Annotated in this window: 52 protein-coding genes and 1 pseudogene; 36 read left to right on the top strand and 17 right to left on the bottom strand. The window is 31.1% G+C overall.

From position 1 onward, the window contains the following. The 3 genes and pseudogenes from LGK97_RS15110 to LGK97_RS15100 form a co-directional block, all read left to right on the top strand. The coding region (locus LGK97_RS15110) for a zinc ribbon domain-containing protein (RefSeq protein WP_226260581.1) at positions 1-361 on the top strand (361 nt) is incomplete at its 5' end. Between the two features lie 261 nt (positions 362-622). After that, positions 623-1,261: pseudogene (gene nadC, locus LGK97_RS15105) on the top strand (carboxylating nicotinate-nucleotide diphosphorylase); the annotation flags it as partial. 269 nt (positions 1,262-1,530) lie between these two features. Beyond that, a complete protein-coding gene (locus LGK97_RS15100) occupies positions 1,531-2,355 on the top strand; it encodes a hypothetical protein (RefSeq protein ID WP_226260580.1) in 825 nt (274 codons plus the stop codon). Between the two features lie 264 nt (positions 2,356-2,619). Here LGK97_RS15100 and LGK97_RS15095 read toward each other — a convergent pair whose 3' ends face one another. The 5 genes from LGK97_RS15095 to LGK97_RS15075 form a co-directional block, all read right to left on the bottom strand. Beyond that, positions 2,620-3,162: a GrpB family protein gene (locus LGK97_RS15095; RefSeq protein WP_226260579.1), complete on the bottom strand. Its 543-nt coding sequence runs from the start codon at positions 3,160-3,162 to the stop codon at positions 2,620-2,622. Between the two features lie 116 nt (positions 3,163-3,278). Continuing rightward, positions 3,279-3,932 (bottom strand): hypothetical protein, encoded by a 654-nt coding sequence (locus LGK97_RS15090; RefSeq protein WP_226260578.1) that lies wholly within the window; start codon positions 3,930-3,932, stop codon positions 3,279-3,281. A gap of 74 nt (positions 3,933-4,006) precedes the next feature. After that, complete coding sequence (locus LGK97_RS15085; protein ID WP_226260577.1) at positions 4,007-4,225, bottom strand: hypothetical protein; 219 nt, start codon at positions 4,223-4,225, stop codon at positions 4,007-4,009. 413 nt (positions 4,226-4,638) lie between these two features. Next, positions 4,639-5,118: a hypothetical protein gene (locus LGK97_RS15080; RefSeq protein ID WP_226260576.1), complete on the bottom strand. Its 480-nt coding sequence runs from the start codon at positions 5,116-5,118 to the stop codon at positions 4,639-4,641. A gap of 1,545 nt (positions 5,119-6,663) precedes the next feature. Further along, positions 6,664-7,494, bottom strand: coding sequence for an SDR family oxidoreductase (locus tag LGK97_RS15075; RefSeq protein ID WP_226260575.1), 831 nt, complete (start codon positions 7,492-7,494; stop codon positions 6,664-6,666). A 215-nt stretch (positions 7,495-7,709) separates the two neighbouring features. Between LGK97_RS15075 and helD the strand changes: the two genes are divergently transcribed. Then, positions 7,710-10,004 (top strand): RNA polymerase recycling motor HelD, encoded by a 2,295-nt coding sequence (helD, locus tag LGK97_RS15070; protein ID WP_226260574.1) that lies wholly within the window; start codon positions 7,710-7,712, stop codon positions 10,002-10,004. 284 nt (positions 10,005-10,288) lie between these two features. On the opposite strand, the gene LGK97_RS15065 is transcribed toward helD, so the two are convergent. Beyond that, the gene (locus LGK97_RS15065) at positions 10,289-10,813 is read right to left on the bottom strand and encodes a hypothetical protein (protein ID WP_226260573.1); all 525 of its coding nucleotides are present in this window, start codon (positions 10,811-10,813) and stop codon (positions 10,289-10,291) included. Positions 10,814-11,154: 341 nt separating this feature from the next. Between LGK97_RS15065 and LGK97_RS15060 the strand changes: the two genes are divergently transcribed. Further along, a complete protein-coding gene (locus LGK97_RS15060) occupies positions 11,155-12,330 on the top strand; it encodes an FprA family A-type flavoprotein (RefSeq protein ID WP_226260572.1) in 1,176 nt (391 codons plus the stop codon). 184 nt (positions 12,331-12,514) lie between these two features. On the opposite strand, the gene rocF is transcribed toward LGK97_RS15060, so the two are convergent. Beyond that, complete coding sequence (gene rocF / locus LGK97_RS15055) at positions 12,515-13,411, bottom strand: arginase (RefSeq protein ID WP_226260571.1); 897 nt, start codon at positions 13,409-13,411, stop codon at positions 12,515-12,517. Positions 13,412-13,657: 246 nt separating this feature from the next. Here rocF and LGK97_RS15050 point away from each other — a divergent pair, with 246 nt between their 5' ends. After that, positions 13,658-14,056 (top strand): hypothetical protein, encoded by a 399-nt coding sequence (locus LGK97_RS15050; RefSeq protein ID WP_226260570.1) that lies wholly within the window; start codon positions 13,658-13,660, stop codon positions 14,054-14,056. A gap of 44 nt (positions 14,057-14,100) precedes the next feature. On the opposite strand, the gene LGK97_RS15045 is transcribed toward LGK97_RS15050, so the two are convergent. After that, positions 14,101-14,271 (bottom strand): aspartyl-phosphate phosphatase Spo0E family protein, encoded by a 171-nt coding sequence (locus tag LGK97_RS15045; protein WP_226260569.1) that lies wholly within the window; start codon positions 14,269-14,271, stop codon positions 14,101-14,103. Between the two features lie 325 nt (positions 14,272-14,596). Here LGK97_RS15045 and LGK97_RS15040 point away from each other — a divergent pair, with 325 nt between their 5' ends. From LGK97_RS15040 to LGK97_RS15030, 3 genes are all read left to right on the top strand, one after another. Then, on the top strand, positions 14,597-14,821 hold the full coding sequence (locus LGK97_RS15040) for a DUF896 domain-containing protein (RefSeq protein ID WP_226260568.1): 225 nt from the start codon (positions 14,597-14,599) through the stop codon (positions 14,819-14,821). A gap of 31 nt (positions 14,822-14,852) precedes the next feature. Then, entirely contained in the window at positions 14,853-15,773 is a 921-nt protein-coding gene (gene hprK, locus LGK97_RS15035) for an HPr(Ser) kinase/phosphatase (RefSeq protein ID WP_226260567.1), read from the top strand. A gap of 226 nt (positions 15,774-15,999) precedes the next feature. Continuing rightward, complete coding sequence (locus LGK97_RS15030) at positions 16,000-17,427, top strand: aminopeptidase (RefSeq protein ID WP_226260566.1); 1,428 nt, start codon at positions 16,000-16,002, stop codon at positions 17,425-17,427. Between the two features lie 30 nt (positions 17,428-17,457). Here LGK97_RS15030 and LGK97_RS15025 read toward each other — a convergent pair whose 3' ends face one another. Beyond that, positions 17,458-18,291: a PHP domain-containing protein gene (locus LGK97_RS15025; RefSeq protein ID WP_226260565.1), complete on the bottom strand. Its 834-nt coding sequence runs from the start codon at positions 18,289-18,291 to the stop codon at positions 17,458-17,460. A gap of 226 nt (positions 18,292-18,517) precedes the next feature. Here LGK97_RS15025 and LGK97_RS15020 point away from each other — a divergent pair, with 226 nt between their 5' ends. The 6 genes from LGK97_RS15020 to folK all read left to right on the top strand — a co-directional run bounded on the left by LGK97_RS15020 (position 18,518) and on the right by folK (position 23,580). Further along, positions 18,518-19,111 carry an anthranilate synthase component II gene (locus LGK97_RS15020; RefSeq protein WP_226260564.1) on the top strand — a complete coding sequence of 198 codons (594 nt, stop codon included), beginning with the start codon at positions 18,518-18,520 and terminating at the stop codon, positions 19,109-19,111. Positions 19,112-19,121: 10 nt separating this feature from the next. Further along, positions 19,122-20,513, top strand: coding sequence for an aminodeoxychorismate synthase component I (gene pabB, locus LGK97_RS15015; protein ID WP_226260563.1), 1,392 nt, complete (start codon positions 19,122-19,124; stop codon positions 20,511-20,513). Then, the gene (locus LGK97_RS15010) at positions 20,510-21,262 is read left to right on the top strand and encodes an aminotransferase class IV (protein WP_226260562.1); all 753 of its coding nucleotides are present in this window, start codon (positions 20,510-20,512) and stop codon (positions 21,260-21,262) included. Before pabB ends, LGK97_RS15010 begins: the two co-directional genes overlap by 4 nt. 70 nt (positions 21,263-21,332) lie before the next feature. Further along, the gene (locus LGK97_RS15005; protein ID WP_226260561.1) at positions 21,333-21,839 is read left to right on the top strand and encodes an HD domain-containing protein; all 507 of its coding nucleotides are present in this window, start codon (positions 21,333-21,335) and stop codon (positions 21,837-21,839) included. A gap of 82 nt (positions 21,840-21,921) precedes the next feature. Next, on the top strand, positions 21,922-22,728 hold the full coding sequence (gene folP, locus LGK97_RS15000) for a dihydropteroate synthase (RefSeq protein WP_226260560.1): 807 nt from the start codon (positions 21,922-21,924) through the stop codon (positions 22,726-22,728). 33 nt (positions 22,729-22,761) lie between these two features. Next, positions 22,762-23,580: a 2-amino-4-hydroxy-6-hydroxymethyldihydropteridine diphosphokinase gene (gene folK, locus LGK97_RS14995; RefSeq protein ID WP_226260559.1), complete on the top strand. Its 819-nt coding sequence runs from the start codon at positions 22,762-22,764 to the stop codon at positions 23,578-23,580. 72 nt (positions 23,581-23,652) lie between these two features. Here the strand turns inward: folK and LGK97_RS14990 are convergent, their stop codons facing one another. From LGK97_RS14990 to LGK97_RS14975, 4 genes are all read right to left on the bottom strand, one after another. After that, on the bottom strand, positions 23,653-24,705 hold the full coding sequence (locus tag LGK97_RS14990; protein WP_226260558.1) for a flavodoxin family protein: 1,053 nt from the start codon (positions 24,703-24,705) through the stop codon (positions 23,653-23,655). A 31-nt stretch (positions 24,706-24,736) separates the two neighbouring features. Next, the gene (locus LGK97_RS14985) at positions 24,737-25,984 is read right to left on the bottom strand and encodes a lactate/malate family dehydrogenase (protein ID WP_226260557.1); all 1,248 of its coding nucleotides are present in this window, start codon (positions 25,982-25,984) and stop codon (positions 24,737-24,739) included. A gap of 95 nt (positions 25,985-26,079) precedes the next feature. Next, positions 26,080-30,930 (bottom strand): cytidyltransferase, encoded by a 4,851-nt coding sequence (locus LGK97_RS14980; RefSeq protein ID WP_226260556.1) that lies wholly within the window; start codon positions 30,928-30,930, stop codon positions 26,080-26,082. Positions 30,931-31,080: 150 nt separating this feature from the next. Continuing rightward, a complete protein-coding gene (locus tag LGK97_RS14975; RefSeq protein WP_226260555.1) occupies positions 31,081-31,566 on the bottom strand; it encodes a DUF4883 family protein in 486 nt (161 codons plus the stop codon). Positions 31,567-31,717: 151 nt separating this feature from the next. On the opposite strand from LGK97_RS14975, the gene LGK97_RS14970 reads away from it, so the two are divergent. From LGK97_RS14970 to LGK97_RS14955, 4 genes are all read left to right on the top strand, one after another. Further along, positions 31,718-32,668: an acyl-CoA dehydratase activase-related protein gene (locus LGK97_RS14970; RefSeq protein WP_226260554.1), complete on the top strand. Its 951-nt coding sequence runs from the start codon at positions 31,718-31,720 to the stop codon at positions 32,666-32,668. Beyond that, entirely contained in the window at positions 32,610-33,707 is a 1,098-nt protein-coding gene (locus tag LGK97_RS14965; RefSeq protein ID WP_226260553.1) for an acyl-CoA dehydratase activase-related protein, read from the top strand. Before LGK97_RS14970 ends, LGK97_RS14965 begins: the two co-directional genes overlap by 59 nt. After that, positions 33,688-34,644, top strand: coding sequence for an acyl-CoA dehydratase activase (locus LGK97_RS14960; protein ID WP_226260552.1), 957 nt, complete (start codon positions 33,688-33,690; stop codon positions 34,642-34,644). Before LGK97_RS14965 ends, LGK97_RS14960 begins: the two co-directional genes overlap by 20 nt. A 151-nt stretch (positions 34,645-34,795) precedes the next feature. Next, positions 34,796-35,302: a DedA family protein gene (locus tag LGK97_RS14955; RefSeq protein ID WP_226260551.1), complete on the top strand. Its 507-nt coding sequence runs from the start codon at positions 34,796-34,798 to the stop codon at positions 35,300-35,302. 153 nt (positions 35,303-35,455) lie between these two features. On the opposite strand, the gene LGK97_RS14950 is transcribed toward LGK97_RS14955, so the two are convergent. Together LGK97_RS14950 and LGK97_RS14945 are read right to left on the bottom strand one after the other, a co-directional pair. After that, positions 35,456-35,641, bottom strand: coding sequence for a hypothetical protein (locus LGK97_RS14950; protein ID WP_226260550.1), 186 nt, complete (start codon positions 35,639-35,641; stop codon positions 35,456-35,458). A gap of 233 nt (positions 35,642-35,874) precedes the next feature. Next, positions 35,875-36,237, bottom strand: a complete 363-nt coding sequence (locus tag LGK97_RS14945; RefSeq protein WP_226260549.1) for a helix-turn-helix domain-containing protein — start codon at positions 36,235-36,237, stop codon at positions 35,875-35,877. Between the two features lie 223 nt (positions 36,238-36,460). On the opposite strand from LGK97_RS14945, the gene LGK97_RS14940 reads away from it, so the two are divergent. The 7 genes from LGK97_RS14940 to LGK97_RS14910 all read left to right on the top strand — a co-directional run bounded on the left by LGK97_RS14940 (position 36,461) and on the right by LGK97_RS14910 (position 39,973). Then, positions 36,461-37,384 carry a DnaD domain-containing protein gene (locus LGK97_RS14940; protein WP_226260548.1) on the top strand — a complete coding sequence of 308 codons (924 nt, stop codon included), beginning with the start codon at positions 36,461-36,463 and terminating at the stop codon, positions 37,382-37,384. Between the two features lie 74 nt (positions 37,385-37,458). Continuing rightward, positions 37,459-37,992: a sigma-70 family RNA polymerase sigma factor gene (locus LGK97_RS14935; RefSeq protein WP_413228443.1), complete on the top strand. Its 534-nt coding sequence runs from the start codon at positions 37,459-37,461 to the stop codon at positions 37,990-37,992. Between the two features lie 77 nt (positions 37,993-38,069). Continuing rightward, entirely contained in the window at positions 38,070-38,228 is a 159-nt protein-coding gene (locus LGK97_RS14930; RefSeq protein WP_226260546.1) for a hypothetical protein, read from the top strand. 2 nt (positions 38,229-38,230) lie between these two features. Beyond that, a complete protein-coding gene (locus LGK97_RS14925; protein WP_226260545.1) occupies positions 38,231-39,088 on the top strand; it encodes an SDR family oxidoreductase in 858 nt (285 codons plus the stop codon). 93 nt (positions 39,089-39,181) lie between these two features. After that, entirely contained in the window at positions 39,182-39,361 is a 180-nt protein-coding gene (locus LGK97_RS14920; protein WP_413228442.1) for a YvrJ family protein, read from the top strand. A 107-nt stretch (positions 39,362-39,468) separates the two neighbouring features. Beyond that, positions 39,469-39,690, top strand: coding sequence for a DUF1659 domain-containing protein (locus LGK97_RS14915; protein WP_226260544.1), 222 nt, complete (start codon positions 39,469-39,471; stop codon positions 39,688-39,690). 46 nt (positions 39,691-39,736) lie between these two features. Beyond that, positions 39,737-39,973 carry a DUF2922 domain-containing protein gene (locus LGK97_RS14910; protein WP_226260543.1) on the top strand — a complete coding sequence of 79 codons (237 nt, stop codon included), beginning with the start codon at positions 39,737-39,739 and terminating at the stop codon, positions 39,971-39,973. A gap of 106 nt (positions 39,974-40,079) precedes the next feature. Here LGK97_RS14910 and LGK97_RS14905 read toward each other — a convergent pair whose 3' ends face one another. Beyond that, positions 40,080-41,831 (bottom strand): M56 family metallopeptidase, encoded by a 1,752-nt coding sequence (locus tag LGK97_RS14905; RefSeq protein WP_226260542.1) that lies wholly within the window; start codon positions 41,829-41,831, stop codon positions 40,080-40,082. A 5-nt stretch (positions 41,832-41,836) separates the two neighbouring features. After that, positions 41,837-42,220: a BlaI/MecI/CopY family transcriptional regulator gene (locus tag LGK97_RS14900; protein WP_226260541.1), complete on the bottom strand. Its 384-nt coding sequence runs from the start codon at positions 42,218-42,220 to the stop codon at positions 41,837-41,839. Positions 42,221-42,631: 411 nt separating this feature from the next. On the opposite strand from LGK97_RS14900, the gene LGK97_RS14895 reads away from it, so the two are divergent. The 10 genes from LGK97_RS14895 to LGK97_RS14850 all read left to right on the top strand — a co-directional run. After that, the gene (locus LGK97_RS14895; protein ID WP_226260540.1) at positions 42,632-43,225 is read left to right on the top strand and encodes a helix-turn-helix domain-containing protein; all 594 of its coding nucleotides are present in this window, start codon (positions 42,632-42,634) and stop codon (positions 43,223-43,225) included. Between the two features lie 18 nt (positions 43,226-43,243). Beyond that, positions 43,244-44,764: a type I restriction-modification system subunit M gene (locus tag LGK97_RS14890; protein ID WP_226260539.1), complete on the top strand. Its 1,521-nt coding sequence runs from the start codon at positions 43,244-43,246 to the stop codon at positions 44,762-44,764. Continuing rightward, a complete protein-coding gene (locus LGK97_RS14885; protein ID WP_226260538.1) occupies positions 44,754-45,833 on the top strand; it encodes a PDDEXK nuclease domain-containing protein in 1,080 nt (359 codons plus the stop codon). The genes LGK97_RS14890 and LGK97_RS14885 overlap by 11 nt, the downstream gene beginning before the upstream one ends. Then, entirely contained in the window at positions 45,823-47,052 is a 1,230-nt protein-coding gene (locus LGK97_RS14880) for a restriction endonuclease subunit S (protein ID WP_226260537.1), read from the top strand. The genes LGK97_RS14885 and LGK97_RS14880 overlap by 11 nt, the downstream gene beginning before the upstream one ends. Positions 47,053-47,108: 56 nt before the next feature. After that, positions 47,109-48,701 carry an SIR2 family protein gene (locus LGK97_RS14875; RefSeq protein ID WP_226260536.1) on the top strand — a complete coding sequence of 531 codons (1,593 nt, stop codon included), beginning with the start codon at positions 47,109-47,111 and terminating at the stop codon, positions 48,699-48,701. 224 nt (positions 48,702-48,925) lie between these two features. Further along, positions 48,926-52,177, top strand: a complete 3,252-nt coding sequence (locus LGK97_RS14870; protein ID WP_226260535.1) for a type I restriction endonuclease subunit R — start codon at positions 48,926-48,928, stop codon at positions 52,175-52,177. A gap of 20 nt (positions 52,178-52,197) precedes the next feature. After that, the gene (locus tag LGK97_RS14865) at positions 52,198-52,419 is read left to right on the top strand and encodes a YdbC family protein (RefSeq protein ID WP_226260534.1); all 222 of its coding nucleotides are present in this window, start codon (positions 52,198-52,200) and stop codon (positions 52,417-52,419) included. A 302-nt stretch (positions 52,420-52,721) separates the two neighbouring features. Continuing rightward, on the top strand, positions 52,722-54,017 hold the full coding sequence (locus LGK97_RS14860) for a ComEC/Rec2 family competence protein (RefSeq protein ID WP_226260533.1): 1,296 nt from the start codon (positions 52,722-52,724) through the stop codon (positions 54,015-54,017). 189 nt (positions 54,018-54,206) lie between these two features. Continuing rightward, on the top strand, positions 54,207-54,323 hold the full coding sequence (locus LGK97_RS14855; protein ID WP_226260583.1) for a transposase: 117 nt from the start codon (positions 54,207-54,209) through the stop codon (positions 54,321-54,323). A 9-nt stretch (positions 54,324-54,332) separates the two neighbouring features. Then, positions 54,333-54,420: helix-turn-helix domain-containing protein (locus LGK97_RS14850; RefSeq protein WP_226260582.1), on the top strand; the 88-nt coding region annotated here is incomplete at its 3' end.

Raw genomic sequence — 54,420 nt, 5'->3', positions numbered from 1 at the left:
AATAGTAATGGAACAATTAGATTTTGTTAATTGGAATGATAAATATCCTAAAAGTATAAAAAGAAAATTATCAAGATGGATTAAAGGTTATATAAGAAAAAGACTTGAATACAAATGTGATTTAAATAGCATTGAATATAGCTATATAAATCCTGCATATACTTCTAAGGTCTGCACTGTTTGTGGTGAGTTTGGCGTGAGAAATGATGATGTATTTACTTGTTCTAAATGTGGGAAAAGTCATTCGGATACTAATGCAAGTAAAAATATATTAAAAAGAAAATATGACAAGGAAATTACGTTATACACAAATTATAAGAAGGTTAAAGAGGTTTTAGAAAATAGAGTAAAAGCAAATTAGTGATTTTAAAAAGATATTTAATCACAAATGTATGTATCTTTTGTGAAAACAGAAAGCGTATATTTTATCAGAAATGAGGGTTGAATAAATTTTTTGGTTATAAAATTTTAAAATACGGTTGTGGGAAGTAGAGTAATATTTGCATGGAACAAATGCCTATGAAATATCACTGGTACAACCAAGGCTTAAAACTATCATAAGATAGAATAAGTGCGAATTATCTAATTGAGTACATTGTACACATTTTTAGAACCAGATATAGTAAGTCAAGGTCAGTGCATTGCAAAACTAAGCGGCAAAACAAAACACATATTAACAGGGGAGAGAACCGCATTAAACTATCTTCAAAGGATGAGTGGAATTGCTACACTAACTAAAACTTATGTGGATAAACTAGCAGGTAGCACAGTGAAAGTTTTGGATACAAGAAAAACCACACCTAACATGAGGATATTTGAAAAATATGCAGTAAAGATTGGTGGAGGGCATAACCACAGATATAATCTCTCTGATGGTGTGCTGATAAAAGAAAACCATATAAGTGCTGCTGGAGGAATAAAACAGGCAGTTAACATTATACGTGAGAATATTTCTTTTGTTAAAAAGATTGAAGTGGAAGTTGAAACTTTGGAGCAAATTAATGAGGCATTAGAAGTGGGAGCAGACATTATAATGCTTGATAATATGGATATTAAAACTATGAAAAAAGCCGTGGAGATGATTAATAAGAGGGCCTTAATTGAGGCATCTGGAAATATAACTTTAGATAATATACTTGAAGTAGCAAACTGCGGAGTTGACTATATATCTGTAGGGGCATTGACTCACTCTAGTAAGATTTTAGACTTGAGTATGAAGAACTTGGTTGCACATTTATCTAAAGATATACTTTTAAAGTAGATTTCAACTAACAAAATGAGCATAATCTTTACTAAATTAATTCAGAAGCTTCTTATAAAACGTCACAATCAATAAAACGTTGTGGCGTTTTTACTTGTGACGAATTAGAAAAATAAAGCTCAGCTAACATTCATCATATCCTAATCTTTATCTTTAACTTTATTCTATTTTATGGTAAAATTTATTCAGAATCGTAAAATGATATGGTTTACGAATAACTTATATTAGGTGAATTACTGTAGTTACTATAAAAAAGGAGTAGAGTATAAATGAAGTATATGTCATTTAATAATTCCTGTTCTTATGCTGGAATTGCAAATTTACTATTGGATTATTCTATTGATATTGAGGATTATCAAGTTGCAATAGAAACAAAAGTTCCTTATATTTTTAGGTATGATGAACATTGGAAACGTTATGTTTCTGGCTCCATGTTGCAAGCTGATAGGTATTTTAATTTTTATTTGCAAAACTTGAGTTTGCAATTGGTCGGAAATGAGTTTACCAAAGAAAGTGCGTTGGATTTTTTAAAAAAACTGCAATGTAGAGCGATGATTGGTTTAAATGTCTCAAATGGTCGTAAACACGCAGTAATATACAGTGGAGTCGAAGCTGACAAATATATATTCATGAATAACAAGAGAAAAGATTCTCAAGAACCTGACTTTTATCGGTTTAGTTTCAATGAACTTTTATATAAGATGGACGAAACGGTTTTTATCTCCTATTTAGAAAATAGACTTGGAGGTGTCAAAATAGATTTAACACCAGAAATTAAAGATTCATTCTTTTATTTACAGGAATACAAGGAGAATGTAGCAGGATTTTGCAGTGAAGTACAAGGTGTAGACGCTTTGAATAAAGGTATGTCTACCCTATTTCATGCTTTTTTTTTAGATGTGTATTCCATGATGGTGATTATTGGAGAAAAACAACTTTCCGAAGGAATTGGAGATTTGAGAAACTCCTATTTACAAGCAATGCGTCTAAAGCAACCTTTAAGACTATCTGAATATATATCTATAGAATATTTTAAAAAGGCAATTGATGAATATAAAAAGATCATTCATATCAGGGTGATTGATGGGTTCTAATCGAAATAAAAATAAGCAATGAGCATTATGTATATTCTTTATTATCTATTATGATTTTCTCTTTTAAATCCGTGCTAAAATAAATTTTATTAATTGTTACATGGCATAATCGGTTATAATTACTCTGTAGAAACTCAAGTTTTTATATTAGTTTCCGTGACTACTCTTAATATGTGATTAACAATAGATTACAAATGCCCATTAACTAAATAATTAAGTTGGTAGGTACTTTATGAAAGATGCGAACTAACGATTATGCTCATTTTATTTAGTCATGATCTTTTCTTTTTTTGCAATTTCTATAATTTTTTCAATAAAAGGATTTTTTCCTGTAGCATAATTACTTATATTATTTAAAAAATGCTTTTCTAAACTTTTCTTAAGATTAGAATATTCAATAATTAATTGTGGATATTTATTTAAGTAATCTCGAAATAAAATATGGTTATTCCATAATAAACCACCAACTGGTTCAACATGTATATAGTGTGTACTTAATTCTTCATCTTTTCTTTTAAAAAAGTGTCTTCCAGGTATACGTCCATCTCCATCATATATATATCCCATATTACATAATGCAAGAATTAGTTGTTCCCCATATTCTAAAGATTCAACTCCTATCACTATATCAATTATTGGTTTAGCCAGACATCCTACTATAGATGTACTACCAACATGCTGTATATCTACATCATAATCCTGTAATTGTTTTTCCAAAACTTCTTTTTCTTTTAAAAATTCGCCTTTCCAATCTGGATTATATTCTTCAATTCTTACTGTTCCACTTATTAATCCTAACTTTGTCATTAAAATCACATCCTTTATACAATATGAATAATTGTTATTGCGTAGTTTAATTACAAATACTCACTAACTAAGAAATTAGCTTAGTAGGTCTTTTTAGAAAAATGCGAATTAAATATTTATTTTATAAGCTTCAAAAATAATGGTAATACTGAAACAAGGGGGGTAAATGTAGCTGGAAACCCCTTATACCATTTCTTATTATATATAAAACAGACTATAATCCAATTTATTGTACATCCTAAAAATATTAGACATGTCCCACATAATACAAAATTAGAATCATTACTTACTTTATATATACCTGAAAGTAATATTGTATAAAATAAAAAATCTCCTAACCCTTTTGTGGGTATTGGATTATTATTTTTAAATGACTTGCCATATACTATTAATTTTGCCATTGAATTTTTATTCGCCATAACTTTAGCATTTGTGGTCTTTGAACCAATTTTTGTAAAACTGATAATATCGACTATTGGTATCCCAATACTGAATACAATTAGAGTTGATAATGGAATAAATTTTCCAATTAAACTTCCAATAAAAATTATAAATATCATACATAACCAACTATTAATGACTAAATATTCTTTTTTATATGGCTTTTTAATATAAATTATTAAAAATATTACTCCAATAAAAGAAAACAAATACAGCCAAAATATGTTATATGAATTTATAATAATTATGTATGTGATAAACAATGATATTATCATTATAATAATAGAATGTATTATTGATTCAATTAATTGTTCTTTTAAATCTGGCATGAATGTTTACACTTCCTAACATTAATTACTTATTACATAATAAATTACTATTGCACCTTTCTGTGAATTACGAACTATCTTTTATGTATTGTCTTTAATGTATCAATAATTAATAAACCACTAAAATACACAACAAATATTAGTCCAATTAGAGAAATAACACTTGTGACGAAACTCGTAACAAAGCCTTGAAAATCTACAAGTGCAAGAAATAAGTTAACTTGTGGAAGTCTCAAAAGCACTAAAAATAATCCTCCGAGAACACCGAATAAAAGACTAATTCTCTTTTCCAATTTTATCCCTCTTTTAAATATCGTAGTTTCTAGATTAATACGTCTTAAATTACGATTGTTCATCTATCGAGTTTTAAGATAGATAAACAATATTAGAAAACTACGCGGTATATCTTGATTTATTTACATCTTTTTTCAATAAGTGTTAATGACCTATATGCTTCTTTTCTGATAAGTTCTTCGCTGTCATTTTACCTATTATTCTTCCTATAATAATATATGAAATTATTTAATTGCAGATGGATTTTCCTACCCCTCCGAAAAGGTATGTTAGTATACTGAATTTATGGCAGCGTCTGTGTTTCAATAATAATATAGGATTAATGTTATATTAATATCATAACTCACTACATAGTTTTTTACGAGTGTAACGCAGTTTTTGAACATTGTACCTGAAGGTTGATTGTAAAAGTTTATTTGAATTTAAAATTTTCTTCTAAAAAATTTTTCATTAACTCATTAGATATTTTGACAGCATCTACCCTATCCTTTGCAGGGGCAGAAATCATAGTGCCATCTTCACCAAATACAGAAATGGTTAATTTGGTAAGTTTGTTATCTGTGAACATTTCTCCATAGTAGATCTTACCGCTTTCTGTATTCTTATTAATATATGTTAGGAAACTCGAATTATCTCCAACAGAGATTTCAACCCCATCACAACGCAAGTTGCCGATTGTAATAGAACCTACAAACAAATCTTTCTTTAAAATTCGTTTTCCGTAACTACCATTAATTTTTATTGTAACTTGTTCTTGTTGCTGTTTATTATTAATTTTATAACTCACACCATTCAAGGTCACATTAATTATTTTTGGAAATGTATAGTATATGCCAATAGCAATCATGCATATTGCTGTAATACTTATACCTATTTTATATACTTTCTTCATGTTAAACCCACCTCCTATAATTTGAATCAAGTGAGTAAATATTTTACATAAAAATATTATCATTATAAGTGTGTAGAAGTTAAATTGATAAAAGCAATATAGAATGGATAACTAAGAAAGATAACTATGAATAAAAGACCTACTACTGGACCGGGTCCTTCTCCTCTAACTATAATAGGGGTGAAGTAATTATAGATTAAGGTGATAATTATATAATAAGGAACCCAAGACAGAGTTATCAAAACTCTTAATTTTACTTGGCTAAGGTACTTTCTCGTAATAAATAAAAATACAATAGATGAAAGTACGAATATAATTATATTAAACATAGCGATAAGCATGTAGACGGTAGTAACAGACCAATTAGTTATTCTAAAAATTCGATTTATATTTGCAATAGGTTGAATCTGAACAACTAAAACCAAGGCATATAAGGCACTGATAATATTTAATTTCCCAAAGGTTTTCATGATATACTCTAATTTCATAAACATATACCCTCCTTAAATATAAATTTATCAACTTCGTGTTATGCTCATTTTGTGCGTTGAGCTTGAATTATACAATAACTCTCTGAGTAGCGCCTGCCACAGGATATTTATTTAATTATACAACTATTACCATAAGTTGTATATAATAAGGATGCAGTTAAAAACTTGTACTACTTTGTATTTATAAATATTAATTATAACTACAAAAAGCCACCAATGGAATTGGTGGCCTACTTAAATTGCTCTAATGTTTTATAAAGTTTTATTTTATATATCGTTGAAGTTATAAACATTAAGGTAAAATTATGTTGGAGTGCAGCAGATAGTATATAATGAGGTCTGCAGAATCTTAGCTTACCACATTACAAACTAATAATAATAATAATTCTATAAATAAAATATTTTCCTTGGATTATGCTAACAGAAGTATATGTTGCGTAAAAATGCGTTTGAACAAACCTTAGTAATTCTTAATTTATTTTATTTACAGTTGCGTGAAGAAAAACATATGTCTAAGCGAAGCGAGTTTATGTTTTTTAGCAACTGAAAATAAAATAAATTTTAGAATTACTTGGTGAAGTGAACGCATTTCTAGCAATACATACTTTTAGTTATAGCATAATCCAAGGAAAACTCATGATTTACGGGATGCTTATAGTCTTACGCCTTTAACTCCAAATACAGAGCCCAAGAATGGTATTTTTAATTTTTGATATACATGTATATCTTCATTTAGAAAAAGACTTTTATGAAGGTATACCTTTACCCCTTCATATTCCATTAAAGTATATTGTTCTAAAGGAGAGCAGCTTTTCTGAGTCTCAATCCAGAGACTTCTTGTAGGTGTGCCGCCTCAACCACAAGAATTTACTACAGACTTAACCACTAAAACGGAATCTTTTTTTCTAATAGTAGAAATTGCTTTATTATCTATAGTTAACATAAAACACCTCCATACCCGTGGTGGGTATATCTATATTAATATATTATGCCTAAATTCGTTAAATGTCAATTAAGTATAGAAAATTTATATTTATAATTTGTGGCATTTATTTTAATGTATTTTATTAATGTAATCCTTAAGTCTATCTTTCCAAAAAGGAATTTCAATATTTAAGCATTGCTTTATATGAGAGTTATTTACGCAAGTATAATTAGATTCTTTGATGAGGCTTGATAGAAGCTTATCTGAGGTTACATTTAAGGGCACATTAAGATTGCCTAATTCTATTATAGTATTTATTAATGCTGATTTTGATAAGTAGCCTTCATTTGTATAATTATATATTCCATATTTATCTGTAGCTAAGAGTTTCATAAGTACCGCAGTTAAGTCTTCAATATAAGTTATGCAAATGCTGGGATTTGAAAATAAATAAATTGCTGTATGTTTACCATTTATAATATTTCTCACGAAACAATCATTGCCACCAAATATGTTTGAGCTGCGAAGAATAAAATACTTGGTGCAAATAGTTTGTATTAATTCCTCAGCGCTTAGTTTACTTTTGCTATATACATTTAAAGGCATGCACTTATCAGATTCAATGTAAGGTAATGATTTAGTATCACCGTATACCTCTGTAGTAGACAGGTATACTAGGGGGATATTAAGGGAATTACAATATTGTGCAATGTTTAAAGTTCCTATAGTGTTTATACAATAAGCTAAAGTTTCATTATATTCACAAGTGTACTTATTTGTTAAAGCAGCAGTATGAATTACAGCATCTATCTTTAACTCATTTAAGGTTTTTTCAGTGGTTAGCTTATCCATTATGTTAAGTTCGTTTTTATCTAATCCATATATAACATGTGTTTCTGACAATGCGCTACAAAGATAAGTTCCAATATTGCCTTTTGCACCAGTGATTAAAATATTCATATATACCTCCTAGAAATTATTGATATTAAAGTATATGATACAGGATATTTATTATTAAAAAATTAATTAGCTTATTCTGGTGGTTTTTCAATGCGTAACATAAATTGACATAAGTTGCAATAAATAATATAATTATAAAGCATTAAGATAGGTGGCTTAAAAAGATAAATGAGAACTAGGTACGTAAATTAAATTTATGGAATGGAGGTGCAACAATGACAATAAATAATAAAGAAATGGAATTTGAAAAGCACAAACTAGAGGAAACTAAAATGTGGATAGATAATCAAATTAGTTCAGTAAGTGAAAAGGAAAAAGAATTAGAGGAAAAAGTATCAATATTAAAAAAGAGCTCTGGTGGTACATATAGTGAAGAATTACTATTGACACAGCAGGTGTATGAGTTTGCAAATAAAAATTTACAAAAATACAGCGAAGCTATCCACAAGCCATATTTTGCAAGAATCGATTTTAGAGAGTATAGGAGAGATGAAGAAAGTTATTATATTGGAAAATTTGGCTTAAGCGATAATAGTGCGTTAGAAGAAAAGGTAATTGATTGGCGGGCTCCCATTGCAGATTTATATTATAGTGGACAGCAAGGGGAAGTTAGTTTTAAGTCACCTGTAGGTTTTATAGAGGGAGAGTTATCGTTAAAACGTAAATTTGTTATTAAAAATGAGGACTTAGAAAATGCTTTTGATGAAGGTATCAATGATATAATTTTAAAATCTTCTAATAATGAAAATGAAGACAATATATTAGTAGATGAATTCTTAAAGATAAATTTAGAAGAAAGTATAGGAAGCAAGCTTAAGGATGTAGTTGCTACGATTCAAAAGGAACAAAATGATATTATAAGGGCAAGCAAGAACACAGTAATGATAATACAAGGATCAGCAGGTTCTGGGAAGACTACAGTGGCGCTACATAGACTAGCATACCTTATGTATAAATATAGTGAAGATTTATCCACCCATGAAATTTTAGTTGTAGCGCCTAATAAACTATTCTTAGATTATATTTCTGACATTCTACCCAGCCTTGGGGTAAGTGGAGTAAAACAAAGTACCTTTGAAGATATTGCCTGTAGCATTCTAAAATATAGCAGTAAAGTTTATACTAAGGATATGAAATTTTCTTTAGTAATGGAAGAAACAAATAAGGAAAAAATAAAGTTTATAACCACCAGTAGCAAATTTAAAGGAAGCATGACCTATAAAAGTATTATGGACAGATATTTAAAGTATATAGAAAAACAAGACACTCAGGTGGAAGATATTATTGTCTCGGGGCATATATTGTTTAATTCTAAGGAAATAAAAAGATTATATTCTAAAGATCTAATACACTATCCTCTAAATAAGAGAAAAGAAGAAATTAAAAGATATTTTAACCTAAAGGTAAAGAACTTAATTCCGGAGATCATGGAAAAAATAGATTATACATATGAAAGCTCTATTCAAAGTGTAAAAAGGGGAATTCAAGATGACATTACTAAAAGAAAGAAAATAATAGAACTTTATGACATGCGAGATGAGGAGAAAAAGAAGCTTAAGGTAAGTGCTAAGAAAGCCATTGATGAGTATTTTAAAAAGTGGTCACAAAAGAGTGTAATTGACTTATACTTTAATTTACTTAAGGACGAAGATATTTTCAATGAACTTACAGAAGGCAAAATATCCACAAAGCTTTATGAGTTTATTAAAGAAGAGGCTGAAATTAGCATGAATAATAGCCTTATAGATAGTGATGATTTGGCAGCTTTGCTTTACTTGAAGGTTAAAGTTGAGGGGTTTGATAAAATTTCATTTTCTCATATTGTTATAGATGAGGCTCAGGATTATAGCAGTTTCCAGCTACTGATGCTTAAATCCATTGCAGTTAATGACTCTTTTACAATCGTAGGTGATATTGGCCAGGGAATTTATTATTATAAAGGTATCGAGAGTTGGCAAAAGCTTATAAATGAAGTTTTCAAGGGCGAGGCGAATTATATTCCGCTAAGTCAAAGCTATAGGTCTACTATAGAAATAATAAATGTGGCAAATAGGGTACTACAAAAGCAACTTAATTACATGACTCCAGCAAGACCTGTACTGAGACATGGGAAAGAACCAGAGTTAATAAACTATAGCGCAGATAAGGAATTTGTAGAAAAGTTAGATGAAATAGTTGAAAGTGTAAAGGCGAATGGAAAGAAAAGCATAGCAGTTATTGGAAAGACCTTTGAGGAGTGTAAACAAATAAAAGCACAGCTTAAGAAATATAGTAAAAATGATTGGGAGTTAATAAAAAATACAGATAAGAACTTCCAATTAGAAAATATAATTATTCCATCATACATGACAAAGGGTCTAGAGTTTGATTGCAGTATTATTTATAATTGTGATGAGGAGAGTTATGGTGACAATGAATTGGATAAGAAGATATTATATGTAGTGCTTACGAGAGCGCTGCATTTGGAGTATATATTCTATAAGGGGAAACCATCGGCCTTATTGGAATAGCCTTGCGATGAACATGTATGATAATCTCCAGACGTAAAACAGGAAATTTTTTCTTAGAGGCTGCTATAACTAAAAGTATATATTGCTAGAAATACGTTCGCGTCGCTAAGTAATTCTAAAATTTATTTTATTTTCAGTTGCTAAAAAACATAAACTCGCGTTGCTCAAACATATGTTTTTCTTCACGCAACTGTAAATAAAATAAATTAAGAATTACTAAGGCTTGCTCAAACGCATTTTTACGCAACATATACTTTTGTTAGCATCCTCTACGAAAAAATAGTTTATTCTGTGATGATTTCATACATACCATCATTATAATCCTTAAAAGGAATTTCTTTATAGTCCAAATCATTATATAGAGTTCTTAATTTACTCAGCTCATCTTTATTAGTTGTATACCATTTGCCATCAATATGAATTAAGCTTCCTAAAAAAGATAATGAATGATTATTTTTACCTTTAGTGGCAATCAGAATCACCCAACCTTTGATATTATCATGTTTAGTTTCCTCCAATTTAATAGAATTGATAAAAGTTATTATTTCTTTAATATCCTCTTTTTTATCAATTATCTTAATTTTAGGTGGACTTGGTAGTGTAGTTATGGTTATACTCTCAGTTTCTTCAGGATTTATTATATTATTCAGAGCAACTGTTGTATTATATTCTGTATTGATAACTTCACTAATTCTTTTTTCTTCATATGCTGAATTGCCGCAGCTACTAAATAAGAGACTCAAAATTACAAAAACTAACAATAGCAATATCTTTGGCATTTTCAATTCTATAATATTAAAATGACTCAAATTATTAATCCTCCTAAAAATCCTCTTGTTATATAGACGAAAGGCAAACTACAAAAGTTGCATTAATTTATAGTTATTTAAATTTAAGTTTACAACTTAAATATAATGTGTTAAAACAATAGAATACTTTAACATTTAAATGAGAAACTATAAAGTATAAGTATTTGTACGTACACAAAATATATGCTAACTAATAATGATTATTAGTTGAATGACTTTGATAAATGTGGTAAAATATATTGTATATTGTATATTATATGATTAAAATCATTTAGGTTTATAAGAGGAAGTAGCAATTAATAATTGTTATTGTTTCTGATAACTATGAGGAGGATTTTGAGATGAAAACCACAAAATTAAAAGAAAATATTTATTGGGTCGGTGTAAATAACCCTGAGCTTAGGGTATTTGATATTATAATGGAAACGAAAAAAGGAACTACTTACAATTCATATCTAATTGATGATGAAAAGGTTGCAATAATAGATTCTGTTAAAGATGGTTATTTTGAAGAGGCTTTAGGAAAGATTAAAGGAGTTATTGGAGAAAGAAAAGTTGATTATATAATAGTCCAACATACGGAACTTGACCATTCTGGTTCTTTATCGAAGCTATTAGAGGTATATCCAGAGGCGGTTGTTGTTGCGACCACAGCTGCTATAAAGTATTTGAAGGAAATTACTAACAGGGAATTTACTAGCAAGGTTGCAACAGAAGATATTTGCTTAGGAAAAAATACACTGCAATTTATTTCTGCTCCAAATTTACATTGGCCGGATACAATGTTTACCTATGTTAAGGAAGAAAAAATATTATTTACTTGTGACTTTATGGGTTGTCACTACTCACCAGTTAATTGCATAACAGATGCTTGCTCAGGTGATTACTTTGAGGAAATGAAGTATTATTTTGAAGTTATTATGGGACCTTTTAAGAAATTTGTAAATAAGGGATTAGATAAAATCAAAGATTTACAAATAGATATAGTAGCCCCAAGTCACGGACCTATACATGTAGATGATATTAAAATGTATTTTGATCTTTACAGACTATGGGCTGAAGTTCACGAAATAAAAGAAAAAAACATTCAAATATTTTATGTTTCTGCTTATGGTAATACGCAGGTAATGGGAGAGTATTTAGCTACAAAAATTAATGAAAAAGGCATAAAGGCTGAGGCTCATGAAATAACATCTATGAGTTTAAGTGATATTGTGGAGCTTATTGAAAAAGCTTCTGGTATTATGATAGGATCGCCTACAATTAATCAGGATGCTGTAAAGCCTGCCTGGGACGTTTTATCCCTTGTATGCCCAATAACCAATAGAGGTAAGGTAGCAGCAGCTTTTGGTTCATATGGATGGAGTGGAGAGGGTACTGCTATGATTACAGAAAGACTAAGATCTTTAAAGTTTAAAGTACTACCTGAAGGATTAAAGTTTAACTTTGTTCCTGATAAGAAAGAATATGAGGCAGCTGATAAATTTATAGAAGAATATTTACAATTTTTAGATTAGGAAGCTATTTAATGACATTTCAGAAGGAAAGTCTTCAACTTCTATAAGTGGGAGTCTAAATATCCTTCTGAAGTCGTTAATATTGCAGCACCGCAGGTGATGATTTAATAGCTTTAAGTTGTAACTTTACAATAAAAAACAGAAAGTCTCACTTTTTTTGGTGGGATTTTCTGTTTAAAAACAACTATAGGTATTTTGATGTCCAATCTAATAAATCCATACATAAATCTATAGTGGTATCTGTTTGGTCCAGTGCAGTATTAAGCTCCACAAAATCCATTGATTTAATAAGTCTTGTTTCCATTAAATATTTTAACAGGAATTTAACTTCTTCTACACACATACCATCGTTAACACGTGTTCCTGTACCTGGTACATACTTTGGATCTAAGCAATCAATATCAAAACTTAAATGAACGGCATCTATTTTTTTTGAAGTAAGAATATTATGTATTTCATTTAAAATACTTTCCATTCCCCTTGTTTTAACATCTTCAGTAGTATAAACATTTATTTTTTTATTTTCAATGAGATCTATTTCGCCTTCATCTAAATCTCTAGCACCTATTATAAATACATTTTCTGGCTTAACTTTCGCTCCAGTGTAGTATAAATCAGTTAATGAGGAATGGCCTATTCCCATAGCAGCAGCTAGTGGCATTCCATGAACATTACCAGAGTGTGAGGTTTCATGAGTATTTATATCTCCATGGGCATCAACCCAAATAACTGCAAGGTTTTCATAGTACTTGCTTGCACCACATATGCTACCAAGCCCTAAAGCGTGGTCACCACCAATTACTAAAGGAAAAGTTTTAGAACATAAAGAGCTATAAACTTGGTGTGCTAAATTGGTATCAACTTGAATTATCTCAGAAAGATACTTCATTTTATCATGTGAACAATATTTATCTTCAGAATTTACTTGGGGGACATAAAGATTTCCCATATCATAAACAGTATGATTATTTTTTTCAAATATCTCAATGATATTATTTTCTCTTAATACTTCCGGACCCATGTCCACACCTTTGTTATCGCAACCCAAAAATAATGGAACTCCGATTAAATTTATTTTCATCTTTTGTACCTCCAATTTATATAATTTAGTTAATAACCGATTATATAATAAAAAATTAAAATATATAAGTGCTTTTTAAATACGCAGGGAATTAAAAATATTCTTAATGTTAAGAATATAATTAAAACTATATTAAATAATATTATTATAAACTTTTTATAGAAAAAACTGCTTGTTTCTAGTATGCTTTATATAAGCAGAAAATAGTAATGAATTATTTACCAATGATGCAAGGAGGAGACATGTATGAATAAACAATTTATAATTAATTTTCTAAGCAAAAATGACTTATGTGATATAGTTGAGATTGAATATAAAAAGGATACCATCGCATTGAAATTTAAATATTATTACGATGGGGTAGAAGTGGAAGCAGCTACAGCTTATGCGGATGAAGAGGGCAATTTTAAACAAGACAAAGAGGAGTGGTACGAAGAATACTTTTTACCTTATTTAAGTGATATTGCAGCAGACAACGTAGAAGATATTATGGAAGAGTGTGCTGAGGAAATGGGAATTGAGTACGAATTTATTGGTTGTGATATATCCCAAGATGCATATGAATTTAATGAGTTTGCAGTTGTTTTTTACAGTAAAGATGCAGATATTGAAATTGATGATATCTTAATTGAATTAGACATATAGATTGATTAGATATCTACATCTATCTTCTAGTAATAGGGAGATTGTTAAGCTGCTTTTTTGCAAGCAGCTTTATGATACTTTACAATAACATCATCTAGTTGCTGACTACAAGATACTACTATTTTGTCAGTAGGACTTTTAAAAGTTAGCAAAAAGTGTAATATTGCTCTTAATGATTCTAATTGTCTTTTTATAATTCTTAATTTAATATTCATCTTGTAACACCTTTCATTATAAGTTTGATTTTTCGGAACAAACTCATTGTATCAGGTTTTTCATGATATGTTAAATTTTTCATTAGTCATTTAAATATATGAATTTACAATATAAACCACAATTTAACAAAAAAGATAACGACGATATGTAAAAATATTACAAATAACACCATGGGAATATCGAAAAAAAGCCATGTGTAATAATATGTAAATGACGAAAAAAGTCTTAATTTTTTTTGTTAATGTTGTTAATATAGGATATATTATAGTTCTATTATTTATAAGTAAATGTTTTAGTAAACAAAAATAGCGTAGGAGTGATATTATGAATATTGATGAATTAACTAGTAGAATAAATTTTCTTTACAAAAAAAGTGAAAAAGATGGTCTTACAGAGGAAGAGAAAGTAGAGCAACAACAACTAAGACAAAAATATATTGATAATGTTAAAAGAAATTTTAGAGCACAATTGGATACAATCAAGAAAGTTGAACCAGATAATTGTGAAGAGGAAAAACATAATATATCAAAAAATACTTATAAACAATAGATTTGTAAGTCAGTAGAAATGGGGAATTTAAATGGCAGTTACTATAGAAGAATTAATAGAAAATTTTAACTTAGAGGTTTTAGTAGAAGGTGAGAAGGGAAAACTAATTAGTGTTAGTGATTTAAATAGGCCAGGACTTCAAATTGCTGGTTTTTATGATTACTTTGACAATAATAGAGTTCAATTATTGGGAATGGCAGAGTGGAGCTTTCTAGATTGCATGGAAACTGAACTTAGAAAAAAACGATTAAAGAAATATATTAAGTTTGATACTCCATGTGTTATTTTTACCAGGGAGCTAGAGCCCCATAAGGAATTTATAAAAGCAGCACAAGAGAATGATCGGTGGGTTTTAAGAACGAAACTAATTTCCACAAGATTTATTAGCAAACTTACAAGCTACTTAGACACAAGGCTTGCACCTGAGACAAGGCTTCATGGTGTTCTAGTTGATGTTTACGGTATAGGAATATTATTAAGTGGAGAAAGCGGTATAGGTAAAAGTGAATGCGCCTTAGAACTAATAAAAAGAGGTCATAGACTCATTGCAGATGATGCAGTGGATATTAAAGAGATTGATGGTACACTGCTAGGAAGTTGCCCATATATAACTTCTGGCATGCTAGAGGTGAGGGGTATGGGTATAATAGATATTCCAGCAATTTATGGTATGAGTTCTGTGCTAAATACTAAGACCATTAGCTTGCTCATTTCTCTTAATTTATGGAACGAGAGTGAAGAATACGATAGGCTTGGTATAGATAATGAGTTTATGAACATTTTGAACGTTCCTGTAAGAAAAATAACGTTGCCAATTAGGCCGGGTAGAAATATAGCGGTAATTATTGAAGCAGCTGCGGCTAATTATAGATATAGTTTAAATTCTAAAATAACTCCTGTAGAAACAATTAATATGAGAATAGATGAAACAAATGCAATACGTAATAAGTAAATATTAAAAAATAATGATAATATGAAGTTTTTTAATATTAAGAATGCAAAAGTATAAAACAAATACTAAAAAACTACTGTTTATTTCAAAAACATGAAAGTTTAAAATTTAACGCTACCATTAAACCTTTAAAAGGAATATAGTTACATTTTTAGCATTTGTAATCCGAGAAAATATTTAGTACAATAGTGTATGTAAAAACATTTATATTAGGGGGGAAATAAACATGGCTGATGTTAAAACTGTTAAAACTGAAGTTAAGGATTTAGAAAAAAAATATGAGCTAGCTTGGGACAAATATACTAAAAGTGATTTGAAAAAGGTATTTAAGTTATCTGACAGCTACATAGACTTTATGTCAAAATGTAAAACTGAAAGAGAATGTGTATCAGAGTTTATTGTACTAGCAGAAAAAGAGGGTTATAAAAATATTGATAGCTATATAAAAGAAGGTACTAAATTAAAAACTGGTGATAAAGTTTATGCAAACTGTATGGGAAAAACTTTAGCATTATTTTTAATTGGTTCAGAGCCTATTGAAAATGGATTCAAAATTTTAGGTGCTCACGTTGACTCACCAAGACTGGATTTAAAACAAAATCCATTATACGAGGATTCAGACTTAGCATTAGCTAAAACACATTACTATGGTGGAGTTAAAAAATATCAATGGGTTACTATACCTCTAGCTATACATGGCGTAGTGGTTAAAAAAGATGGTACTGTAGTGAATGTTGTAATTGGAGAAGATGAAAAAGAACCAGTAGTAGGAATTTCGGATCTTTTAATTCACTTATCAGCAGATCAAATGACAAAAACTTTAGCAAAAGCTATTGAAGGCGAAGATTTAAACGTATTCATGGGAAGTATTCCTGTGGAAGATAAAGAAGCTAAAAATAGAGTTAAGATTAATGTATTAAGACTTTTAAATCAAAAATATGGTATAGATGAAGAAGATTTTGTATCATCAGAACTTGAAGTAGTACCAGCAGGACGTGCTAGAAGCTACGGACTTGATAGCAGTATGGTTATGGCTTATGGACATGATGATAGAGTTTGTGCTTACACTTCTTACGAAGCATTAATGAATATCAAGGAAACAGATAAGACTTGTATAGTTTTACTTGTAGACAAAGAAGAAGTTGGAAGCATTGGTGCAACTGGAATGCAATCAAGATTCTTCGAAAACACAGTAGCTGAAGTTGTTAATTTAATGGGAGAATATAGCGACCTTAAGGTAAGAAGAGCATTAGCTAATTCAAAAATGTTATCTTCTGACGTAAGTGCAGCATTTGATCCAAACTACCCATCAGTTATGGAAAAACGTAATTCAGCATATTTTGGAAAAGGTATAGTTTTAAATAAATATACTGGATCACGTGGAAAAGGTGGATGTAATGATGCAAATCCAGAGTTCATTGCAGAGCTTAGAACAATAATGGAAAAACATAATATTACATGGCAAACATCAGAACTTGGCAAGGTTGACCAAGGCGGCGGTGGCACTATAGCGTACATTCTAGCTGAATATGGTATGCAGGTTATAGACTCAGGAGTTGCCCTTCACAATATGCACGCACCATGGGAAATTGCAAGTAAAGCGGATATATATGAAGCTTTTAGAGCTTACGAAGCGTTTTTAATAGAAATTTAGATAAAAAAAGGGATGTGTAAACATCCCCTTTTATAATTCTAATGCATTTACAAAGGCCTCTAGTTCGGTGCCACGTAGTAAAACTGAACCAATGTTGCCATGACTTGTATCCGAAGATGTAATTCCATGGAAATCAGAACCAGCAGTAATTAACATATTGTATTCTCTAGCCTTTGCTTTTAGAAAGATTTTTTGTTTTTTTGTGTTTTGTGGATAAATTGCCTCAATACCATCAAAGTCAAAACTCAGCATTTCATCTATGGAAGAATTTTTGATAAGCACGGGGTGTGCAAGAACAACTATTGCATTTAGCTCCTTTAACATTTTTATTCCATCAGCAGTTAAAATTTTTGTGGTTTCTACATATGCAGGGCTATCATTTGAAAGTAAGTTATCAAATATATATTTCCAATCATATCTATAACCAGCATTTATTATAGCTTTAGCTATATGAGGTCTTGCTATTACACCTTTAGCCTCATCTAAAATGTTTTCATAATCTAATTTTATTTTAAAGAATGTGTCTAGGTTCTCTACTATTTTTTTAGCTCTTGTTATTCTGTAGTTATCCACATCACTTAAAAAGCTTTGAAAAGCTTCGTTTTTATATTTATCATCTCTAAAATATCCTAAAATATGAATGCTTTCATTATTGTGAACGGTTGAAAGCTCTATACCTGGTATTACTCTTATATTTTTATTTAAACCTTCTCTAATGCCTTCTTCAACATTTATAGTTGTATCATGATCTGTTATTGCTATAATATCTAAACCGCTTATAGAAGCAGTGTAAATTAATTCCTTAGGACTTAGTTTTCCATCAGATGCATTTGTATGAAGATGGAAATCACCTTTGTTGTACATATAATCACCTCAAATATTTGACTTGCCACTTGTTTTATTTTATATATTATCATTTTACATAATAATGCTGAATATTTAAAGGGGTTTTTAATAAATAATAATTATTATTTACAATATAAACTGCGCAAATTGTACTCTTAATGATTTTATGTAAACTATTTGATATAATGGTATTAGAGTAGGTTACCCCTGATAATATATAATTATAAGAGAATAGGAGACATTTATGTTTTTAATGATAGACAATTATGATTCATTTGTTTACAACCTAGTTAGATACTTTGAAGAATTAGGTGAGGAAATATTAGTATATAGAAACGATAGGATTTCATTGGAGGACATTGCTACAATTAAACCAGAAGGAATAATTATTTCGCCAGGTCCAAAATCACCAGAACATGCAGGAATTTGTATGGAAATAGTAGAGAGCTTTAAGGGAAGTATACCTATTTTGGGAATATGCTTAGGGCATCAGATTATTGGTAAGGTCTTTGGTGGCAAGATTATTCAAGGTGATGAGCCGGTGCATGGAAAAGTATTTGAAGTTGAGCATAGCGGAAAATATATATTTAAGAACATTGTAAGCCCAATGAAGGTTACAAGATACCATTCCTTGGTGATAGAGCGAGAATCTTTGCCAGAGGCATTAGAGGTAACCAGTGAGACTGGGGACGGAGTTATAATGGGAATAAGGCACAAGGATTATCATATTGAAGGTGTACAATTTCACCCTGAAGCAGAACTTACGGAGTATGGACACTTGATTCTTAAAAAATTTATTGATGAAGTTAGAGTTGAAAATAGTTTTATTGAAAACTAAGGAGAGAAAGATGAAGCTGATAATTGAAAAGATAGAAACTGAATTGGATGGTTTTGATATATATTCTTTATTTAAAGACGACTTAAATACCATATTATTAGATAGTGCTAGGGACAATGAAACTTTAGGAAGATATTCTTTTATAGGTGTTAACTGCTTTTTAACCTTTAAAAGCAAAGGCGGTAGGTGTTATAAGGGTGAAGAAGTCTATATAGGGGATAGCTTCTATGAGTTAAATAAAATTATAAAAGAATATTCTGTAGAAAATAATACTGACCTACCCTTTGTAGCGGGCGGTATAGGATACTTTTCTTACGATATTGCTAGGGAAATTGAAAAGCTACCTAATATAGCTGAGGAGGATATAGATATACCTCACTGTTATTATAATTTTTATGATAATATTATTATTTTAGATAATCGTGAAAAGATTGTATATATTTCTGCACTAGGAATACTTAAATCTCAAAAGGACAGTATATATGATATTGCACAGCGTATAAAAAGTGGAAATAAAACTGTATACGCAGAGGTAGGAGGCATAACTAATAAATTTCATTCAGGCTTTGGAAAGAATAGTTATATGGATACTATATCAAAAGTAAGGGCTTATATAAAAAGTGGAGATATATATATTACCAATTTAACTCAAAGGTTTACTTGTACCATTAATAGAGGTGCCTACGAAATATACAAAGATTTAAGGCATATAAATCCAGCTCCTTTTGCTGCACTTATGAATTTTGAGGGATTTAATATAGTATGCTCATCACCAGAAAGGTTTTTGAGTATTAAAAACAAAGTGGTGGAAACTAGACCCATAAAAGGTACCATGCCAAGGGGTGTTAATGCAGCGGAGGACCTTAAAAATAAGAATATATTAATGAGTAGTGAAAAAGATAAAGCCGAGCTTCTTATGGTAGTGGATTTGGAGCGAAATGATTTAAGCAAAGTATGTAAGCCTAGCTCAGTTAAGGTAACAGAGCTTTTTAAGCTAGAGGAGTATAGTACAGTCTTTCATTTAGTATCTACAATAGTAGGCGAATTAAAAGATTCGGTAAGTCCATTAGAATGCGTAAAAGCTTGTTTTCCTGGAGGATCAATAACAGGAACACCTAAAATACGTTCTATGGAGATTATTGAGGAATTAGAGCCAGTGCGTCGAAATATATATACTGGGTCCTTAGGTTATTTGGGCTTCGATGGTAATGTAGATTTAAATATAATTATAAGGACAATTTTAATAAAGGATAACAAAGCTTATTTTGGTGTTGGTGGAGGAATAACTTGGGATTCTAATGAAGAATTTGAGTATGACGAAACTTTGGATAAAGCGAAGGCACTGATGCGTGCGCTTAGTGCCACCCACGTGGCAAGTGGCACTAGAGGGGATATTCTATGATAGAGGAAAAGATATCCTTAGATAGTGGGTTCTTCTTTGGAAAAGGGGCATTTGAGACTATATTAGTTAAAGAAAAACCAGTGTTCCTTGAGGAACATATAAAAAGGTTAAATAGTGGACTAGGCACATTAGGGATAAATAAAACAATTACAGAAGAAGAAGTTTATACTGAAATTGAAAATCTCCATTGTAGAAACTGTGTGCTGAAAATTATGGTGTCAGAAAAGAACACTATATTTACCACAAGAGAAGTGACCTATAAACCTAGTGATTATGAGCAAGGGTTTTCCATAGGTCTTAGTGAAGTTCGGCGAAATGCTCATGCAAATTTAACGTATGTTAAGTCTTTTAATTATGTAGAAAATATAATTGAACGGGATAAAATAATAAGTAGAGGGCATAATGAAGCACTATTTTTAAACACAGAGGGGTTTATAAGTGAGGGAGCTGTAAGTAATATATTTTTTATAGAAAATGGAGTTATTTTTACACCTAAAGTTAAATGTGGGTTGTTGCCAGGTATTATACGAGAGTTTGTTTTGCGTAGTTCATTGGATATGGGATTTAAAATACAAGAAGGCGAGTTTACTTTAGACAGATTAATGGAAGCTCAGGGTGTTTTTATAACTAATAGTATTATGGGCATAATGAAGGTGGTCAAAATTGAAGATAAAGTTATTAATGAGAATAGCGTTGTATCTGAAATAAAAGGGTATTATGATAGATATGTAGAAAGTTATAAAGGATAGGTTACAGGATAGTAAGCCAGAATAATGACTTTTTATGTAATCTAATGAGGGTTAGTATTAGTCTAGAGGGGTGGAAATCATAGATAATAATTTAATAAATGATAAAATCAATATTATTATAGAAAATAATAACTTCCAGAATAATTTAAAGAAGATAGAAGGGCTTGAAAAAGATAGAGTGTTTTGCAAGCATGATATACAGCACTTTTTAGATGTGGCAAGGCTTATGTACATAGTGAATTTAGAAGATGGATTAAATATACCCAAACATATGATTTATGCAACAGCACTACTACATGATATAGGTCGAGGAGAAGAGTATGAAAATGGAACCCCTCACGAGATTGCATCTGTGATAATTGCTAAAAATATATTAGTGCAGTGTAAATATGATACTAAAGAAATAGATGAGATTCTAGAGGCTATAGGAAGCCATAGAAATAATAGTGAAGAATTAAATAGTTTAAGTCATTTACTATATAAGTGCGACAAGCTTTCAAGAAATTGTCTTAGCTGCAGGGCTAGTGATAATTGTAAATGGCCAGTAGAGAAGAAAAACTTGAAGATAACATACTGAAAATACAGTTGATAATCGACAGTTACTAGGATTTTATGCTTTGGCAGAAAATTGATGAATAATTTTTTTGGGAGGGGAGTTTATGAAGATAGGAAGCATAGATTTTGAAATAGGTAAAAGAACTTACATAATGGGGATTTTAAATGTTACCCCGGATTCCTTTTCTGATGGGGGGAAATTTAATGATATTGATATGGCAATAAATCGTGCAAAAGCAATGGTTGCTGAAGGCGCAGACATTATTGATATTGGTGGTGAATCCACAAGACCAGGACATTGCTCTGTAAGCATGGAAGAAGAAATTAAAAGAGTGGTTCCTATTATAGATGCTTTGAGCAAGGAAATAAAGGTGCCAATTTCTGTGGATACATATAAAGGTAGAGTTGCAGAACTTGCCGTAAAAGCAGGGGCAGCTATGATTAATGATGTGTGGGGGTTTAAGCAGGATAAATATATTGCAGAGGTTGCAGCTAAATATAATGTACCTTGTTGTTTAATGCACAATAGAGATAATAAAAATTATAATAACCTAATTGTAGATATATTAAAGGATTTAGAAGAAAGTATTACTATTGCGTTAAAGGCAGGAGTTAAGAGAGAAAACATTATTATAGATCCAGGCATAGGGTTCGCAAAAAGCCAAGAGGATAATTTAAAAACTATGAATAATCTAGAAAAGCTAAGTAGCTTAGGATATCCTGTGCTACTTGGAACCTCTAGAAAATCTATGGTGGGATTTGCACTAGACTTACCAGTGGAAGAAAGGCTGGAGGGAACCCTGGCAACTACTGCTATAGGGATAGTTAATGGCTGTGAGTTTATAAGGGTTCATGATATAAAAGAGAATAAAAGGGTTTGTAGCATGACAGATGCAATATGTAGAAGTTAGGAAAATACCCTTATGTGTAAAGGAGATAACACTATGGATAAAATGTATATAAAAGACTTAGAAGTTTATGCTCATCATGGCGTGTTTAAAGCGGAGAAAACCTTAGGACAAAGATTTTTAATTTCCATAGAGCTTTTTCTTTCTTTGAGAGACGCAGGCAGTACTGATGACTTAACTAAGACTGTTCATTATGGTGAGCTTTGCCACTTGGTTGAGGATGAGTTTAAGAAAGAAAGCTATGATCTCATAGAGAAAGCTACAGAAAAGATAGCAGAGTTTATACTTTTAAAATATGATTTAGTTCAAAGAGTTAAGGTTAAAGTGAAGAAACCTTGGGCCCCTATTGGCAGGCCACTAGAATATGCAGCAGTAGAAATTGATAGAAGCTGGCATACTGCATATATTGGTGTAGGTGGAAACATGGGGGACAAGGAGAAGAATATGAAGGAAGCCTTTGAGCTTATGAACCATTCAACTCATACTAAGATAATAAAAACTTCAAAGTTTTATGAAACCAAGCCAGTAGGATATATAGAACAAGAAGATTTTTTAAATTGTGCTATTGAAGTAAAGACATTGTTAAATCCATTGGAGCTTGTAAGATTCCTTTTATCTATAGAAAAGGAATTAAAACGAGAAAGAATTATAAGATGGGGACCAAGAACAGTAGATTTAGATGTGTTATTGTATGATAATCTTATTAGTTCTCTAGAAGAGATAATAGTACCTCATCCAAGAATGCAAGAGAGAATGTTTGTATTAGAGCCACTTTGTGATATAGCACCCTATGTTATGCATCCAATTTTGAATAAACGTATAATTGAAATTAAGGCATCATTAGAAGGTAATTAGCACATTTGAGTTGTTAATATTTAAGCATCGCAGATGATGATTTAATGATGAATAAAAGGAAATGAAAGCACGTTAGGCTTTTATTTCCTTTATTATATTTTTTGCAAAACCTTCAGCAATTTCATCAATGTGAGGAATATTAAAAATATCACCAGGATCATTAGCAATAGCCATTATAGAAAAGTATGGTGGCAATCTAAAGCCTTTATTTATATTTAAAGCTCCTATCAATTGCTTGGTAATAGAATCACTTGCAGAATTACCGGATACCACTACTGCAAAAATGCTTTTATCATAAAAATCAATATGTCTATATAACACTGTTAGTCTATTGATTACAGCTGTTAAATTTGCAGCTATAGCATCATTATAGTTAGGGCATAACCATATTACTGCATCAGATTCTTCAATAGAGGGAAGTACATCATGGACCATAATTCCTCCATAAAAGCATTTGTTTTCATTACCAAAGTGAATGCACGATTTATAGGAGCAGCCGTTGCAATCTAAAACTTCTCCATTTTCTATTTGTAGTTCTTTAATATCGTAACCAGAAAGATGATTTGAGGTCATGTGCCATAAATCCAAAGTATTAGAAGTTTTATGCGGACTTGAGTATAGCACTAATATTTTTGGGTTATTCACCATAGTAGGGTTATATTCTAATAATCTTTTACTTAGCCTAGAACACATTTCTAAACAAATTTCTTCCACTGACAAATTTAAAATCTTTTGCCAAGTAAGAAAATTTCTAAGGGTTGATGTGGCTTCTACTATACTATGGCCTATGAAACAGCAGCCTAAGTTGTTTGCAAGGTATATAATGTCTTGACTGGTGCGTTTTGTACCGTGCTCAGTATTACTATGGATAAGTACTGCGCCAACAGAGCCTAAAAGGCAAGTAGTACCTTTCTCATATAGTTTTGAAAAAAATTCAAGCATTGTAATGTCACAGTCTATATCTGTGTTTTCACAGGCAAAGAATATTTTCTTGTCTTGAAGATTAGGAATGTTATTAGAATCTTGAATTAGAGTATAATTAGTGAAATCAGTAACCTTTTTAACCATTTCTAGTAGCAGGGGAGAAATATTTTTGTTTGGCATTATTACAAATAAATCCTTCATAAAAGCCCCCTTTTATAGTTATCTTAGCAAATTATATTAAATTGCTAAGATAGTTATAGGTTGAATTTAGTTTGCTTAATAGTACTTCATTTAGGGATAAGGTTTCAAGCTCAATGCCAGTAGGTAAAAGTCTGTTTTTAGAGCCCATAAAAGTACCACCAATAAAGGTAGCACTATAATGCCACTTGGAGTTAATGGTGGCAAGTAGCGACAAGCTACCAGAAGAAAGAGCCGGAGCAATATAGGGCTTAAAACCTGTAGAACGAACTTCAAGGTTTGCATCCTTAGTGCTAAGAGTCAAAGCGTCTGAAAGCTCTTCATTATAGTTTAAAATACTATCGGCTATTATTAGGCCCTCTCCATGTGGTCCAAAAGCTCTACCCTCATGGATATAATGTTTTGTAGCATCTTGTTGCTGGGAATAATAGCAAGCTCTAGCATTCATAACCCCTAGCCCATAACCTCTGATTTGTTCTGGAGATAGGCCCATAAAGTCCATAGTTCCATCACTAGCTTTATTACTTTCAATAAAAGCTGCCCTGCAAAGTAAATCAACTGGATCTGATACTACAGCAAATATACCTTTAAAGTTATTATTTCGTGCAAGTCTAGCGTAGTGACTTATAATTTTAGCATTGCCCTCAAACTGTACTAAGCGCACATCAGTGGACTCATTGCCAACCTCTGGAACACCCACAGATACGCAAAATACAAACATATCACAGTCAAAGACACTTTCCTCATTTAAACACACTATATCTATAGAACCTTCATTCATATCTGGTGAAAGTATCTGACTAAGCTCATATTTGTAGCGTTCCATTCGATTTGTATCTCTATCATATAGTCCTAAGCTATGAATCTTTTCAACACCTAAAAGTTTTAAGCCTGTAAGCAAGGTTCCACCAACATCTCCAAGACCCACCACATTTACTCTCCATTTATCAGGTTCATTGTGGGTCAATACCTCTTGCCACTTAGGATAGAGAGTATTCAAAGACGTGACGCGATTACAAGTTATTGCATCTTTTATCCACTGTGGTGGGTTAACACTAGAAGTTGTAGGCGTTACAAGTAAATTTACGGTTTCCTTCTCTATGAATAAAAAGTTTTCATGGGAAACAGAAAAACTCCTTCTTCCCCGTTCTGGGTTAAGTTTATTAAGGGCAAAAATTATGCCCTTGTATTTTTCTGCTTCACTTTCAGATAGACTTTTTAGATTAGGATACTCTTCCTTTGATATTAATAATTTTTCACTCTTCATATAGTAATAAAACATTTTAAGAAACCCCTTTATAATTATTTCTGAATATACCCTACTAGCTTAAGGAAAGTATATATTCATGAATTTGTAGTAATATATACTTTTCTCGTTTATGAAAGGTTATCTAATCTACGTAGCAGTTGCAAATCATTTTCTAGGTAGTGGGAAGGAGAGATATTTAAGTCGTACTTTATATCAAGACCAATATCAGGGCAGCGTGGAACAGTAAACACTTCTCCCAAGGAAGCTAAAGTTAAATTACGAGTATATAAAATATGGTATTCATTTTCTAAAATCTTTAAAAGCTCTATAGAGTTTTCAATACACACTTTTGATAATGCATAAAGACTACTTTGTGAGGCATTTCTTATAAATGCTGGGTAGGTATATGGAAGTATTAAATTAATAGAAGGAAGTAAGTTTCTTTTAGGATAAAGGCCTCTCCAAAGCGCATCTCCACCAATGAAGGGATATAGTGTATTCTCATTAAACCAAGTTTTAAGTCTAGGTATAAAGTAAGCACTATCAACATCCCTGTTTTGCATGTCCATAAGGTCTTTTCCACGTCCAGATAATATACCGACTATAATCTTTTTAACATTTACTGACTCCTCTTTTAAGAGTGGGTCCAAAGCCTTCATTCTATAGCCTTTATGAAGTATATTATCCACTAGTATTACAGGTTTATTAAAGGATTTAATCATTTTAATTTGATGTTTAAGGCTTAAGTAATAAGGTAACTGCGCAATATTAAACTTCTTAACGTCAGGGCTGAAAAACTTTTCGATATACAATGATTTAGTAACTGTATTTGGAACGATATATCTATCGAGAATATCGCCATAAGGTACACACATATTATCGCCCTTTTGTTTATTGATATTTGCTTTAGTCGGAACATTATTTTCACTGCAAACCATTTTTATCATTTTCTGATGAAGAACATCACTATTAAAGGACAGTACTAATTCACCTGGATAAACATTAACAAGTACCTGCTGCAATAGCTTTCTTGTACTGGAAATGACTTGTTTTACTCGTAAGCTACTTCTAAAGGGCTCTTTAAGAACATTTTCTATATCTAAATTTAATATACAAGGATTACTCATATCTACAACAAGGGACGTTAAGCTAGTATCAGTAGTATCAACTTTTTTAAAACCATGTAGATATAGAAGCTCAATTAAAGAGGAGGCGTATAAATCTTGTAGGATTGGATTGAAAATTGCATACTCATAGTCTTTAGATACTGCATAAGCTAAAGATTCTGTAATAAGTATTTGCTCAATAATCCCATTCTTTTCCCTATTATTAATATACATTAAATCTATAAGAATAATTCTACCTGAAGCATTTTCACGAACATATTTTGATAATTTATCATCCCTTAATTCGTTGTATAGAATATTTGAACGAATCCAGTGCATTGCTGTAAAACCCAGAATTTCATGAGTTTGGGTATTTTTAACTATTACAAGTTTAGGGGCAGTTTTTGTTGAGAGCTCAGTTAAAACCTTAAAGGCTAGCTCTTTATTATCACAGCAATTAGAAATTCTTTTTATTAAAATCTCAGTGATTTCTTCGGCAAACTCAATATCTATATGAGAGGAGGCTAAAGAAAGCTTTTCTAGTGGTTCTCTTTGATAAAATCCATTTTCATAAATATACTGCTGAACTAACGGATCAATTAAGCTTGAAATATCCCGATTATCATCAATATAAGTTCTTATTTGACTAGAGCTAATATTCGCATAGCTAGAAGGGAGATGTATTAATTTAATTTCCCCAAGAATAGCTTTTATAGCTTCATCTAAGTGTTTATTTTTCCCACGCTCAAAAATTATATGCGGAAAATTATGTATAGAGCATTCGGTAATAGGATTTTTATAGCAAGAAGCATTTAATATAACATCGCTACCTGCAACAAAGTAAACCTCAGATTCTTTGAAGTTATCCTTTAATACTTTCAAATCCTCAGGGTTAGAAATATTTGTTGGGAAATCCTCAGGATAAATAAAAATACTTAATTCATCAGCTATAGACATACTCAGCAAGTTCTTACGAAGCAAGTTTGGTAGGGTTTTCTTTGACCAAGAAAACTCATCCACAGACAAATAAACTTCAAAGCCCATATTTCTTATGGATTTTGCAATGTTCTTATGACTTAGTGAAAAAGGATCAAAGGTTCCTGGGAAAAAAGCAGTTTTTGAAGGGACAGGTATATTAATTTCACCTTCAAAAAAGGTATAATCTGATATAAATCTATATATATGATTCAGTGCAGCAGAATTTGTAAGGAAAAGTAATTGTTCTGTTTTATCATCTGTAATAAGAGTAAGGATTTTTTTTGAAGCTAATTTAAATATAACATTCTTCTCTTCCAGAGACAGGAGTTTAGAACCAAAGATATCTTTTCCAAAGGTGCTTACAGCGGCCTGTTTAACCTTTGTTTTGTAATCACCAAGGCCATTTAAAAGTATTCCAAGTACATTAAGTAAGCGGCTATCATAAGATTGTAATTTTTCATTAAATCTATTTTTATACTTGGGGTAGTTTGCCAGACACAAACCCATAGTCTTCAAAATAAGTGGTTTTACATTTTCATTTGCTATTTTAATTTTAATTTTTAAATCCTCAATAATTTCATCTAATTCTTTAGGTTGTAACCAGAGAAGTATTTCACCTAGGTATGGAGGAATATACTCAGTAAACCTATGGCCCTCTATTTCTAGCGCGCGAAGAAGTTCCACAGCAACTTCGTTTCTCTCAGGCAATGTTAAAAATGGCATAAGCTTAAGTATTGCAATACCTGCTCTGTTACGAACGGTCTCTACAGCACTTACTTTAAGCAAGTTACAAAAATGAATGGCTGTGTGAAGGCCTGTTGTGGGGGCTTTATTTATAGTGTAATTAAGTAATAAATCAATTTGGTTTTTCTTTTTTACCCAATCTGTTGCTGTTTTTAAATTACTTAAGAATATGTCCGGTATTTTTGCATAATCCTCTTCACAAAAGTTTTGAAAAATAGGAATAGAAGTTTTTAGATTAAGCAGAGTGAAAATTCTAAGTTTAAGTAGGTTTTCTATAGGTATTTTACTTTTAGTATAGTAACTGTCATATTGTCCTGTTAAGTTTTCCCTTAAATAATTGTCCTTTGGAAGTTTGATTATTAAGTCATTAATAACTTCTAAAGCTGAAAGTCTTAAAATACTGCTTCTTTTATTTGTCATGGAAATTATATAGTTAAACAATATGATTAAGTTATTGTCAAATGGGTCTAGGGGAATATACTTTGCAGTTTCTAATAGAAACAGTTGAGTTTCTGTATTGCCAAAGTATGTAGAATCATAATATTTAATCATAAGGTTTCTGTAGGAAATAAGCATACTTTTTCTACAATTTTTAAACAAGGAATTCACCATAATTCTAGCGCTGTAACCCATCCAACTTCTATGATTTGGAATTATTTTGTGACTTGGATAAAGTAGTAGGTCTAAATATTCCTTAAATAAATCTAAGCTTAGAACATTAGAACTTTGTATACTTACATTCTTTGGGATTTCCTTGTTGTAATCTTCATCAAACATAGCTATAAGAACTCCAATGAGTTCAGCACAATGGCGCCTTATATCGTCCTCAGGATGAGTTAGATTGTCGTAGAGAAACTTAATTGTTTGAAGCTTTTGCTTTTGAGTTAAATATGTAGAATATTCTTCAAATACTCTTATATATTCTCTTAAGTTTTTCCAATGCTTTTCACTTCTAGCCTGTTCTAATATCTCATCCAACGAGAATTCATCACGGATAGTATACATTAAGTTAATATTATGATTTATAGAAATATATTTAAGGTTTTGAACTATTTCATTTCCTTGCATTAATGAGTAAATAGGAGCTTTATGAATTTTTGGATTTTCATCTTCACTAAGCGTCGTGTTAATGCCAATACTAATTAAATAATCTTCAAAGTCTTTAAGTTTAGCATACACTCTTTTATATCTCTTTTCTTTCTTTTCATCAACGTTTTCTAACTTATCAAGTATAACCTTAAAGGAGTCGGCTAAGGAAAATATGTTCATGGTGGAGCCTTTGCTAGTTTCTAGATTTTTAACTCTAAAGTCGGAATATATTAGCACTAAAGATTCTAGAGAAAGGTTTTCAAGTTCTAAATCCCAGGTAGAATGATTTATTGCAATATTCCTAATGTAGTTTATGTTATGTTTTTTGAACCACTGATCTGTGTAATAATAATGTAGATGAGGAACTCTTTTAAGTTCTTCTCCGATGCAACCATATTTTCCAACATCGTGTCCGGCAGCAGCTCCCGAAACTCTACCTAAATCTATTTGAATTTGCTTATCCTTTAATTGTCTTGCAATATGTAGTGAAAGATAATGCACTCCACAGACATGATCTAGAGTATTATATTTAAAAACTTCACCATTTAGCTTCATCATTTCATAAATGTAATCTTTTTTGAAAGCTTTAATAAACTTTACATATTCATCATCACTTTCTAAGCTTGCTATTTCCTCTTGTCGCAAAAAACTTATGGCATATTTGCTTTGCCAAGTGGTATCATTAGATTTTTTTTGAAAACTACATACAATTCTAAGAACTCTTAAGTAGAGTTCACAGGCAGATACTAGATTTTCATCAAGGCTTATTGTTATTGCCTCAGGAAAGGATTTGTAGAGCGTGTAATTGTATAAGTAACTGAGTGGGCCCTTGGGTAAGTTATCTTTGCATAGCTTAGCCATGGCATATTCACAAATTAAAAGAGTACGTGTACATGTAAAGTCTGTGCATTCAATCATAGTTCTTAGATTTTCAATATAAGAAGAGCTGGATAAAAAATCTTCAATAAGAGTTCTTGGAATATCATAGGTTTTTAAAAATTTGGGGTTTAATAATTTTCTAGATATTTTTTGATCAATCTCTTTAAAATCTAAAGCTTGCATGTACTACCTCCTTGTGATTCTTTGAAGCTTATAACAATTGATAATTGGTATAAGTCTTACATAATCTATATTAAAAATTATATACTTTTAATATGATTATTTATAGGGGATAATGTAATTTTGGTAGAAAAAAGGCAAATATCTAATACCCTATTTAGGTATTAGATATTTGCATAGACCATAAAGATTATAGGCTTTGTACATTTTAGTTGTGTCAATGTAATCCATCCTATAGGAACCATCCCAAGGGCATATGGAAATAATATTTTCATTATATATATTTATTATATATTTGTTTTCACTAAAGGTTAAAAATATCTTATATAATGGTTTATCTGCTAAGTTTTCTGGCTTTTCTATAAAACTATCATTGTTTAATGAATTAAAAAACTCAGTGAATGTAGATAAATCCTCTTTAGAAAAATCTTTCTTTTTGTAAAAATTCATATAAAGGGTATAAAGTTCCTTGGGGTTTTCTAGAGATAAATCCTTCATTAACAAGTTGGTGTAATAATAATTGTTTGGTTTAACTTTTTTTAAAAATTTTGTATCGAGATTATAATTACAACCGAAGAGGGTTAATGAAAAAAAGAGAAATATTGAAACTAAAATATATTTTTTTATATTAGTACCCAAATAATCACATCCTTTTAATTTGACACCAGCCTATGTAAATAAAATATGTTAATTAATACTTTTTTATTACACAGAAGGTGTAAAAGGAATATTTTTCAGTCTAATAGTTCAGAATAGAAGGTGTGCGTATAAGGAAAACAAGGAGGAAATTATGAGAGTTGGTGTTCCCAAAGGCTTATTATATTATAAATACCATCCTTTTATTGAAAGGTTTTTAATTGAACTAGGCGTAGAAGTTATTACTTCTACAGATACAAATAAAAACATTTTAGACAAAGGGGTTAAATACTGTGTAGATGAGGCTTGTCTGCCTATGAAGATATTTCATGGACATATAGTAGACATAAAAGATAAATGTGACTTATTAATAATACCTAGAATTATGAGATTAAGGCAGCGAGAATTTATATGCCCTAAGTTTTGTGGGCTTCCAGAAATGGTGCTTTATAGCATACCAGACATGCCCAAAGTAATGATAGAACCTATATATGCTACTAATGAAGAGGAATTATATGATTGGTGCAAGAAGCTGGGAAAGATGATTACAAGAAATAACAGTAAGATAAGAAGTGCATTTAAGAAAGCATTAGAAGAGCAGAAGAATTTTAAATTTGGAATTAAAGATGAAGGCTTTAAAAAGAATATTGCTTTAGTAGGGCATCCATATAATATTTACGACAATTTTATAAATATGAATATAGTAGAGAAATTAAATAAACTAGGGGTAGGAGTTATAACAGAAGAATATATAACGAAAGAACAAATTCAATTAGAAGTAAAAAGCCTTTTCAAAAGGCCCTTTTGGACTTTTGCTGCAAATGCCTATGGATTTACAACCAGTATAGCGAAAAACAAGGAAGTAGATGGAGCAATATATATATCTTCTTTTGCTTGTGGAATAGATTCTGTAGTAATTGAACTAATTGAAGAAAAAATTGAGGATTTTCCATTTCTAGTTCTAAAAGTTGATGAACATACAGGTGAAGGCGGTATAGATACAAGGATTGAGGCTTTCATTGATATGATTGAAAGGAAAAAGAATAATGAAGATAACATTTCCACATTTAGGCAACACATATCTTGCAGCAAAAGCATTATTTGATGGGCTTGGAATAGAATGCATAATTCCACCCTTTAATAGTTACGAGGCATTAGAGCTGGGTTCGAAGTTTTCACCAGAAGAAATGTGCCTGCCTTATAAAATTATGATGGGCAATTACCTCCAAAGTATAGACATGGGAGCAGATACCATAATTATAGTCGGAAGTTGTGGGCCCTGTAGATTTGGTGAATACTGTGAATTACAAATGAATGCACTAAAAAAGATAGGGCACAATTTAGAGTTTATTGTAATGGATAGTCCTTTTGATATAGGGAAACAGGAGTTTTTAAATCGATTATACAAAATTTCAAAAAATAGTACAAAAAGTAAGACTCAAAAGATAAGAGCGTTAAAGGTATCATATGATGTAATTGAGTTAATAGAAAAGATTGAAAGTAAGGCGCATTATTTAACGGGTTTTGAAGTAAACAAAGGAGAATTCAAGAAACTTTTAATGGAATGTAAGAAGGAGGCAGCAAAAGCTATTACGCCAGCACATATGGTGGATATCTTAAAGAAATATAAAAGTAAAATCAAAGAAGTTCCAATAAATAAATATAAGACCCCTATAAAAATTGCAATTATCGGTGAAATTTATACTGTAATCGAACCTTTTTCTAATCTTTACATAGAAGATAAACTTATGGATTATGGTGTTACCACCCAAAGAATGCTTACCCCTAGTTGGTGGGTTAGAGATGCTGCACTTAGCTGTTTAAAGCTTAACTCAATTGATATACGGATAGCTTCTAGAGAATACCTTCCACATTATATTGGAGGGCACGCTAGGGAATGTATAGGTGAGGTGCTACTTGCAGAAAAAAATAATTTCCATGGAGCAATACAAATATTCCCTATGGGATGTATGCCAGAAATTGTATCAAAGGCCATTTTGCCTGCAATTTCAAATGATAAGGATTTCCCTATAATGACTTTGGTAGTAGATGAGATGACTGGAGAAGCAGGATATATTACCAGGATAGAAGCATTTGTAGATTTGCTGGAAAGGAGAAAAAACAATGTATCATATGGGAGTTGATGTAGGATCTGTAAGCACTAACATTGTGTTATTAGATAATACTTTAAGGGTTATTGAAAATTTATATTTAAGGACAAAAGGTAAACCAATAAAGGCAATTCAATATGGGCTCAAAACCCTAAATGAAAAGTACGATACTAAGCAAATAAGTTCAGTAGGAACTACGGGTAGTGGAAGACATATGGCTTCTTTTTTAATGGGAGCCGACATAGTAAAAAATGAAATTACTGCTCATGCAGTGGCAGCACTGGAGGTTGACAAGGATGTAAGTACTATATTAGAAATTGGAGGTCAGGATTCAAAGATAATACTATTGAAAAATGGTATAGTCACAGATTTCGCAATGAATACGGTATGTGCAGCAGGAACTGGATCCTTCCTTGATAGGCAAGCAGAGAGGCTGGAGATACCTATTGAAAATTTTGGAGATTATGCATTGAAATCAAAAGCGCCTGTAAGAATTGCTGGCAGATGTGCTGTTTTTGCAGAATCTGATATGATACATAAGCAGCAGCTTGGATACAATGAAGAGGATATAATAGGTGGGCTTTGTGAAGCAATGGTAAGAAATTATCTTAGTAATGTAGGAAAAGGAAAAGAAATCCGCTCAAAAGTGTTTTTTCAAGGTGGAGTTGCAGCCAATAAAGGCATTAAAGCAGCTTTCGAAAAAGCATTAGGAATTGAGGTTTACGTTCCAGATAACTACGACGTAATGGGGGCCATAGGAGCAGCAATACTTGGGAAAGAGCAGCGCTCAAAAAAGAGCAACACAAACTTTAAGGGTTTTCAAGTGGCTAAAAGCAATGTTGCAGCTAGAAACATTGAGTGCAATGGCTGCGGTAACAATTGTGAAGTCATTGCAATAAAAGACGGAGAAAAGACTGTAGGCTGCTTTGGAGACAGGTGCGGCAAATGGAGTAGCAAAATGATTATATAACAATACATAAATCCCATAAGTATTTTAATTATATAGCTAACCCTGTATCAAAGAAATGTGATATGATTGTTTATAGATTTGAGGATTTAAAAGTAAAATAAAAGTTAAATCTAAGGAATTTTTATAAATAATATGAATGGGATGTGAAGGGTTGCATCATTTAATAGGATTAATTAATCATTATGGATATATAATTTTGTTTACTGCTATGGCACTTAAGTTAATTGCAATTCCTTTCCCGGCTGAGTTAGTAATGACATATTGTGGTTTTCTTGTTTACCAATCTAAAATGAACTGGATTATAAGTATCCTTGTAGCAACTGCTGGAGTAATAGTAGGAATTACCATAACCTACTTTATTGGCAATAAAGTAGGTGCAAGATTCTTTGAAAAATATGGTTCATATATTCATCTTGGACCGGATAAAATGGAGAAAACATCAAAATGGTTTGAGTCATCTGGTAATAAATTATTGATTGTAGCATATTTTATTCCTGGAATTTGCCACATTGCAGGGTATTTTTCAGGTATCACGAAAATTTCTTTTAGAAAATTTGCGGTAAATGCATATTTAGGTGCCTTTATCTGGACGGCTATTTTTATTTCAATAGGTATAATCCTTGGACCTAATTGGGGAAGATTTCATAAATTACACTAGTGATAAGGATAATTCAACAAATTAATTTGCGCAGCACAAGAGCTTTATAATTAAACAGCTTTTTGTTTTATAAGAAAATTGAACAACAGTTAATGAAGCTCTGAGGTAATATCAGGGTTTTGTTATTTTGAACATTTTTACAACTAATATCATTCAACCTATCTGCGGAATCTTTTTCTCCTGCATTTCTATATAAGTACAGTTCATATCATTACCACTATCATGTGGACTAATAATTTCATTTTTGCTTAGTACGCCGATATGATTATAGCTTATATTATTGCAGTATATAACCCTATTGTTAATCTCTACCTTTATTACACCTTCTAGCTTATACATTCTAATCTCCCCCAAACTATATAATAAGTGTCATAAAACGAACATGTGTTCTAAATTCATTATAAATGAATTTAGTAAAATTTTCAATAATTAAATTTAAATTGTAAAAAATAATATAAACAATAAACTATTTAATGCACAATAGTTTATTGGAGAAAAGTTATATATAAATTCAAATAGCGCCATATGTTATTTTTAACATATGGCGCTAAATTTATTTAGATGTATTAATTTTATTTATCTTTAGACTCCCATTTAAAACCAGCCTTTTTTAGAGTTTCTAGTATTTCTAAGACTTGCTCATGAGTAAGACCATCAGGGTAAATACTTTTATCTATTTCAATCTTAATGTCATTATTGCCTACATTATCTTGTACTATTATTCCCATTCTGTTATCGGTTCTGCCAAGGAGGTAATCTGTAGAGCATTGTAAGTAATCAGCTATTTGCTTAACAAAATCAACTTTAGGTTCCCGTAAATTATTTTCATAGCGGCTTAAAGTTGCCTTTGTAGTTTTCAAATCTTCAGCCATTCTTTCTAATGTAATCTGCTTTCTGTTTCTTTCACTCTTTAATCGATCACCGAATGTTACCAAATGTATCACCTCCATAGTAAATATTATACAAGAAATATAAGATATTAGAATTAAGGTTACCAAAGATATAAAAATTATTCGATAATCTATTGACTTGTTACCAAAATGATAATATAATTAGTTACCATATGGATAATATTGTCTTTGCAAGGTGCAAAAAAGCATAATCATTAAGTTCTATATAGATTCAATAATTCTAGTGGTAGAAGGGAGGAATTTAACAATGGCTAAATATAGACAGCTGTATACTGAGTTCTGGAATGATGGATTTGTAATGGATTTAACACCGGAAGAAAAGTTTTTCTATCTTTATTTAATGACTAATTCAAAAACCAGCCAGTGTGGCATTTATGAACTTCCAAAACAAATAGTAGTTACAGAAACAGGATATAATAGGGAAACTGTAGACAAGCTTCTTAGTAGATTCTGTGAATACAATAAAATAATTTACTGTGATGAAACAAAAGAAATTATGATTTTAAACTGGATAAAATATAATGAGCCAAACAATATCAATGCAATTAAATGCGTAAATAAAGAAATAAATAAAGTAAAAAACTCAAAGTTTATAGAAATACTTTATCAGCAATGTGTTAGGCAAGAGCTTGAGGTTGATAAAATATTTGAGGGACTTTGTAGGGACTTGCAAGGGGCTTATAATGGGCTATCAAGTAATAAAGTAATAAGTAATAAAGAAGAAATAATAAGTAACAAGCAAAAAGAAATAATTAATAAAGAAGAAGTAGTAAGTACTAAAAATACTTCTGCTTCTGATCTTGAAAGCGTAATTAAGGTTTTTGAAAATAATATTCATACAATGACATCCCTAGAATATAAAAAATTAATGGAATTTACTAAGGAGGTAAGCTGCGAAGTTATTATTATGGCAATTGAAGAAGCAGTAAATTATAATGCCAGAACTATTAAGTATATAGCTAAAATATTGAACTGCTGGATAAGCAGAGGTATAAAAACTGCAGATGGTGTACATGCATGCCGTAAGGAATGGGATAATAAAAAAAGCTCATCTCAAAGTGAAAATAGAAAAAAGAGTACTTTCTGTGATTATGAACAAAGGCAATATGACTTTGATGAGCTTGAGAAGAAGCTATTAGGGTGGAGCCTTCCGCAGCAGGGGGGGAGTTAATTACGTCTCATCAAAAATGGATTTAATTATTATCATAAGAAGTAATTTATTGAATAGAAAGGGTGGGGTATATCATAGAAGAGCTAGTTAGAAAAGCTAAAACTGGAGATGAAGAGGCTGTAGTTGAGATTATAAATAAGTTCAAATACTTAATTTTAAAAGAAGCTTCAAAATACCATATACCAAGCTATGAACTTGAGGACCTGGTGCAGCAAGGGTATCTTTCTGTAATAAAAGCCATTGGTATGTACAAGCAAGGTAGCAACAGTTTTAATGGATACTGCATAAATTCTATTAAAACTAATTTTAAAGCTCTCTTAAAGGGAAAGATAAAACACTATAGAGAGGTTCCAAATGAGGAACCTATAAGCATAGATTCAGCAACGAATTATAATTTCACATTAGAGGACGAAGTTATAGCTTATGAAGAAGTTAAAAGGCTCTATGCTGCCTTAGAAAAATTAGATCCACTTGAGAGAAATGTGGTGGAGAGGTTCTACCTTCACGAAGAGAGTCTTAAGGAAATAGCTTGCGAGGGTGATCATAGTTATTATGATTATGTAAGGATTAAAAGCAAAGCTTTGGATAAACTTAAAAAATATATTTAATAAACATATTCAGTTCAGTTTATCTAAATAGTAGTTTACTAGCGTTGAGCTAAATGATTTTAAGGAGGAAAAATCATATGAATAAATTAGTCATGAGATTTTTAACATCTGTGGAAGCTACTTATAACGAGTATTTTAGAGCTATAGAGATACTTGAAAAAAGAATGGGGGATCAGGAATTTAAATTGTTTATTCAATTGCTGAAAAAATCAAATAAAATATTAAGTGAGGAGTAATAATGATGAAGGTATTAGTCACTGGTGCGTCAGGTAATGTGGGAAGTTATGTAGTAAAGGAATTGTTGAAACTTAATGAGCAAGTAAAGGCAGCAGGCACAAACATTCAGAAGATTGGTGAGCAATTTGGAGACCAGGTTGAATCAGTATATTTTGATTTTAAAGACAAGACTACTTTTGACAAAGCTTTGGATGATGTAGATAGGGTGTTCATTATGAGACCACCTCACCTTGGAAAACCAGAGGATCTATATCTATTCATTGATGAAGTTAAAGCTCATAATGTTAAACTAGTGTCATTTCTTTCTTTAATGGGCGTTGAAAATAATACAATACCTCCTCACCATAAGATTGAAAAATATATCGAAAAACTAGAAATTCCTTATGCTCATGTTCGTCCAGGATTCTTCATGCAGAATTTATCTGGAGTTCATTCTACTGAGATCAGAGAAAACAACGAGATTTTTATTCCAGCGGGAAAAAGTAAAACCAGCTTTATAGATGCGGCTGACATAGGACTTGCAACAGCTATTTTGCTTCATGAGCCGGAAAAATACAAAAATACTGCTCATACAATAACTGGACCAGAGGCCTTGGATTATTTTCAAGTAGCAGAAATCCTAAGTAAAATGACTGGTAGAAAAATTACGTATGTACGACCTGGATATTTAAAATACAGAAGTTATTACATTAAAAAAAGAGGCCTTGATAAAACATATGTAAACGTAACAGTTGCTCTATATTTTATGACAAGAATGGGAACAGCAAAAGAAGTCACAAATTGTTTTTATAAGCTAACAGGTAGAAAACCTCGTACATTTGAAGAATTTGCAGAGGATAACTTGAAATTCTTTGCTTAGCAAACTTAAAAAATATATTTAATAAACATATAGAAAACAATTTTTAAAAGCATATATATTATCTATAACGGTGAGGGAGGTGATGCTTCATGAATGCTTCATGTCTGCTTCATGTATGATGCATTGGTTCAACTGGTTAATACAGTTGGCTTCCCTATAGGTGTGAGTATATATCTTTTGGTTCGATTTGAGAAGAAAATTGAGAATCTCAATAAGTCTATCTCTGATCTAACATTAGTTATATCCGCTGTTATAGGAAAATCTGAAAAATAAGGGTTCCAATTTTGGAATTCTTATTTTTTTATTTTAAAAAAAACTGCAAAAACTTCTAGAAGAGCATATATATTGTGTGAAAAGAAAAAAGAAAGGAGTGATTTAGTATGGCGGTAGAATCTACAAAGGTAGCAAGTGCATTAAAACTTACTATGAAAGTAGGTGTTGATGAAAAAGGTAAGGATAAGGTTGCAACAAAAACACTAGGTAATCTAAGGGTTACTGCAGCGGACGAGGATATTTTCGCTGTTGGCGAAGCAATATCTAACATCAAAACATACCCAGTAGTTTCCATAGACAAAGAAGATCAGTACAGCTTATCCAAATAGTAGGGTGCCAGCTTTGAACTAAATAATTAAAAGGAGGAAAAATGATATGCATAAATTAGTTATGAGATTTTTAACATCTGTGGAAGGTAAGTATTTTACTTTAACTGTAGATGATATTAAAGCAGATGAAAATGGAGTAGCAACTATAACAGAAACAGAGGTTAATGCTCTTATGGATTTAGTAATTGCAAAGAATATTTTTGCATCAGTTAATGGTGATTTAACTGGCAAGAAAGATGCTAAGACAGTTTATACTGATAGTAATGAAGTTGAGGTAGCGTAGTAAAAGGATTCCACTAAGGTAAACTTGGTGGAATCCTTTTTTTTTATTTTAAGAAAGCATACTTTAATAGGTATCTTTACATACAATTCCATCGTCCATTAGTTTATTATTTTTGAATATTTTTTAATGCTGAGACCAGTGAATTTACACAAGCTTCAATATCACTGTCACTGGACATATTATTTCCAAGCTCAATAAGTGTTGAACTGTTAGATAAATCTTGGTTAAAATAAGCTAACCCAGTGTCATAAAATGATATATCTGATTTAACTTGATTTGAATTTTTAATATTTTCTAATAGACCGCCAACAAATTTTTTATTTGCTTCATAATGTGGATTCTTTTTAGCAAGTGTAAATAATATTTTTCTCGAGTCATGCTTGGTATTATCAGACAAATCTCGATGTATGTCTATTAAAATAGTATTTGAATAATCTTTTACATTTTTTATTATTAAGTCCCTTGTAGTCTGATATGATTTTATATATTCTGTAGGTGGGTAACATTTTATAAAATGGCTGTTTAAACCTTCTTTAAGTAGTTTATCATTGATTAAAGTACCTACATCCGTTACTTTTATTCCAGACGGGTAAGCTTCATCAGCATGACTATTGTAAATTACTATGGCAGATGAAAATGGTACTGTAGGGCTTGTGCTATCACTTGGCGATGTTTTCATAACAGGTGGTACCGTTTTGTTTGATGTGGTATTGACTATATTTTTAGTAATAGCTACTGGTGTTTCTACTTTAAATGTTGTAGCTTTATGAATACTTTTATCTAAGTTTACTTTTGAAGTGTTTATTGCAATCCCTAAGCCACCTATGATAAAGACAACGACAGTTCCTAATAATATACCTTTAATATTTATCTTCTTATATTTTAAAATCATAATAATTCTCCTTTTTATTTCTGAACTATTCATAACCATTAAGGTAGTCCCCACAAGCCTATTGCTATTGCCACCCAATTCCAGTACTCTTATGAGTGTATTTCCATATTGTACATTTTCACCTTCGTCTAAATAAGAAATCACTCGACTATCACAAGACAATTCGCAGTCCTGTTTCATTTTATGAAAGCCATAGAGCAAGATTGGATTAAACCAGTAAATCACCGACAATAAAGTTATAACCCAATTTATAAATATGTCCTTGTTCTTCAAATGGGTTAATTCATGCATTATAATATACTTAAATTCCTCAACACGAATATTAACTGCTACATTAACTGGAATTAATATCTTCGGTTTAATAAGACCACTTAAAGAAGCACTACTTATTTGCTCGGAATATGATAGATCTACCTCAGTTCTTATATTCATAGATTTCATAGAATTATAGAGAATTTCTTTATGTGTGCTGTGTATATCTTTTATAGAGACTTTAACAATTTCTCTAAGTTTTTTGTGACCTGCAATTAATATCCCTGTTAATAATACAACTCCAAACATCCATATAAAACAGAACACTTTTTCAATATTAACCTTGTTTTTTAAAGGTATGCTCATAGCGTTACTAATTACACTTTTATTTGATGGCTGAAAATCACTTGTTGATGTTAAACCGCCTAAAGCTGTATTTTCAAGTTGTATTGAAGAATTAATTTGTGTACTTTGTGTATTTTTACTTGTAATACTCTGTACATGAAAATTATCATATATATTAGAAATATTTAAAGGGGTTTGTGGTCCAAAAGGAATTATTAATTTTATGAGCAATATTAACCATACATAATAGTGATAGGTAGGGTTTAATTTATTTCTAAATAACCCTTTAACAATTAATGTCATTAGTACAATTACGCTACCGGTTAAAGATGAAAGTATAATCATCTCAAAAATATTTATAAAATACACATGCATCAACCTTTCGTTTTATTTGATTGATTTATTATGCTTTTTAATTCTTCTATATCCGATTCAGATATTTCTTTTGATTCAACAAAGGTTAATAGCATGGATTTAATAGAACCATTGAATACCTTATTAATAAAGGATTGACTTTCTAATCTTATACATTCATCTTCTGATACCAAAGGAAAATATAAATATTCATTACCTAATTTATTAAAACCAATTGCATTTTTATTTAATAATCTGTTAATTAGACTTTTAACTGTAGCTGATTTCCACTGGGCTTTATCTTTTAGTTCTCGTATAATATTAACTGATGTAATTTGAGAATAATTCCATATTATTTTCATAACTTCCCATTCAGCATTTGATATTTTAGGAACTTCATACATTATTATTCCACCTCCATTCCGATTACAATTGTAATTCCTAATTTTAGTTTACGCTGTTATTTGTAATATTATTACAATAATTTTTAAGACTATATTTATGATATTCTGATTAAAATTGATGTTTTCATATTATAAAAAGGGATAGCAAACATAAGTTATCCACCATATTTCCAGTTTGTAATCACCTCGGAGGTGCTTCAAGGAATTGGAATGTAATGAAGATTTCTTGTTGCTATTGAAAATTTGCAGGATAAGTTAGCTAATATTCAAGGTGAAATAAATAGATACTTTAATCATATATAGAAAAGGTTCATTATTGAAAAGAATTTATAATTATTATTGACTCTGACAATAAATAAGAGTAATATAGAAATTGACTAAGACAATAAAACGTAACAAGGAGGTGAATACTTGATAGGACTAGAATATATACTGAGTCTTTATAATTTGCAGCATGTAGAACTTGCAGAAAAGTTAGGCATAAAGAAACAAAATATCAACATGTGGGTAAAGCAAAAACAAAACATTCCTAAAAAGTATCTCCCTGTACTAGAAAAACTATTTGCAGTAGAGAGCAATTACTTTAGTAGAGAAATTACTGAAATAGATAAGCTTGAAATCCAGAAAGAAAAATTAAAAAAAGAATTAAAACCCTTGATAAAGAAGTATGAGCAGCAATTTGCAATAGGTGAAATTAATGACATAGTTGAAAAAAGCATTTACGACAAAGAAGAAATTAACACTATTGAAAGAGATATTGAGAAAGCTAAGCTAGTATCAAGATTTAAAGAAGCCTTAGATGTAGTAGACAAAAATCCATACTTGGATACTTATAAACTCATTGTAGAACTAATGGAAAAGCAGCAACATGAAGTAGTTCTTCATAAGACAATAGAGGCATTAGCACATTACTATGAAGTATTGCCGGATTGGGTTAATAGCCAAATGGAACAAGAAGGATTTGAAAGAGAGATTTTTGAGGTTTTTGATGATCATAATTACTAAAAAACGGAGGTATAATTAATGGCGACTACAGGAAACATAGGATTTGAAGAAACACTTTGGAAAGCAGCAGATAAACTTAGAAGTAATATGGATGCAAGTGAGTACAAACACGTGGTACTTGGACTTATCTTCTTAAAATATATTTCAGATAAATTTGAAACTAAGTACAACGCTCTTATGGAAGAGGGAGAAGGGTTTGAAGAGGACCGTGATGAATATGAATCAGAAAATATCTTCTGGGTGCCAAAAGAAGCTAGATGGACATTTATTATGGATAATGCCAAAGATACTAAAATTGGACAATATATTGATGATGCCATGATATTAATTGAAAAAGAAAATACAACACTTAAAGGTGTTTTAGATAAACGTTATGCAAGACCAGAAATTGATAAAAGAAGATTAGGGGAACTTATAGACTTAATCTCAACAATTAAACTTCATTCAAGTGAAGAAAAAGATTTGCTTGGGAGAGTATATGAGTACTTCTTAGGTCAATTTGCCAGTGTAGAGGGTAAAGGTGGCGGTGAATTCTACACGCCAACAAGTATTGTTAAAACCTTAGTTGACATGATTGAGCCTTATCAAGGCAGAGTTTATGACCCTTGCTGTGGTTCGGGTGGTATGTTTGTTCAAAGTGAAAAGTTTGTTTATGACCATCAGGGCAAAGTAGAGAATCTTTCTATATATGGTCAGGAAATGAACTCTACAACTTGGAAGCTTTGTAAAATGAACCTTGCTATCAGAGGACTTGATGCAAACATTGGTGCTCATCACGATGATACATTTCATAACGATATGCATAAATCACTAAAAGCTGATTTTATTTTAGCAAACCCGCCATTTAACATTAGTGATTGGGGTGGAGATAAGCTAACTGAAGATGTAAGATGGAAATTTGGTATTCCACCAGTAGGCAATGCAAACTATGCTTGGCTTCAACATATGGTATATCACTTGGCACCAAATGGAACGGCAGGTATAGTTCTTGCAAATGGATCATTAAGCTCAAACACATCAAATGAGGGTGAAATCAGAAAGAATTTGCTAGAGGGTGATATGGTTGATGCCATTGTTGCACTACCGGATAAACTGTTTTACTCAACAGGTATACCAGTATCTCTTTGGATTCTTAATCGTAATAAAGAGAACAATCCAAAGTTTAGAAATAGAAAACATGAAGTGTTATTTATTGATGCAAGAGCGTTAGGGGAAATGATTGATAGACGCCATAAAGAATTAAAAGATGAGGATGTTAGTAAAATTTCAGAAGTTTATCATGCATGGAGGAACTTAGATGGTAATTATGAAGATGTAAAAGGATTCTGTAATTCAGCGAACATAGAAAAAATAAGAGAACATGAATATGTGCTTACACCTGGTCGTTATGTTGGTATAGAAGATGTAGAAGAGGATGGTATTCCTTTTGAAGAAAAGATGGAGAATATGACTGCAGAGCTGGCAGAGTTATTTGCTAAATCACGTCACCTTGAAGATGAGATTAGGAAGAATCTTGGAGGCATTGGATATGATTTCTGATAACAAAGATATGATAAATAACAATTTCTATGAAAGTGTTAAAAATATATTAGAGGAAGCAAGGACAAACGCATATTCTTCTATAAACTCACATATGGTTAAGGCCTATTGGAATATTGGACGAATGATAGTAGAAGATCAATCAGGAACAGATAGAGCAGAGTATGGCGAATATATATTAAAAGAAATGTCAAAAAAATTAACAAAGGATTATGGCAAGGGTTTTGGTTATAGTAACTTGACGAGAATGAGGAAGTTATATCTGTCTTTTAAGAATATTGACGCACTGCGTCAACAATTAAGTTGGACACATTATAGACTACTTATGAAAGTAGAGGAATTAGCGAAAAGAGATTTTTATATAGATGAGTGTATTAAAAGTAACTGGAGCACAAGGCAATTAGAAAGACAAATTAATTCTTTTTATTATGAACGACTTTTATCAACTCAAGAGGAAAATAAAAATGAAGTTAGAAATGAAATAACGAAGCTAGAACCTTCTAAACATATAAATGAAATGGTTAAAGATCCTTACATATTAGAATTTTTAAATTTAAAAGAAAATAAAAAGTTTCTAGAAAGAGATTTAGAGCAAGGATTAATAGATAATCTTCAAGAGTTTCTGCTAGAACTAGGAAAGGGATTTTCATTTGTAGGAAGACAAAGAAGAATATCAGCAGAAGGTGAGCATTTTTATGTAGATTTAGTTTTCTATAACTATTTACTTAAATGTTTTGTTTTAATAGATTTGAAACTAGGAAAACTAAAACATCAAGATATAGGGCAAATGGATTTTTATGTTAGATACTATGAGAAGGAAGTAAAGGGCGATGATGATAATCCAACTATAGGTATTATATTATGCTCTGAAAAGAATGAGACTATAGTGAAATATTCTATTCTGGAAGAAAACAAACAAATATTTGCTTCAAAGTACATGCTTTATATGCCTACAGAAGAGGAGTTAAAGAGGGAGATAAATCGGGATAGAGAGATATTTGAGATTGAGGAGAGGATGAATGAGGATGAGGTTGTGGAGAATCTAGGGGGGATTGGGTATGAGTTTTAACCAAATTATAAAATTGGAAGAAGTTGCGGTTTATTCTAGTAGTAAAATAGTAGTTAAAAATGTTGATGAAGACAATTATATATCTACGGAAAATCTGATTCCGAATTATGGAGGAAAGACAGTATCAAGTGGACTTCCAAACGTAAATAGCGTGACTGAGTATAGAGTTGATGATGTTTTAATTTCTAATATTCGTCCTTACTTCAAAAAAATTTGGAGAGCTGGATACAAAGGAGGGGCATCTAATGATGTACTGGTAGTAAGCCCAAAACCCAATATTCTACCAAAATTTTTATACTATTCTCTAGCGAATGATAAGTTTTTTGATTATGTTATGTCTGGTGCTAAAGGTACAAAGATGCCTAGAGGTGATAAGAGCCACATTATGGGATATCAGTTTAATCTGCCTTCAGTTAATGAGCAAGAGTACATCGCCCACATCCTCTCAACCCTAGACGAAAAAATCGAAGTCAACAACCAAATTAACAAAACCCTAGAAAACATGGCACAAGCAATTTTCAAGCAGTGGTTTGTAGATTTTGAATTCCCAAATGTGGATGGAGAACCTTATAAGTCTAGTGGTGGAGAAATGGTTGAAAGTGAACTTGGGGTGATTCCTAAGGGGTGGGAAGTGAAAGAGATTTCAAATCTTATTAGTGTTAAGGATGGAACTCATGATTCACCAAAAGCAAAAAATGAAGGATATCACTTAATAACTTCAAAGCATTTAAAAGAAAATATAATTGATTTTAATTCTGCTAATCTAATTAGTGATTTGGACTATGAAAATATAAACAAGAGAAGTAAAGTGGACAGATACGATATTCTTATTACCATGATAGGTACAGTAGGGAATATTTACTTGGTACAGAACGAAAAAATAAATTTTGCTATTAAAAATATCGGGTTATTTAAAACTTCTGAAAACACAGAACTGTATGAGTATTTATATATATATTTAAAAAGTGAAAGAATAACTCAATATATTAATGAAAGATTAGCAGGAAGTACACAAAAGTATGTAAGTTTGACTGAATTGAGAAAAATTCCTGTTTTGGTTTGTAGTTCTACAATTCTAAAAAAATATAAAAGAATTAGCCATGATATTTTTGATAGTATATATAATAATTCTAAAGAAACAAAAAAAATGGAGTTATTAAGGGACACTCTCCTCCCAAAACTAATGTCAGGTGAAATAAGAGTGCCAATGGATATTTAACACTTATAATAATAGCATTTTGTTATAATATATACTGTAAAATCTCATATAAAGAGGTGATTAGCATAGAAAAACTAAAGGATACATTTAAAGGCTTTAATAAAGCGCCAGTTCTATTTATTGGAGCTGGTCTTTCAAGAAGGTATTTAGAACTGGGAAATTGGGAAACACTACTCCGCGAGATGTCAAAGCTGATTAAGGATAATGAATTAGCTTATGAGATGTATAGTAGAAAAGCTAAGAATGAGGGGTTTAAAGTTGGTGAGTTCCAAAAGATAGCAGAATTAATAGAAAATGATATTTCAGATGCTTGGTTTGAAGACACTAAGTTTGAAGCTAGTAGAGAAGAGTATAAGGAGCTAGCAATTGAGGGTGTATCACCCTTGAAAATAGAAATTGCCAAGTACATTAAAGAAAATTCATTACGTACTCAAGAGGAATATAAGCATGAAATTGAGCTATTTCGGAAACTGGGTAAAAAGAGTATAGCTGCAGTTATTACAACTAATTATGATACTTTTATTGAAGATAATCTGAAAAATTATATAAAATATGTAGGCCAAGAAGAGCTGATTTTTTCAAATATACAGGGAGTAGGGGAAATATATAAAATTCACGGTTGTTGCACTGCTCCAGACTCAATTGTAATTAATGAAAAAGATTATATAGAATTTGAAGAAAAGAACGCCTATTTAGCGGCTAAAATACTTACTATATTTTTAGAGCATCCTATTATATTTTTAGGCTATTCCTTAGCCGATAAAAATATTCAAAGTATTTTAAAAGCAATAGTGAAATGTCTATCCAAAGAAAAATTAGAAACTTTTAAGAAAAGACTTATATTTGTTGAATGGAATAATACAGAGGAAAAAGATGAAATTTCAGGTCACAGTATTTTTTTTGATGGTGAAAAATCACTTGAAATGACAAAGGTATATCTAAAGGACTATTCAAACCTATATGATGAGTTATTAAATAACAAGTTTAAGTATAACACTACTGTACTAAGAAGACTTAAAGAAGAAATTTATGAACTAGTTGTTAGTAATGAACCTTCCACTAAAATGAGGGTGGTTGGAATAGAAGATGATGAAAACCTTGATAATATTGAGTTCGTCGTGGGTGTAGGTGTAATGTCTGATTTTGGGAAGACAGGATATTCAGGTTTAAAGGTAGAAGAAATATTCCAAGATATTTTATTTGATAAAGGCGAGTATGATGCTAATTTAATAGTAATGAAGAGTATTCCAATATTATTAAAGCATAACGCTGGAAGTGTTCCAATATATAAGTACATTTCAAAAGCAACTGTTAGTATTCCGCTAGATGTAAAAAATGCAATTAAATCTAATTATGACGATTTATTATCTAGAACTATTCGAAACCATAAAAAAAGATGTGACTTTAAAGATAAGACTATAAAAGATGTTGTTGGAAATAATTCAATGAGTAAAAGCTTGTCAATTATTCCACTTATACCTGAGGCGAATATTGTTCTTAAAGATCTTGAAGAGTTTTTAAGAAGTGTTTACACTGACAATCCAGATATTTTTTTGAATGGCCAACCATCCGATAAAACCAACTTTAGAAGGTTAATAAAGATTTATGATTGGTTAGAGTATCACAAAAAAAAGAATCCTACTACTTAGTAAGGAGAAAATCACTCACCAAATAATTAAGATTCTTACAATTACGAAATAATGTGAATTGACGAATAGCAAGGAGCAAATCACTCGCCTCGTATAAACATTATATTATTAATATATGATACTATATCTAAATTATACACGAAAACATGTATTCAGGCAATATAAATTTTGTTTCAATAAAGTAAAAATGATACTTAACAATGCATGATAAAGGGGGCTAAATTATGAGTTTAACTGAAAACTTTACCGAAGATCTACTAGAAGAAGCAGCTATAGAAATTATACAAGAACTAGGCTATGAGTATGCTTTTGGACCTGATATATCACATGGGGGTGATAATCAGCAGAGAAAAGATTACCGTGAAGTGATTTTAGAAAACTCTGTGAAGGATGCTTTATTTAAGATTAATAGAGATCTACCAGCAGAAGCATTGGAAGAGGCCTATCGTCAGATCATAACATTTAACAGTCCAATGCTAGAAGAAAACAATCGTTATTTTCACAAACTATTGGTTGAAGGTATTGAGGTTTCTTTTAAAGAAAAAGGAGACATAAGAACCAAAAGGGCCTATATTGTTGATTTTAATAATATTAATAATAATGAGTTTTTAGTGGTGAATCAATTCACTATAATTGAAAATGAAGAACGAAGACCAGATTTAATTATTTTTGTAAATGGTATTCCACTTATTTTAATAGAACTTAAATCAGCTAGTGACGAAAATGTAGGCATTGAAAGTGCTTATAATCAGATTCAAACTTATAAGAAGGATATTCCATCACTATTTAACTACAATGCCTTTTGTATTTTATCAGATGGAATCAATGCTAAAGTTGGTACAATGACTTCTAATGAGGAACGTTTTATGAACTGGAGAACGGTGGATGGCATTAATATAGAACCTTTATCAAATCCACAATACGAAGTGCTTTTCACAGGTATGCTTGCTAAAGAGCGTGTGCTTGATATTATAGAAAACTTTATTCTTTTTCAAGAATCCAAAGAAGATGACAAAGATATAAACGGTAAAAAGTTAGGTGATAAAAAGTCAATTATAAAGATATTATCTGCATATCATCAATACTTTGCAGTTAAAAAAGCTGTAGAAAAAACAAAAGAAGCAACTCGAGAAGAGGGAGATAGAAAAATCGGTGTTATTTGGCATACCCAAGGATCGGGGAAGAGTTTTTCAATGGTATTCTATACTGCTGGCCTAGTAAGGGAACTCAATAACCCTACAATTCTTGTTATTACGGATAGAAATGATTTGGATGATCAATTATTTTCTACCTTTGCAAAATCTCAGGACATGCTAAGGCAAACACCAAAGCAGGCGGATGTTCGCAAACTAACAGATAATCAAAAGTTAATGCAAGTAGGCAATAACTCTCTTGAAGTCAATGGCTTATACGATTTATTAAACGATAGAGAATCTGGTGGCATCATATTTACAACTATTCAAAAGTTCAAACCTGAAAATGGTGAAATGCCTGTGCTTACTAATCGTAAAAATGTGATTATTATTGCAGATGAAGCACATAGAAGTCAGTATGGATTAGAAGCTAAAACAGATCTTAAAACTGGTGAAGTAAAGTATGGGTATGCTAAATACTTAAGAGATGCATTACCAAATGCTTCATTTATAGGATTTACAGGTACACCAATAGACCTTGAAGATAAATCAACAACTGCTGTTTTTGGGAACTGTATTGATACTTATGATATGACAAGAGCCGTTGAAGATGAAGCAACGGTTAGAATTTACTATGAAAATAGAATTATTAAACTTGATGTGGATAACGATGAGCTAGTTAAAATTGATGATGAATTTGAAGAGATAACAGAAGGCCAGGAAGACAATGAAAAAGATAAAAATAAAGCAGTATGGTCAAGGTTTGAAGCAGTTGTAGGTTCTCCTAATAGAGTTAAGAAACTAGCAGGGGACATTATTAATCATTATGAAGAAAAATCAAAAACTATTGATGGTAAGGCCATGGTTGTTTGTATGAGCAGACGTATATGTGCTGATTTATATGATGAAATCATTAAGATAAGGCCAGACTGGCACAGCGATGATGTGAATAAAGGGAAAATCAAAGTTGTTATGACTGGTAGTGCTGCAGATAATGAAAAGCTGCAGAAACACCTTGGAGGCAAACAGCGTAGAGACACTCTTTCCAAACGTATGAAAGACAATAATGATGAACTAAAGATTGTACTTGTACGTGATATGTGGTTGACAGGATTTGATGTGCCATCAATGCATACAATGTATATAGACAAGCCAATGAAAGGTCATAATTTAATGCAAGCTATTGCTAGGGTTAATCGTGTATTTAAAGAAAAATCTGGTGGAGTGGTTGTTGATTATATTGGTATTTTAGAAAGCTTAAAAAATGCCTTGAATGAGTACACTAGTAGCGACAGGGACAATACAGGTATTGATACTAATGTTGCCATTGCAATTATGCTTGAAAAACTGGAGATATTAAAAGATATGATGCATGGGTTTGATTATTCAAAGTACATGGGAACATCACAAGTTCAGCGCATAAGAGCAATAGTTTCTGGAATGGATTTTGTGTTAGGTAAATCTGAACAAGATCAAAAGGAATTTAAAAGAGTTGCTGTTGAACTAGCCAAATCGCACTCACTTTGTGCAGCTTCTGATATGGGCAAATCAAAGGCTCTTGAAGTTAGTTATTTTAAAGCAGTTAAAGCAAGTCTTGCAAAGCTTAAAGAAAAAGAGCAAGTGGCACTATCTAAGAGAGAAATTGAAGCTAGACTTCATCAGATGCTGGAACGATCAATTATATCTGAAGAGGTAATTGATGTATTTGAGGCAATGGGTATTAAACGTCCTGAAATCTCGATTTTGTCAGAAGAGTTCTTAAATGAAGTTAGAGAAATGAAGCAAAAGAACTTGGCAGTGGAAATGCTAAAGAAATTGCTTGAGGGCAATATAAAAGCAATGGAAAAGAGGAACCTAGTTAAGTCAGAAAAGTTCTCTGAAAAGTTAAAAAAAGCTTTGAATAAATATAGAAACCAAGCTATTACCAATGCGGAAGTAATTGAGGAACTCATTAAGATGGCGCATGAAATTAAGAAGATGAAAGAGGATGAAGTAAGCCTTGGGCTCAGTGAAGATGAAATAGCATTTTATGATGCGCTTACAGCAGATGAAATAGTTAAAGAATTCATGGAAGATGAAACTTTGAAGATGATTGCTCATGAACTTACAGTTGCCATCAGAAAGAATATTACAATAGACTGGAGCATCAGAAAAAGTGCACAGGCTACCATGCGAAAGATAATTAAAAGACTCCTTAAGAAATATGATTATCCACCAGGACAAGCTCTTAAAGCTATGCAAGTGGTAATGAGACAAGCTGAGAAAATGTGTGGTTATGTTTATGAGGAAGAAGATTGGTGTGGGAATGTTGCAGAGGATGAAGGCGAGTTTAATATAGACTAATATGAAAGGGTGGTTTTATAATGGCAGAAATCAAGTTTGAAATAAAAGAAAACATAGGGGTGATTTCCGAGTCATCAAAGGGATGGACAAAGGAATTAAATCTTATGTCCTGGAATGATAAAGAACCGAAGTATGATATTAGAGAGTGGGATGCAGAACATAAGAAAATGGGTAAAGGTGTTACTTTATCTGTGGAGGAATTGAAGAAGCTTAAAGAAATACTTAATGGTATGGATTTATAATTGGGTTAGGGCACTAGGTATATTTGTAGCTAGTGCTTTGTTTTGCCTAAAAATATTAAATAAATTAATGCTCTGATGTAATACCAGGGCTTTTTTTATTTTGTACATTTAGTCGATACTTGCAACCGGTTTTCATGAAATATTTGTAGAAATATGGTATGATTAGAGATATAAAAGAAAAGGTGATATTAATATGAAGGGTAAAAAAATATTTTAAAGAAAATATTACTTCTTCAATTAAAAAGTTATATGAGGTAGTAGTAATTGATAAATTATAATATATTACGTGAGGAGAGAATAAAATGGAGAATAAATATAACAAGAAGTTTTATAAAAAAAGATGGACTTGGTTAATTGCTATTGCAATAATTATAGGAATTACTTCAAGTGGGTGCAGTAATAAAGATGCAAAGGTTGAAAGCAATGTTAAAGCTGTGGTTGTACCTACTGATACGGCTAATGCAGAAATACCAAAGGTAGAGGAAAATAAAGAAACTAAAAAAGAAAGTACTAATAATGAAACTATAGTAGTAGATACTTTAAAAACAGAAGTTAAGGGCGAACTAAAAGTACACTACATAGATGTAGGCCAAGCTGATAGCATTTTAATACAACAAGGCTCAATCTCTATGCTAATAGATGCTGGTAATAATGCAGATAGTGAGCTAGTTAAAAAATACATATCAGATCAGGGAATCACTAATTTAGATTTTTTAATTGGAACACATCCACATGAAGACCATATTGGAGGACTTGATTATGTAATAAATAGTTTTAAAGTAGGTAAGATCTATATGCCAAAGGCTACATCGACTACTAAAACTTTCCAAGATGTGGTAGTGGCAATTAAAAATAAGGGAATGAAAATTGCAGTACCAACTCCAGGAGGAACATTTAAGTTAGGAGAAGCTACATGCACTATATTAGCACCTAATGGAAATGGATACGAAGATGTTAATAACGAATCTATAGTTATTAAAGTAACATTTGGAAGTAATTCATTCTTGTTTACTGGAGATGCAGAGGATATATCTGAAAAAGAAATGTTATCAAAGGGATATGACCTTAAATCAGATGTACTTAAAATAGGACACCATGGGAGCGCTTCTTCAACTACACAAGGGTTTTTAGATGTGGTTAATCCCAAGTATGCAGTTGTAAGTGTTGGTAAGGATAATAGTTATGGACATCCTGTACAATCTACAATGGATAGGCTTAAAAATAAAAACATAACATTATATAGAACAGATGAAAATGGTACTATTGTTGCTACTAGTAATGGCAAAGATATATCATTCAACGTTAAACCTGCTAGTTATGCTGGTGCTAAAGTAAATTCAGCTGATAAAAAAACTACTACCACTAACAGCGCAAATATAAGTAGTGCTAAAGTAGTGACACCAGCACCTAAAGTAATTAAGGCGGTAACTACGAAACAAACTAGTAGCGCAGCAATGGTCTGGTTGTCAGCCACAGGCACTAAGTATCACTCTATAAATAACTGTGGTAAGATGAATCCAAATAATGCTAGGCAAGTTACTTTAGAAGAGGCTAAAAAGAGTTATAGTCCATGCAGCAAATGTGGACCTCCACAATAGGAATAATAATATAAAGGGTTATTTGAATTATTGCATGTTACAAAACTTTTATGCATATTTCAAATAGCCCTTTTATTTTTATACATTTAACAGAATGGGCGAAATTTTCCCATCCTCTTAGGTGGGAGATGGATAGCCCTTATTATTTTAGGTTAGATACCTAAAATAATAACTCTTTGACAAGTTACTATTAGTGATGTATTATGTAATCAGTATTTTTGGAGTAGAAATTATTACCTTATAACAACAGGTGGTGTTCCTATAGATATAGTTAGAAAGTATATCAAAAATCAAGGAATGAAATGAGGTGAAAAAATGCTAAAGGCATATAAATTCAGACTATATCCAAACCAAGAACAAAGAATATATTTAGCTAAAACTTTTGGATGCACTAGGTTTGTAT

Origin of the sequence: Clostridium sp. CS001, assembly GCF_020443565.1 — a bacterium.
Classification (GTDB): Bacteria; Bacillota; Clostridia; order Clostridiales; family Clostridiaceae; genus Clostridium_AD.
This window is presented reverse-complemented; position numbering and strand designations above follow the sequence as displayed.

Bases quoted from the DNA above. Each gene is read 5' to 3' on its own strand.
- LGK97_RS15100 (WP_226260580.1), top strand. From the start codon at position 1,531: ATGAAGTATATGTCATTTAATAATTCCTGTTCTTATGCTGGAATTGCA.
- LGK97_RS15095 (WP_226260579.1), bottom strand. From the start codon at position 3,162: ATGACAAAGTTAGGATTAATAAGTGGAACAGTAAGAATTGAAGAATAT.
- LGK97_RS15090 (WP_226260578.1), bottom strand. From the start codon at position 3,932: ATGCCAGATTTAAAAGAACAATTAATTGAATCAATAATACATTCTATT.
- LGK97_RS15080 (WP_226260576.1), bottom strand. From the start codon at position 5,118: ATGAAGAAAGTATATAAAATAGGTATAAGTATTACAGCAATATGCATG.
- LGK97_RS15075 (WP_226260575.1), bottom strand. From the start codon at position 7,494: ATGAATATTTTAATCACTGGTGCAAAAGGCAATATTGGAACTTATCTT.
- helD (WP_226260574.1), top strand. From the start codon at position 7,710: ATGACAATAAATAATAAAGAAATGGAATTTGAAAAGCACAAACTAGAG.
- LGK97_RS15060 (WP_226260572.1), top strand. From the start codon at position 11,155: ATGAAAACCACAAAATTAAAAGAAAATATTTATTGGGTCGGTGTAAAT.
- rocF (WP_226260571.1), bottom strand. From the start codon at position 13,411: ATGAAAATAAATTTAATCGGAGTTCCATTATTTTTGGGTTGCGATAAC.
- LGK97_RS15050 (WP_226260570.1), top strand. From the start codon at position 13,658: ATGAATAAACAATTTATAATTAATTTTCTAAGCAAAAATGACTTATGT.
- LGK97_RS15045 (WP_226260569.1), bottom strand. From the start codon at position 14,271: ATGAATATTAAATTAAGAATTATAAAAAGACAATTAGAATCATTAAGA.
- LGK97_RS15040 (WP_226260568.1), top strand. From the start codon at position 14,597: ATGAATATTGATGAATTAACTAGTAGAATAAATTTTCTTTACAAAAAA.
- hprK (WP_226260567.1), top strand. From the start codon at position 14,853: ATGGCAGTTACTATAGAAGAATTAATAGAAAATTTTAACTTAGAGGTT.
- LGK97_RS15030 (WP_226260566.1), top strand. From the start codon at position 16,000: ATGGCTGATGTTAAAACTGTTAAAACTGAAGTTAAGGATTTAGAAAAA.
- LGK97_RS15025 (WP_226260565.1), bottom strand. From the start codon at position 18,291: ATGTACAACAAAGGTGATTTCCATCTTCATACAAATGCATCTGATGGA.
- LGK97_RS15020 (WP_226260564.1), top strand. From the start codon at position 18,518: ATGTTTTTAATGATAGACAATTATGATTCATTTGTTTACAACCTAGTT.
- pabB (WP_226260563.1), top strand. From the start codon at position 19,122: ATGAAGCTGATAATTGAAAAGATAGAAACTGAATTGGATGGTTTTGAT.
- LGK97_RS15010 (WP_226260562.1), top strand. From the start codon at position 20,510: ATGATAGAGGAAAAGATATCCTTAGATAGTGGGTTCTTCTTTGGAAAA.
- folP (WP_226260560.1), top strand. From the start codon at position 21,922: ATGAAGATAGGAAGCATAGATTTTGAAATAGGTAAAAGAACTTACATA.
- folK (WP_226260559.1), top strand. From the start codon at position 22,762: ATGGATAAAATGTATATAAAAGACTTAGAAGTTTATGCTCATCATGGC.
- LGK97_RS14990 (WP_226260558.1), bottom strand. From the start codon at position 24,705: ATGAAGGATTTATTTGTAATAATGCCAAACAAAAATATTTCTCCCCTG.
- LGK97_RS14985 (WP_226260557.1), bottom strand. From the start codon at position 25,984: ATGTTTTATTACTATATGAAGAGTGAAAAATTATTAATATCAAAGGAA.
- LGK97_RS14980 (WP_226260556.1), bottom strand. From the start codon at position 30,930: ATGCAAGCTTTAGATTTTAAAGAGATTGATCAAAAAATATCTAGAAAA.
- LGK97_RS14970 (WP_226260554.1), top strand. From the start codon at position 31,718: ATGAGAGTTGGTGTTCCCAAAGGCTTATTATATTATAAATACCATCCT.
- LGK97_RS14965 (WP_226260553.1), top strand. From the start codon at position 32,610: ATGAAGATAACATTTCCACATTTAGGCAACACATATCTTGCAGCAAAA.
- LGK97_RS14960 (WP_226260552.1), top strand. From the start codon at position 33,688: ATGTATCATATGGGAGTTGATGTAGGATCTGTAAGCACTAACATTGTG.
- LGK97_RS14950 (WP_226260550.1), bottom strand. From the start codon at position 35,641: ATGTATAAGCTAGAAGGTGTAATAAAGGTAGAGATTAACAATAGGGTT.
- LGK97_RS14940 (WP_226260548.1), top strand. From the start codon at position 36,461: ATGGCTAAATATAGACAGCTGTATACTGAGTTCTGGAATGATGGATTT.
- LGK97_RS14930 (WP_226260546.1), top strand. From the start codon at position 38,070: ATGAATAAATTAGTCATGAGATTTTTAACATCTGTGGAAGCTACTTAT.
- LGK97_RS14925 (WP_226260545.1), top strand. From the start codon at position 38,231: ATGATGAAGGTATTAGTCACTGGTGCGTCAGGTAATGTGGGAAGTTAT.
- LGK97_RS14920 (WP_413228442.1), top strand. From the start codon at position 39,182: ATGCTTCATGTCTGCTTCATGTATGATGCATTGGTTCAACTGGTTAAT.
- LGK97_RS14915 (WP_226260544.1), top strand. From the start codon at position 39,469: ATGGCGGTAGAATCTACAAAGGTAGCAAGTGCATTAAAACTTACTATG.
- LGK97_RS14910 (WP_226260543.1), top strand. From the start codon at position 39,737: ATGCATAAATTAGTTATGAGATTTTTAACATCTGTGGAAGGTAAGTAT.
- LGK97_RS14900 (WP_226260541.1), bottom strand. From the start codon at position 42,220: ATGTATGAAGTTCCTAAAATATCAAATGCTGAATGGGAAGTTATGAAA.
- LGK97_RS14890 (WP_226260539.1), top strand. From the start codon at position 43,244: ATGGCGACTACAGGAAACATAGGATTTGAAGAAACACTTTGGAAAGCA.
- LGK97_RS14885 (WP_226260538.1), top strand. From the start codon at position 44,754: ATGATTTCTGATAACAAAGATATGATAAATAACAATTTCTATGAAAGT.
- LGK97_RS14880 (WP_226260537.1), top strand. From the start codon at position 45,823: ATGAGTTTTAACCAAATTATAAAATTGGAAGAAGTTGCGGTTTATTCT.
- LGK97_RS14870 (WP_226260535.1), top strand. From the start codon at position 48,926: ATGAGTTTAACTGAAAACTTTACCGAAGATCTACTAGAAGAAGCAGCT.
- LGK97_RS14865 (WP_226260534.1), top strand. From the start codon at position 52,198: ATGGCAGAAATCAAGTTTGAAATAAAAGAAAACATAGGGGTGATTTCC.
- LGK97_RS14860 (WP_226260533.1), top strand. From the start codon at position 52,722: ATGGAGAATAAATATAACAAGAAGTTTTATAAAAAAAGATGGACTTGG.